At 68.9% G+C, this 53146-nt stretch carries 49 protein-coding genes, 1 tRNA gene and 1 pseudogene; 28 read left to right on the top strand and 23 right to left on the bottom strand.

Features of this window, described 5'->3' with window-relative positions; genetic code table 11:
• The 10 genes and pseudogenes from IBL26_RS14185 to IBL26_RS14140 all read left to right on the top strand — a co-directional run.
• A partial coding sequence (locus IBL26_RS14185) for an NAD-glutamate dehydrogenase domain-containing protein (protein WP_187785152.1) occupies nt 1–420 on the top strand: 420 nt, incomplete at its 5' end.
• A 406-nt stretch (nt 421–826) separates the two neighbouring features.
• Complete coding sequence (locus IBL26_RS14180) at nt 827–2092, top strand: MFS transporter (protein WP_187785151.1); 1266 nt, start codon at nt 827–829, stop codon at nt 2090–2092.
• Nucleotides 2093–2848: 756 nt separating this feature from the next.
• Nucleotides 2849–3916 carry a YncE family protein gene (locus IBL26_RS14175; RefSeq protein WP_241749371.1) on the top strand — a complete coding sequence of 356 codons (1068 nt, stop codon included), beginning with the start codon at nt 2849–2851 and terminating at the stop codon, nt 3914–3916.
• 16 nt (nt 3917–3932) lie between these two features.
• A complete protein-coding gene (locus IBL26_RS14170; protein WP_187785149.1) occupies nt 3933–5114 on the top strand; it encodes an isochorismate synthase in 1182 nt (393 codons plus the stop codon).
• Nucleotides 5111–6730 carry a (2,3-dihydroxybenzoyl)adenylate synthase gene (locus IBL26_RS14165; protein ID WP_187785148.1) on the top strand — a complete coding sequence of 540 codons (1620 nt, stop codon included), beginning with the start codon at nt 5111–5113 and terminating at the stop codon, nt 6728–6730. Before IBL26_RS14170 ends, IBL26_RS14165 begins: the two co-directional genes overlap by 4 nt.
• Before the next feature lie 14 nt (nt 6731–6744).
• Nucleotides 6745–7386, top strand: coding sequence for an isochorismatase family protein (locus IBL26_RS14160; RefSeq protein WP_187785147.1), 642 nt, complete (start codon nt 6745–6747; stop codon nt 7384–7386).
• Entirely contained in the window at nt 7386–7619 is a 234-nt protein-coding gene (locus tag IBL26_RS14155; protein ID WP_187785146.1) for a phosphopantetheine-binding protein, read from the top strand. The genes IBL26_RS14160 and IBL26_RS14155 overlap by 1 nt, the downstream gene beginning before the upstream one ends.
• Nucleotides 7616–11089 (top strand): annotated as a pseudogene (locus IBL26_RS14150) (amino acid adenylation domain-containing protein); the annotation flags it as partial. The gene IBL26_RS14155 and the pseudogene IBL26_RS14150, both read left to right, overlap by 4 nt.
• A gap of 419 nt (nt 11090–11508) precedes the next feature.
• Entirely contained in the window at nt 11509–12270 is a 762-nt protein-coding gene (locus tag IBL26_RS14145; protein ID WP_187785144.1) for a 2,3-dihydro-2,3-dihydroxybenzoate dehydrogenase, read from the top strand.
• Entirely contained in the window at nt 12263–13126 is an 864-nt protein-coding gene (locus IBL26_RS14140; RefSeq protein ID WP_367615437.1) for an alpha/beta hydrolase, read from the top strand. The genes IBL26_RS14145 and IBL26_RS14140 overlap by 8 nt, the downstream gene beginning before the upstream one ends.
• 609 nt (nt 13127–13735) lie before the next feature.
• Here IBL26_RS14140 and IBL26_RS14135 read toward each other — a convergent pair.
• The 3 genes from IBL26_RS14135 to IBL26_RS14125 all read right to left on the bottom strand — a co-directional run bounded on the left by IBL26_RS14135 (nt 13736) and on the right by IBL26_RS14125 (nt 17768).
• On the bottom strand, nt 13736–14836 hold the full coding sequence (locus IBL26_RS14135; RefSeq protein ID WP_187785143.1) for a hypothetical protein: 1101 nt from the start codon (nt 14834–14836) through the stop codon (nt 13736–13738).
• A gap of 378 nt (nt 14837–15214) precedes the next feature.
• Complete coding sequence (locus tag IBL26_RS14130; RefSeq protein ID WP_187785142.1) at nt 15215–16783, bottom strand: hypothetical protein; 1569 nt, start codon at nt 16781–16783, stop codon at nt 15215–15217.
• A gap of 79 nt (nt 16784–16862) precedes the next feature.
• Nucleotides 16863–17768, bottom strand: a complete 906-nt coding sequence (locus IBL26_RS14125) for a LysR family transcriptional regulator (protein WP_187785141.1) — start codon at nt 17766–17768, stop codon at nt 16863–16865.
• A 97-nt stretch (nt 17769–17865) separates the two neighbouring features.
• Here IBL26_RS14125 and IBL26_RS14120 point away from each other — a divergent pair, with 97 nt between their 5' ends.
• The 4 genes from IBL26_RS14120 (at nt 17866) to IBL26_RS14105 (ending at nt 23309) form a co-directional block, all read left to right on the top strand.
• A complete protein-coding gene (locus tag IBL26_RS14120; RefSeq protein ID WP_187785140.1) occupies nt 17866–18297 on the top strand; it encodes a PACE efflux transporter in 432 nt (143 codons plus the stop codon).
• A 107-nt stretch (nt 18298–18404) separates the two neighbouring features.
• Entirely contained in the window at nt 18405–19964 is a 1560-nt protein-coding gene (locus IBL26_RS14115; RefSeq protein WP_367615436.1) for an ABC transporter substrate-binding protein, read from the top strand.
• A gap of 336 nt (nt 19965–20300) precedes the next feature.
• Nucleotides 20301–21872: a GMC family oxidoreductase gene (locus tag IBL26_RS14110; protein WP_187785139.1), complete on the top strand. Its 1572-nt coding sequence runs from the start codon at nt 20301–20303 to the stop codon at nt 21870–21872.
• 447 nt (nt 21873–22319) lie between these two features.
• Entirely contained in the window at nt 22320–23309 is a 990-nt protein-coding gene (locus IBL26_RS14105; RefSeq protein WP_187785138.1) for a phosphoribosylaminoimidazolesuccinocarboxamide synthase, read from the top strand.
• A gap of 305 nt (nt 23310–23614) precedes the next feature.
• Here the strand turns inward: IBL26_RS14105 and IBL26_RS14100 are convergent, their stop codons facing one another.
• Both IBL26_RS14100 and IBL26_RS14095 read right to left on the bottom strand, forming a co-directional pair.
• Entirely contained in the window at nt 23615–24622 is a 1008-nt protein-coding gene (locus IBL26_RS14100; protein ID WP_187785137.1) for a hypothetical protein, read from the bottom strand.
• A gap of 215 nt (nt 24623–24837) precedes the next feature.
• Complete coding sequence (locus tag IBL26_RS14095; protein ID WP_187785136.1) at nt 24838–25758, bottom strand: LysR family transcriptional regulator; 921 nt, start codon at nt 25756–25758, stop codon at nt 24838–24840.
• Nucleotides 25759–25828: 70 nt separating this feature from the next.
• On the opposite strand from IBL26_RS14095, the gene IBL26_RS14090 reads away from it, so the two are divergent.
• From IBL26_RS14090 to IBL26_RS14080, 3 genes are read left to right on the top strand one after another with little or no spacing between them, the layout of a single operon-like run.
• Nucleotides 25829–26707 (top strand): FAS1-like dehydratase domain-containing protein, encoded by an 879-nt coding sequence (locus IBL26_RS14090; RefSeq protein WP_187785135.1) that lies wholly within the window; start codon nt 25829–25831, stop codon nt 26705–26707.
• Nucleotides 26708–26748: 41 nt separating this feature from the next.
• Nucleotides 26749–27951, top strand: coding sequence for a CaiB/BaiF CoA transferase family protein (locus IBL26_RS14085; RefSeq protein ID WP_187785134.1), 1203 nt, complete (start codon nt 26749–26751; stop codon nt 27949–27951).
• The gene (locus IBL26_RS14080; RefSeq protein ID WP_187785133.1) at nt 27948–28919 is read left to right on the top strand and encodes a Bug family tripartite tricarboxylate transporter substrate binding protein; all 972 of its coding nucleotides are present in this window, start codon (nt 27948–27950) and stop codon (nt 28917–28919) included. The genes IBL26_RS14085 and IBL26_RS14080 overlap by 4 nt, the downstream gene beginning before the upstream one ends.
• A 263-nt stretch (nt 28920–29182) precedes the next feature.
• Here the strand turns inward: IBL26_RS14080 and IBL26_RS14075 are convergent, their stop codons facing one another.
• The 5 genes from IBL26_RS14075 to IBL26_RS14055 form a co-directional block, all read right to left on the bottom strand.
• On the bottom strand, nt 29183–29542 hold the full coding sequence (locus IBL26_RS14075; RefSeq protein ID WP_187785132.1) for a response regulator: 360 nt from the start codon (nt 29540–29542) through the stop codon (nt 29183–29185).
• A 61-nt stretch (nt 29543–29603) separates the two neighbouring features.
• Nucleotides 29604–31133, bottom strand: coding sequence for a sensor histidine kinase (locus IBL26_RS14070; RefSeq protein WP_187785131.1), 1530 nt, complete (start codon nt 31131–31133; stop codon nt 29604–29606).
• Between the two features lie 208 nt (nt 31134–31341).
• A complete protein-coding gene (locus IBL26_RS14065) occupies nt 31342–31536 on the bottom strand; it encodes a hypothetical protein (protein ID WP_187785130.1) in 195 nt (64 codons plus the stop codon).
• Nucleotides 31537–31631: 95 nt separating this feature from the next.
• Nucleotides 31632–31838 carry a hypothetical protein gene (locus tag IBL26_RS14060; protein ID WP_187785129.1) on the bottom strand — a complete coding sequence of 69 codons (207 nt, stop codon included), beginning with the start codon at nt 31836–31838 and terminating at the stop codon, nt 31632–31634.
• 112 nt (nt 31839–31950) lie between these two features.
• A complete protein-coding gene (locus tag IBL26_RS14055) occupies nt 31951–32697 on the bottom strand; it encodes a Crp/Fnr family transcriptional regulator (RefSeq protein WP_367615435.1) in 747 nt (248 codons plus the stop codon).
• A gap of 312 nt (nt 32698–33009) precedes the next feature.
• On the opposite strand from IBL26_RS14055, the gene IBL26_RS14050 reads away from it, so the two are divergent.
• A complete protein-coding gene (locus IBL26_RS14050) occupies nt 33010–33579 on the top strand; it encodes a cysteine hydrolase family protein (RefSeq protein ID WP_367615434.1) in 570 nt (189 codons plus the stop codon).
• A gap of 47 nt (nt 33580–33626) precedes the next feature.
• Here the strand turns inward: IBL26_RS14050 and IBL26_RS14045 are convergent, their stop codons facing one another.
• From IBL26_RS14045 to IBL26_RS14035, 3 genes are all read right to left on the bottom strand, one after another.
• Entirely contained in the window at nt 33627–34550 is a 924-nt protein-coding gene (locus IBL26_RS14045) for a manganese catalase family protein (protein ID WP_187785127.1), read from the bottom strand.
• Nucleotides 34551–34720: 170 nt separating this feature from the next.
• A complete protein-coding gene (locus tag IBL26_RS14040; protein WP_187785126.1) occupies nt 34721–35740 on the bottom strand; it encodes a helix-turn-helix domain-containing protein in 1020 nt (339 codons plus the stop codon).
• Between the two features lie 218 nt (nt 35741–35958).
• Nucleotides 35959–36861: a LysR family transcriptional regulator gene (locus tag IBL26_RS14035; RefSeq protein WP_187785125.1), complete on the bottom strand. Its 903-nt coding sequence runs from the start codon at nt 36859–36861 to the stop codon at nt 35959–35961.
• Between the two features lie 100 nt (nt 36862–36961).
• Between IBL26_RS14035 and IBL26_RS14030 the strand changes: the two genes are divergently transcribed.
• Together IBL26_RS14030 and IBL26_RS14025 are read left to right on the top strand one after the other, a co-directional pair.
• Complete coding sequence (locus IBL26_RS14030; RefSeq protein WP_187785124.1) at nt 36962–37687, top strand: SDR family oxidoreductase; 726 nt, start codon at nt 36962–36964, stop codon at nt 37685–37687.
• Nucleotides 37688–37808: 121 nt separating this feature from the next.
• Nucleotides 37809–38183 (top strand): Atu4866 domain-containing protein, encoded by a 375-nt coding sequence (locus IBL26_RS14025; protein ID WP_187785123.1) that lies wholly within the window; start codon nt 37809–37811, stop codon nt 38181–38183.
• A gap of 30 nt (nt 38184–38213) precedes the next feature.
• Here IBL26_RS14025 and IBL26_RS14020 read toward each other — a convergent pair whose 3' ends face one another.
• Nucleotides 38214–38486: a hypothetical protein gene (locus tag IBL26_RS14020; RefSeq protein ID WP_187785122.1), complete on the bottom strand. Its 273-nt coding sequence runs from the start codon at nt 38484–38486 to the stop codon at nt 38214–38216.
• A gap of 265 nt (nt 38487–38751) precedes the next feature.
• The gene (locus IBL26_RS14015) at nt 38752–39996 is read right to left on the bottom strand and encodes a cytochrome P450 (protein ID WP_187785121.1); all 1245 of its coding nucleotides are present in this window, start codon (nt 39994–39996) and stop codon (nt 38752–38754) included.
• Nucleotides 39997–40202: 206 nt separating this feature from the next.
• Here IBL26_RS14015 and IBL26_RS14010 point away from each other — a divergent pair, with 206 nt between their 5' ends.
• The 3 genes from IBL26_RS14010 to IBL26_RS14000 all read left to right on the top strand — a co-directional run bounded on the left by IBL26_RS14010 (nt 40203) and on the right by IBL26_RS14000 (nt 42381).
• A complete protein-coding gene (locus IBL26_RS14010) occupies nt 40203–40556 on the top strand; it encodes a hypothetical protein (RefSeq protein ID WP_187785120.1) in 354 nt (117 codons plus the stop codon).
• A gap of 106 nt (nt 40557–40662) precedes the next feature.
• Nucleotides 40663–41295 carry a hypothetical protein gene (locus IBL26_RS14005; protein ID WP_187785119.1) on the top strand — a complete coding sequence of 211 codons (633 nt, stop codon included), beginning with the start codon at nt 40663–40665 and terminating at the stop codon, nt 41293–41295.
• A 489-nt stretch (nt 41296–41784) separates the two neighbouring features.
• Nucleotides 41785–42381: a hypothetical protein gene (locus tag IBL26_RS14000; protein ID WP_187785118.1), complete on the top strand. Its 597-nt coding sequence runs from the start codon at nt 41785–41787 to the stop codon at nt 42379–42381.
• Nucleotides 42382–42516: 135 nt separating this feature from the next.
• Here IBL26_RS14000 and IBL26_RS13995 read toward each other — a convergent pair whose 3' ends face one another.
• A complete protein-coding gene (locus tag IBL26_RS13995; protein ID WP_187785117.1) occupies nt 42517–43074 on the bottom strand; it encodes a TetR/AcrR family transcriptional regulator in 558 nt (185 codons plus the stop codon).
• 331 nt (nt 43075–43405) lie between these two features.
• Here IBL26_RS13995 and IBL26_RS13990 point away from each other — a divergent pair, with 331 nt between their 5' ends.
• On the top strand, nt 43406–44488 hold the full coding sequence (locus tag IBL26_RS13990) for an alkene reductase (RefSeq protein ID WP_187785116.1): 1083 nt from the start codon (nt 43406–43408) through the stop codon (nt 44486–44488).
• A 77-nt stretch (nt 44489–44565) separates the two neighbouring features.
• Nucleotides 44566–45669, top strand: coding sequence for an NADP-dependent oxidoreductase (locus tag IBL26_RS13985; RefSeq protein ID WP_187785115.1), 1104 nt, complete (start codon nt 44566–44568; stop codon nt 45667–45669).
• 66 nt (nt 45670–45735) lie between these two features.
• Here the strand turns inward: IBL26_RS13985 and IBL26_RS13980 are convergent, their stop codons facing one another.
• From IBL26_RS13980 to IBL26_RS25925, 3 genes are all read right to left on the bottom strand, one after another.
• The gene (locus tag IBL26_RS13980; RefSeq protein WP_187785114.1) at nt 45736–46143 is read right to left on the bottom strand and encodes a cupin domain-containing protein; all 408 of its coding nucleotides are present in this window, start codon (nt 46141–46143) and stop codon (nt 45736–45738) included.
• 775 nt (nt 46144–46918) lie between these two features.
• Nucleotides 46919–47089 (bottom strand): thermonuclease family protein, encoded by a 171-nt coding sequence (locus tag IBL26_RS13975; protein ID WP_187785113.1) that lies wholly within the window; start codon nt 47087–47089, stop codon nt 46919–46921.
• An 82-nt stretch (nt 47090–47171) separates the two neighbouring features.
• The gene (locus tag IBL26_RS25925; protein WP_277817318.1) at nt 47172–47303 is read right to left on the bottom strand and encodes a hypothetical protein; all 132 of its coding nucleotides are present in this window, start codon (nt 47301–47303) and stop codon (nt 47172–47174) included.
• Between the two features lie 289 nt (nt 47304–47592).
• Here IBL26_RS25925 and IBL26_RS13970 point away from each other — a divergent pair, with 289 nt between their 5' ends.
• Nucleotides 47593–48798 carry a M14 family metallopeptidase gene (locus IBL26_RS13970; RefSeq protein ID WP_187785112.1) on the top strand — a complete coding sequence of 402 codons (1206 nt, stop codon included), beginning with the start codon at nt 47593–47595 and terminating at the stop codon, nt 48796–48798.
• 242 nt (nt 48799–49040) lie between these two features.
• Here the strand turns inward: IBL26_RS13970 and IBL26_RS13965 are convergent, their stop codons facing one another.
• Together IBL26_RS13965 and IBL26_RS13960 are read right to left on the bottom strand one after the other, a co-directional pair.
• Nucleotides 49041–50027 carry an alpha/beta hydrolase family protein gene (locus IBL26_RS13965; RefSeq protein ID WP_187785111.1) on the bottom strand — a complete coding sequence of 329 codons (987 nt, stop codon included), beginning with the start codon at nt 50025–50027 and terminating at the stop codon, nt 49041–49043.
• Between the two features lie 130 nt (nt 50028–50157).
• On the bottom strand, nt 50158–50328 hold the full coding sequence (locus IBL26_RS13960) for a hypothetical protein (protein ID WP_187785110.1): 171 nt from the start codon (nt 50326–50328) through the stop codon (nt 50158–50160).
• A gap of 345 nt (nt 50329–50673) precedes the next feature.
• Between IBL26_RS13960 and IBL26_RS13955 the strand changes: the two genes are divergently transcribed.
• Complete coding sequence (locus IBL26_RS13955; RefSeq protein WP_187785109.1) at nt 50674–51075, top strand: hypothetical protein; 402 nt, start codon at nt 50674–50676, stop codon at nt 51073–51075.
• Nucleotides 51076–51081: 6 nt separating this feature from the next.
• Here the strand turns inward: IBL26_RS13955 and IBL26_RS13950 are convergent.
• Nucleotides 51082–51155 (bottom strand) — tRNA-Arg (locus IBL26_RS13950).
• Nucleotides 51156–51220: 65 nt separating this feature from the next.
• The gene (pip, locus tag IBL26_RS13945; protein WP_187785108.1) at nt 51221–52171 is read right to left on the bottom strand and encodes a prolyl aminopeptidase; all 951 of its coding nucleotides are present in this window, start codon (nt 52169–52171) and stop codon (nt 51221–51223) included.
• 117 nt (nt 52172–52288) lie between these two features.
• On the opposite strand from pip, the gene IBL26_RS13940 reads away from it, so the two are divergent.
• A complete protein-coding gene (locus IBL26_RS13940; RefSeq protein ID WP_187785107.1) occupies nt 52289–53065 on the top strand; it encodes a hypothetical protein in 777 nt (258 codons plus the stop codon).
• The last annotated feature ends 81 nt before the right edge of the window (nt 53066–53146 follow it).

Below are 53146 nucleotides of genomic sequence, written 5' to 3'. Positions count from 1 at the left end.
GCCACCCCGGCCGCCGCGGCACTGCGCGAGGCCGGCCTGCCCGAGCAGGTCGCCCGGCTGGCGGCCGCGGCGCCGACGCTGGAGGACGCGCCCGCCGTGGTGCGCCTCTCCACCGTCGCCAATGTCTCGCCCGCCCAGGCCGGGCAGGCGTGGCAACAGGCGGGCGAGGCCTTCCACCTGCCGGCGCTGCGCCTGGCGGCGCTGCAGGCCGACGTCTCGGGGCCCTTCGGCACCCGCGCCAAGGCGGCCCTGCTGGACGATATCGCCGCCCTGCACGCCAAGCTGGCCGCCGCCCACCTGCGTGGCGCCAGCCTGCCGGACGCCGAAGCCGCCGCTCGCACGGCCCAGGAAGCCGCCCTGCGGCCAGACCTGGCCGCGGTGACGGTGGCGGTGCGGGAACTGGGGCGGGTGGTCCAGTAAGGACCGCCTTGCCGGGCTTTAGAAGAAGGGAAGGCCGGGGAAGGAATTCCCCGGGCCCTTCTTTTCTTTCTTCGAGTTTTGGGCGTGGCCGTTGGCTGGGTGTTCTCGAGGACCGGCTTGGTGCGCCGGAGGTCTTCGACCTCCGGCGACTGAGGGTTCAGTCGGCGCGGCACGTTTGATGAATCAAGGTGCGTCGCTCTCGTCCTGAGGCGTGGCGCCCAGGGGGCCTCGCCGTAGTCACGGGGCGCGGCGCCAAACTTCCCGGAAAGACGGATCAAACCTGATAGGTTTGATGGGGAATCCGTTCCCCCACCTTCCCCCTTGCTTCCCCCAAGCCTCCGCCCCCCTTTGGCCCAGGCCCGAACCGGGGCACACTCCGCCCCGATATGGATCGGAGGCGAGTGGGATGAACCGGAAGGCCTGGGCCTGGGCGTTGTATGACTGGGCCAATAGTGCCTTCCCCACCGTGGTTTCCACCTTCGTCATCGCGGCGTATTTCGCCCAGGGCGTGGCGCCGGACGCGGCCACCGGGCAGGCCATGTGGGGCTGGATGCAGACGGCGGCGGGGCTGGCCATTGCCTTCCTCTCCCCCGTGCTGGGCGCGGTGGCGGATGTGGGCGGGCGGCGGCGGCTGATGCTGCTGGTCTGTACCCTGGTCACATCGCTGTTCACCGGCCTGATCTGGTTCGCGACGCCGCAGCCGGAGTCGATGCTGTGGGCGCTGGCCTGCGTCGGCGTGGCGACGGTGGGGTTCGAGCTGGGGACGGTGTTCTACAACTCGATGCTGCCCCAGGTGGCGCCGCCGGAGCGGCTGGGGCGGATTTCCGGCCTGGCCTGGGGGCTGGGCTATGCGGGTGGCTTGGCCTGCCTGGGGGTCTGCCTGTTGCTGCTGGTGCAGCCGGACCCGTCCCCGCTGGGGCTGGACCGCGGCAATGCCGAGCATGTGCGCGCCACCGCCATCCTGGTGGCAGTGTGGATGCTGGGCTTCGGCTGGCCGGTCCTGCTGGCCTTGCCGGACCCGCCTGGGGCGCGCCCCGGCTGGAAGGCGGCAGCCAGCCAGGGCCTGGCGGAGATCCTCTCCGTCCTGCGCGGGCTGCCGAAGCGGCCGGCGATGGCGCGCTTCCTGGTGGCGCGGCTGTTCTACACGGACGGGCTGAACACGCTGTTCGCCTTCGGCGCCATCTTCGCCGCCGGCGTGTTCGGCATGACGTTCGAGGAGATCCTGCTCTTCGGCATCGCGCTGAACGTGACCGCCGGGCTTGGCGCGGCCGGGTTCGGGTTGCTGGAGGACCGGCTGGGCTCCCGCCAGACCATTTTGGTGGCGCTGGCGGCGATGATCGTCATCGGCTTCGGCCTGGTGATCGTGGAGAGCAAGACGGTGTTCTGGGCCCTGGCCATGACGCTGGGGCTGTTCATGGGGCCGGCCCAGTCGGCCTCCCGCAGCTACATGGCGGCCATGGCGCCGCCGGGGGAGGTCTCGGCGCATTTCGGCCTGTTCGCGCTGTCCGGGCGGATCACCGGCTTCCTGGGGCCGGCCGCCCTGGCGCTGGTCACGGGCATCAGCGGCAGCCAGCGGATGGGCATGGCCACGGTGCTGGTGTTCCTGGCCATCGGCGCCGCCGTCATGCTGACGGTCCGTCCGGGAGGAGATGCGCGTCCCCGGGTCGGGTAGGCGTCTTCGTTTGAAGGGGGGCTGAAGGCCGGGGAAGGAATTCCCCGGGCCCCTTCTTTTCTTTTTTCGAGTTTCCGAGCCGGGCTGTTGAGAGGACGGGCTTAAAGGACGGCTGGGTGCGCCGGAGGTCTTAGATCTCCGGCGACTACGCGTTCAGCCTGCGCGGCCGGTATTCGAAATCATCAAAAGCGCTCGCACTCAGCCCTGAAGCCTGACGCCAAACTCGAAAAAAGAAGATGGGGTCCGGGGAATTCTTTCCCCAGCCTTTCCTCCCCACTCCACCACCCGCATTTCCCACCGGCCGACGTCCATCCAGCCGCGCAAAAGCGAAGGGCCCGTTCGCCAAGGAACATGGATTCGGCGCCATGTTCCTCAACCGCGTGTGCGGTGCGGCAGTGGCGGTTGACATCGGAACGCCGGAAGCTAATGTCCCGCGTCTGAGAATGCTTTTCATTTGCATGGTTTGCGGGCCGCCTCGCCCCTGCCGGCGGCGCCTTCCCCTTCGATCGGCTGGAAGACGCACCCCGGCAAGGGATGGAAGGCCCGTCAGGCCTTGCGATGCAAGGATGCATCGATGCCCTCCTTCCCCATGATGTCCCGCGCGGTCACGCCGTGGACGAACATGGCCGGTGCGCGGACCAGGCCGGGCCTGGCCTGGCAGGGGTGTCGCCAGGCTGGGGCGCGCGGCCCTGGCGCGGGACTCAATCTTCGATCGCGGCCAGATCGCTGCCCGCGGCATACGACATGGAGACTTTGATGCACCCGACGATGTTGCCGGCCCTTTCGCGCCGCCATGCCTTCGGCCTGGTGGCCGGCCTGCTTTGCGCCAGCCGGGTCAGCCCCGCCATGGCCGCCGCCACGGTGGGCAAGAGCGTGCGGCTGGTGCCGCCCGGCGGGCTGTACGAGCTGGTGGTGAGCACGACCACCGGCCTGTTGCATGTCGCGGCCGCCGGCCCGCGTGGCGCCACCGAGGCCTCCATCCTGGGCCTGGACCCGCAGAGCCTGGAAGTGAAGAGCACGCTCTCCCTGCCCGAGCCCGCTTTCGGCCTGGCGGTGAACGACCGCACCGGCACGCTCTACACCACCAACACCCGCTCCGGCAGCGTCTCGGCCATCGACCTGAAGGCGGGGCGCGTGCTGACCAAGATCGCCCATGGCGAGAAGGCGCATGTCCGCCAGGTGCTGGTGGATGAGGAGGCGAACCGCGTCTATGTCTCCGTCCCCGGCTTCCAGGGCGTCCAGAGCCAGATCTGGGTGATCGACGGCGCCAAGAACGAGATGCTGCACGTGATCTCGGACGGCCTGGGCGAGGCGATGAGCGGCATGACGCTCGACCGCGCCGGCAACCGCCTGTTCGCCGCCCGCCTGCAGACGAACGAGATCATCGAGGTGGACCTGGCGACCCGCGCGGTGAAGCGCGCCTTCCCCTCGGGTGGCGAGGGGCCGATCAACGCGGCCTATGACGCCGCCGGCAAGCGGCTGTTCGTCACCAACCAGAAGTCCGGCACCCTGGCGGTGCTGGATGCCGGCAGCGGCGCGCTGGTGAAGTCGGTGGAGACGGGCGCGGGCGCGCTGGGCGTGACGCTGCACCCGACCAACGGCACCGTGCTGGTGGCCAACCGGGGCGCCGGCACCGTCAGCGTCCTGGATGGCGCGAAGCTGGAAGTGCAGGCCAGCCTGGCCACCGGGTCCCATCCCAACACCATCGCGGTCGATCCCCGCAGCGGCCTGGCCTACGTCACCAACAAGGCGCGCAGCGCCGGCCGTGGCCAGCCGCCCGTGGACGACCCGAATGGCGACACCGTCAGCCTGATCCGCTTCTGAGGGAGGAAGGCCGCGCATGAGTACCCTGGCCAGCGAGACGCACATCATGCGGCAGGATGGCATGGAGGCACCGCTCTTCGCCTTCCGCTCCGCCCGTGGGGTGGTGCAGGGCCAGGGGCTGGGCGCGGCCTTGCCGCGCGGGCCGGCGGAGACGCTGGGTGCGCGGGTGGCGGCGTTCTTCCGCCTGGCGGGGCGGGATGCCCTGCTGGCGGGGGCGCTGCCCTTCGCGCGGGAGGCGGAGGACTACCTGGTGCAGCCGCGCACCGTCTCCCGCACCGTGCAGGAGGTGGCCGCCGCGCCGCGCCCGGACGCGCGTTGGCAACTGGCGCATGAGCCGGATGCGGCGGGCTATGCCGCCTCCGTCCAGCGCGCGCTGGGCATCATGCGGCAGGAGGCGGCGCAGGGCGCCGGGCGGCGGGAGGTGCTGACGAAGATCGTGCTCTCCCGCAGCCTGCTGGCGCGGGCGGATGCGCCGATCGATTTGCAGGGGCTGTTGCGGCGCCTCTCGGCCGACCCGTCGGTCACCGGCTTCCTGGTGCCGTTGCCGCCGCGTGGCGGCGCGCCGCGCGTGCTGGCGGGGGCGACGCCGGAATTGCTGCTCTCCAAGACCGGGGCGCGCATCCTGTCCCACCCCCTGGCCGGCTCGGCGCGGCGGGAGGTCGATGCGGCGGCGGACAGCGCCAATGCCGCCGCCCTGGCGCGGTCCGACAAGGACCGGCGGGAACACGCCATCGTCGCCGACTTCATCCTGGATACGCTGGCGCCCTACTGCCGGCAGCTCTCCGCCCCGCAGGGCACGACGCTGACCAGCACCAACAGCATGTGGCACCTGGGCACCCGCATCGAGGGCGAGTTGAAGGATGCCTCCATCTCCTCCGCCGAGCTGGCGGCGGCGCTGCACCCGACGCCGGCCGTCTGCGGCCTGCCGCGGGCCCATGCCGCCCGGCTGATCGGCGAGATCGAGGCCTATGACCGGGACTTCTACGCCGGAGCGGTGGGCTGGTGCGATGCGGCGGGCGACGGCGCCTGGTATGTGTCGATCCGCTGCGCCGAGATTGCCGGGAATACCGCGCGGCTTTATGCCGGTGCGGGCATCGTGCCCGGCTCCGACCCCTGGGCCGAGGCGGCGGAGACCGGCGCCAAGTATGGTGCCCTGCTGGCCGCGCTCGGCATTGAACTGGAAGAGACCCGCCTGTGACTCCGCTTCGCCAGACCTGGCCCGACGACCTCGCCCGCCGCTACCGCGAGAAGGGCTACTGGCGTGGCGAGACGTTCTCCGGCTTCCTGCGCCAGCGGGCGGCGGAGCGGCCGGACGCCATCGCCATCGTCGACCGGGACCGAAGCTGGAGCTATGCGGAACTGTTGGCGCGGGCCGAGGCGGCGGCGGCCGGCTACCTGCGCGCCGGGCTGAAGCCGGGGGACCGGGTGGTGGTCCAGCTGCCCAACATCGCCGAGTTCTTCTCCGCCGTATTCGGGTTGTTCCGTGCCGGGATGATCCCGCTCTACGCGCTGCCGGCGCATCGCATCACCGAGATCGCGCATTTCGCGCGGAAGGCCGAGGCGGTGGGCTACGTCATCGCCGAGCGGCATGACGGCTTCGACTACCGGGACCAGGCGCGCGCCTTGCAGGCCGAGGTACCGGCGGTGGCGCATGTCGTCGTCGTCGCGGGCGATGCGGCGGAGTTCACGAAGCTGGCGACTGAGCGGGGCGAAGGCGTGGCATTGCCGCCCGATGTTTCCTCCTCCGACGTCGCCTTCATCCAGATATCGGGCGGCAGCACGGGACTCTCGAAACTGATCCCGCGCACACATGACGATTACCTCTACAGCTGCTGGGCCAGCAACGAGATCTGCGGCGTGACGGCGGAGAGCGTGTTCCTGGTGGCGCTGCCGGCGGCGCACAACTTCCCGATGAGCTCGCCCGGGCATATCGGCGCGCTGTATGCGGGGGCGAAGGTGGTGCTCAGCCTCTCCGCCAGCCCCGATGCCGCCTTTCCGTTGATCGAGCGGGAGCGCGTGAGCATCACCGGGCTGGTGCCGCCGCTGGCGCTGCTGTGGCTGCAGGCGGCGCCGAGCAAGCAGAACGACATCTCCAGCCTGCAGGTGCTGCTGGTCGGCGGCGCCAAGTTCACCCGGGAAGTGGCGAAGCGGGTGCGGCCGGTGCTGGGCTGCACGCTGCAGCAGGTGTTCGGCATGGCCGAGGGGCTGGTGAACTACACCCGGCTGGATGACCCGGAGGAGACCATCGTCTCCACCCAGGGCCGCCCGATCAGCCCCGATGACGAGGTGCTGGTGGTGGACGACCTCGGCAACCCGGTGCCGGAAGGCGAGCCTGGCTACCTGCTGGCGCGGGGGCCCTACACCATCCGCGGCTATCATAACGACCCGGCCGCCAATGCGCGTTCCTTCACCAGTGACGGCTTCTACCGCACGGGGGACATCGTGCGGCGCTTTCCCGGCGGCTACCTGGAAGTGCAGGGGCGGGCGGGGGACCATATCAACCGCGCCGGCGAGAAGATCTCCGCCGAAGAGATCGAGGACCACCTGCTGGCGCATCCGAATGTCTTCGATGTCGCCATCGTCTCCATCCCGGATGAGTTCCTGGGCGAGCGTTCCTGCGCTTTCGTCATTGCCCAGGGCGAGAAGCCGAAGGGGTCGGCGCTGAAGGCCTGGATGCGCACGCGCGGCATCGCCGAGTTCAAGGTGCCGGACCAGATCGTCTTCGTCGAGCATTTCGCCACCACCGCCGCCGGCAAGGTCAGCCGGAAGGAACTGCGCGCCCGCCTGCGCGCCGAGTTCCTGCAACACCAGTAAGAGTTCGTGCCAGCATGACCGCCAAGGGTTTGCCCACCATCGCCCCCTACGACCTGCCGGGCGCCAACGAACTGCCGGTGCCGCGCGCGCCCTGGAGCGTGGAGCGCGACCGCGCCGCGCTGCTGGTGCACGACATGCAGCATTACTTCGTGCGGCCCTACACGCGCGATGCCGCGCCCATGCTGGTGGTGGTGCGCAACATCGCCCGGTTGATCGTGCAGGCACGCGCCCATGGCATCCCGGTATTCTACACGGCGCAGCACGGCAACCAGGACCGACGGGACCGTGGCCTGCAGGCCGACCTCTGGGGCCCCGGCATGTCGGGCGCGCCGGAGCACCAGCCGATCCTGGAAGAACTGGCGCCGGAACAGGGCGACTTCGTCCTGACGAAGCACCGCTACAGCGCCTTCCAGCGCAGCAACCTGGAGACGCTGATGCGCGTGCGGGGGCGGGACCAGCTGGTGGTCTGCGGCATCTACGCGCATATCGGCTGCACCCTGACGGCGGCCGAGGCGTTCCAGCGCGATATCGAGCCGTTCTTCGCCGCCGATGCGGTGGCCGATTTCTCGCGCGAGAAGCACATGATGGCGCTGAATTACGTCGCCGCCACCTGCGCCGTGCCGATGACCACCGACCAGCTGCTGGCCGCGCTGTGATGCTGACGCGCGAGCGCATGCGCGCCGACATCGCCGCCCTGATCCACGAGGACCCGGAGGAGATCGGCGGCGAAGACAACCTGATCGACCTCGGCCTGGATTCCATGCGGGCGATGACGCTGCTGGTGCGCTGGAACGAGACCGGGCTCGGTCTCGATTTCTCCGAATTCGCCGAGCGGCTGACGCTGGATGCCTGGTGGGCCATCGTGCGGCGGCACCTCGCCGGCCGATGAACGCGCCGCTCGCCGTGCCGCCGCATGATCCGCGCATGCCGCAGCCACTGACCGAGGCGCAGGCGGGTCTGTGGTACGCGCAGCGGCTGGACGCGGCCAACCCGATCTTCAACACCGGCCAGTACCTGGACCTGCGCGGGCCGCTGGACCTGGTGGCCTTCGCCGATGCCGTGAACGGCATGGTGGCCGAAGCCGATGCGCTGGCGCTGCGCATCGACGATGCCGGCGGCGCCCCGGTGCAGTGGCTGGACGAGGCACGCCGCCCCTGGCTGGCCGTGATCGACCTGACCAACGAGCCGGATGCCGAGCAGGCCGCCCTGGCCGACATGGCGCGGGACATGGCGGCGCCGCTGGACCCGGCCCGGCACGCCCTGGCGGCGGAACGGCTCTACGTGCTGGGCCCGCGCCGGCATCTCTGGTACCAGCGCGCGCACCATTTGGTGGTGGATGCCTTCGGCACCGACCTGCTGGTGCGGCGCGTGGCCAATCTCTACGCCGCCGCGCTGGGCCAGGGCATGCCCGGACCCTCCCTGACCCGGCCTTCCGTGGTGCTGGCCGAAGACGCCGCCTATCGCGCCGACCCGCGCCGGGAAAAGGACGCCGCCTTCTGGCGGGAGACGATGCAGGGCGCACCCGAGGTGGTGGGGCTGGCTCCTGGCCTGGCCATGACCGGCCACCGGGCGCTGCGCCATGCCGAACCGCTGGACGATGCCTTCGCGGACGCGCTGCGCGCCGCCGCCGCCACGCACAACCTGCCGTGGCCGGATATTCTGGCGGCGCTGGTGGCCGCCTATGTGCGCCGGCATGCCGGCACGCCGGAGGTCAGCCTTGGCGTGGCCTTCATGGGCCGGCTGGGCAGCCCGGCGGCGCGGGTGCCCTGCACGTTGATGAACGTGCTGCCGCTGCGCCTGGCCCCGGACGAGGCGGCGCCGCTGGGGGCGGTGCTGGCCGACGCCGCGAAGGCGCTGCTGCGCGGCCGGCGCCACGGGCGCTATCGCGGCGAGCAGTTGCGGCGGGACCTCGGCCTGCTGGGCGCCGGGCGGCGGCTGCACGGGCCGCTGGTGAACCTGTTGCCGTTCGACCGCCTGCCCGAATTCGCCGGGCTGGAAGCCAGCCAGCACGTGCTGGGCACCGGGCCCGTGGACGATATCACCCTCAGCTTCCGCGGCGGCCCCGATGCCGCCGGGCTGCGGCTGGAGATCGAGGCCAATCCCGGCCTGTACGACGCGGCCGATGTCGCGGCCCATGCCGCGCGGCTGCGGCATTTCATTCATGCCGCGTTGGGCGCGCCAAGGCTGGCCGACGTGCCGACGGCGACGCCGGACGAAGCGCGCTGGGCGCTGCAGGACCTGAACGCCACCACGCACCATGTGCCGGACACGACGCTGGCGGCGCTGATCGCCGCCCGCATGCAGGCGCATCCGGAGGCGCCGGCACTGGAATTCGCTGGCACGGTGCTGAGCTACGCGGCACTGGATGCGCGCAGCGGCGCCCTGGCGGCGGCGCTGCGTGCCCGTGGCGTCGGCCCAGGCAGCATCGTCGCCGTGGCGCTGGAGCGATCGGTGGAGCTGGTGGTGGCGCTGCTGGCGGTGATCCGCGCCGGCGGTGCCTACCTGCCGCTGGACCTGGAACACCCGGAGGCGCGCATCGCGCGGATTCTGGATAATGCCAAGCCGGTACTGGCGCTTTCCGCGCGCCCCCTGCCGGGCCAGGTGCCGGTGCTGGCGCCGCAGGACTGGCCGTTGGCGGGGGAGGCCCCCACCCAGGGCCCGGCGCCCGGCGATGCGGCCTATGTGCTCTACACCTCCGGCTCCACCGGGGAGCCGAAGGGCGTGGTGGTCGAGCACCGGGCCATCGTCAACCGGCTGGAATGGATGCGGCAGTATTACCGCTTCGGCACGGCCGACCGCATTCTGCAGAAGACGCCGGCGACCTTCGATGTCTCGGTCTGGGAATTCTTCCTGCCGTTCCTGGCCGGTGCCACGCTGGTGGTGGCGCCGCCCGGCGTGCACAAGGACCCGGTGGCCCTGGCGGCGCTGCTGCGGGACGGCTGTATCACCACCGCGCATTTCGTCCCCTCCATGCTCGCCGCCTTCCTGGCCGAGCCGGCCTCGGCCGGCCTGCGACTGGCGCGCGTGTTCTGCAGTGGCGAGGAACTGACAGCGGAGTTGCGCGACCGCTTCCACGCGCGCATCGAGGCCGGGCTGCACAATCTGTATGGCCCGACCGAGGCCGCCGTCGATGTCAGCTACTGGCCGGCCTCGGCCACCGACCGCAGCCAGCCGGTGCCGATCGGCCACCCTGTGTGGAACACCCAGCTCTATGTGCTGGACGAGGCGATGCGGCCGGTGCCGCCGGGCGTGACCGGGCATCTGTTCCTTGGCGGCGTGCAGCTGGCGCGGGAATATCTCGGCCGGCCGGACCTGACGGAACGCGCCTTCATCCCCAACCCATTCCGCCCGGGCGAGCGCATGTACCGCACCGGGGACGTAGCGCGGCTGCGGCCGGATGGCGCCGTGGTCTTCCTCGGCCGGTCCGACCATCAGGTGAAGATCCGTGGCCAGCGCATCGAACTCGGCGAGGTGGAGGCGGCGCTGGCCAGCTACAAGGCGCTGCGCCAGGCGCGGGTGATCGCGCGGGAGGACAAGGCGGGCGACAGGCGGCTGGTGGCCTATGTGGTGCCGGCGGAGGGCTTCGACGCCGCCGCGCTGCGCGCCCATGCGGCGGCACGGTTGCCCGATGCCATGCTGCCCGCCGCTTTCGTGACCCTGGCGGCGCTGCCGGTGAACAGCAGCGGCAAGCTGGACCGCGCCGCTCTGCCGGCACCGGACTACGTGACCGTGGAAGGCCGGGCGCCCGCCACCGAGGCGGAGCGGCGCATCGCGGCGCTGTACGGCCAGGTGCTGCACATCGAAGGCGTGGGCGCGAAAGATGATTTCTTCGCCCTCGGCGGCCATTCGCTGCTGGCGGTGGAGCTGATGCTGCGGGTGCGCGAGGATTTCGGCTGGGACCCCGGCCTGGGCGCGTTGTTCGAGCACCCGACGGTGGAGCGGCTGGCGGCGCTGCTTGAGGAGAAACCTGTCAGCGACAGCGGGCTTGGCCCGGTGGTGCGCCTGCAGCAGGGCGATGAGGCACTGCCGCCGCTCTTCGTCGTGCATCCGGCTGGCGGCATTTCCTGGTGCTATGGCGGGCTGGCGCGGGCACTGGCGCCGCGCCGCACCGTCTATGGCATCCAGGCGCCCGCCCTTGCCGCGGGGGTGGAGACGCCGCCAAGCCTGGACGCCCTGGCCGCTGATTATGTGGAACGCATCCGCGCTGTGCGGCCGCGGGGCGTGGTGCATCTGCTGGGCTGGTCCGTCGGCGGCATCATCGCCCACGCCATGGCGGTGCGGCTGGCACAGCGCGTTGGCGTGCTGGCGATGCTGGATTCCTACCCCAGCGAGGTCTGGCGCAGCCAGGAGGAGCCGGAGGAGAACGCCCCCTTCCGTGCCCTGCTGGCCATCGCCGGCTACGACCCCGACAACCTGCCGGATGGGCTGGAGCTGACACGCGAGGCCGTGGTGGCCTATCTGCGCGCCGGGGACAGCCCGCTCGGCCGCCTGCCCGAAGCGGCGCTGGATGGCGTGGTGCGCGTGGTGCGTGGCAACAACCGGCTGGTGCGGCAGCATGAGCAGGGATACTTTCCCGGCCGCATCATCCATTTCCACGCCGCCGCGCAGCATGCCGGCAGCGCCATCTCCCCCGATCTCTGGCGCCCCTATGCCGGGGACGTGGAGGTGATCGACATCGCCGCCCAGCATGCCGAGCTGACCGGGCCCGAGGCCACGGTGCAGATCGCGCCGCCGCTGGCCGCGCGTCTGGCTGCCTGCGACAAGAAGGACACCGCCTGATGCGACCGAGTGGACTCTCCGGCAAGCTGGCCCTGGTGACCGGCGCCGCCGGCGGCATTGGCCAGGCAGTGCTGCGGCTGCTGGTGGAAGAGGGCGCGCGCGTCGTCGCCACCGACCTCGACCCCGCCGCCATTCCCGCCATTCCGGGCGTGCGGGCGGAGCGGCTGGACGTGACGGACGGCGCCGCCGTCGATGCGCTGGTGGCGCGGATCGAGGCGGAGGAAGGGCCGATCCACTACGGCGTCAGCCTGGCCGGCATCCTCGGCAATAACCTTGTTGTCGACACCAGCGATGCCGAATGGCGCCGTGTCTTCGCCGTTAACACCGATGGGGTGTTCCATCTCGGCCGGGCACTGGCGCGGGTGATGCAGCCGCGCCAGGCGGGGGCCATCGTCGTCGTCAGCTCCAACGCCGCCGGCATCCCGCGCCACGCCATGGCGGCCTATGCGGCGTCCAAGGCCGCGACCACCATGTTCACCCGTTGCCTGGGGCTGGAACTGGCGCCCAGCGGCATCCGCTGCAACATCATCGCCCCCGGTTCCACCCTGACGCCGATGCAGACCGGCATGTGGGCGGACGAAAACGGCGCGGCACGCGTCATCGCTGGGCTGCCGGAGCAGTACAAGACCGGCATCCCGCTGAAGAAGCTGGCGACGCCGGAGGATATCGCCGACGCGGTGGTGTTCCTGCTCTCCGACCGCGCCGGGCACATCACCATGGCGGATTTGTATATCGACGGCGGCGCCACCCTGCGTGGCTGAGGTGCCGCCCGTCATTCCCCCCGTCTTCCTGGCCGGGACCGAGGCGCATGGGCTGCACGCCGCGGCCGGTGAGTACCGGCTGTGGCTGGCCATCCCCCAGGTGCCGCCACCACCCGGCGGCTTCCCCGTGCTGACCCTGCTGGACGCCAATGCCAGCTTCGCCACCGTGACCGAAATCGCCCGCCAGGGCGCGGTGCGCGCCGGCGCCACCGGCATCGGCGCCACCGTGGTGGCCGGCATCGCCTACCCGGGCGAGGCCCCCTACCACCGCGCCCGGCGCGGCCTGGACTACACTCCCGGCCCGCCGGCGGAGGAGACCGTCGCGCATGCCAGCGGCGGCCGCGACGCCTTCCTGGCCCTGCTGCGCGGCCCGGTGGCCGAGCTGGTGGCCGCCCGCTGCCCGGTGGACACCACGCGGCAAGTGCTGGCCGGGCATTCCCTGGCCGGCTTCTTCACCCTGGACGTGCTGGCGCACGACCCGGATGCCTTCACCGACTACATCGCCATCAGCCCCTCCATCTGGTGGGACCAGCCGCGGCTGCTGGCCGGACTGCGGCAGGCGCGCCAACCCGCCCGTGCGCCCCGCGTGGCCATCGGCGTCGGCGAATGGGAACAGGGGCTGACGCCCTGGGAAGCCGGCGCCCCCGAAGCCGCCCGCACCGCCGAGCGCCGTGGCCGCCGCGCCATGGTGGACAACGCCCGCGCCATGGCCGAGCGGATCGCCTCCACCAACGCGGAGGTCAGTTTCCGCGTCTATCCGGAGGAAAACCACGGCTCGGTCCTGCCTGTCGCCATCAGCCGGGCCCTGCGCTTCGTGCTGGGGCAGGGCGGAGGGGCATCCGCGCCTGGGGTCTGACGGTTCGGGCACGCCTGCTGGTTGTTGTGATCTGTCGTGGCGCCTGATGGCTTGAGAGGGGCGCTGCCCCTCTCAAACTCTCCCCGCCAAAGGCCTGAGGCCTTTGGAAACCCATCAGGGGGCGGGTGGCTGCTTTGACCACATGCTTCTGGCGATGTCTCGGTAGCGTCTTTGCACATGGCGGCTGACTGTGTGGAATTGCCATGCTGCGTGACTTGGGCGCACCGCCTGCTGAATGCTGGTGGCTACGCCACCAAAGAAGCAAATATAAAAATCTTTGCGACGGCACCGCCAGACGACGAAGGCTCTATCAGGGAGATGATGGACTGAACGCGCCTATACGGCAAAATGAGGCGACGGCTGCATCAGGCGATTCAAGCCTTCGGCGATGTCACTTCAGGCGGGCAAGCTTTGCATATGGCGGCAGCTTAGATTTTAAAAGCAGCGGCCCCCGCATCGACAGGCAGAAGCACAGCTACCTGACCTACATTCCCATGCTGGTGCAAACACCGCAGCCCCGCACCCCAAACTCGAAAAAAGAAAAGAAGAGGGGTCTCAGGGGAGAATTCATTCTCCCCTGTCTTCCACAGCCCCCGCCTCCGAACGATATCAGCGAATATCCAGCGGCGTCGGCTGGCGTTGCTGGATGGCGTTCCACACTTGCTCGAAGGCCGGGTTGGCCAGGCCGCGCGGGGCGGTCTCGATCAGGATGGTGGCGGCGCAGCCGGTTTCGCCGTTGACGGCTTCGGTCGAGATCTCGGCCGGCACGGCGCCGTTGAAGGCGGGGGTGTCCCAGAAGGCGCGGACCTTGGCGGCGGCGGTCTCGGCGGTGCCGCAATCGGGGTAGGTGAGGGAGACTAGCAGGGCCGGGCGCTGTTCGCCGGCGATGTCCACCATCAGGCCACGGCGATAAGGCGGCAGGCCCTGGCCGATGGTCTCGGCATCCCGGCGCAGGCGCTCCCGCGCGGCATTGGCGCCGCCACGCAGCACCGCGGCCGGGTCCTGCTGGGCGAGGGTGAGGGTGGGGGCGAACAGCACGGCCTGGACGATACGCCCGCTGCCCAGCCGGGCCTCCACGCCTTCCAGCGCCGCCCGCACCGTGGGCTCGGCCTCCGCGCTCCCGGCCGCCGGAACCTGAGCGAAGCGGCGCACGCCCTCCGGGCTGGCGGATTGCACCACGGCATCGCCATCGGCCATGACGCTGGAGGGGCCAAGGCGCAGCACGCGCCAGGGGTCGCGCATCCGCTCCATCAGCGAGATGGGGCCAGGGTCGGTCAGCAGGCCGTCAGGGCCCTGGGTGAAGCCGCGCTGGCGCAGGTGATCCAGCAGGCGGGCCTGCGCGCCGGCATCGGCCAGGCGCCAGACGACGGCGATATCGCCCACCGAGGCCAGGCTGCGGACCTGCTGCAGGGACAGCCCGGCGGCATCGTTCCAGGCCTGGATGCCACCGCCTTGCATCGCGCGGATCGGGGGCATATCGGCCGCGGCAGAAATGCGGCGCAGCGCTTCCGGCGGCCAGCCCTCCGCCTGCCCGGCGACGCGGGAGAGCGCGGACGGGTCCAGGAACAACGCCTGCACCGGCTCCGGATTCTCGGTGATGATGGCGGGCAGGCCGGACAAAGCCTGGCGCAAGGGGCTTCCCTCCGCCCTGGCCAGGCCGGTGGAGGCCATCAGGCAGCCAAGAGCGGCAAGGACGGTCCTGCGGATCATGCGGGCAGTCTCCATGCGGTCAGAGGACAGCGACGTCAGCGCGTCTGGTCCCTGACTGGAAGCAGCTTTGCGGGATGGAGGGGAGTCGGCGGGAGGAAAAAAGGCCGTGAGGTGGCTTTGGGGAAGAAAGGCCGGGGAAGGAATTCCCCGGACCCCTTCTTTTTTCCCAAGTTTTTCGGGTTGGGCCTGAGAGACGGCTGGGTATGCCGAAGGTTATAGACACCGCCGACTGACGGTTCAGCCCGCGGGGGCCATTTATAAAATCATCAAGCAGCGTCGACTCTGAGGCGCTTCGCCAAACTCGCAGAATGAAAAGAAGGGGTCCGGGGAATTACTTCCCCGGCCTTCCCTTCCCATCCGAACACTCGGCGCCCGTCTTCAGAAATCGATGCTGGCGCGGAGGGAGATGCCTTGGACGCCCTGTTCACCATGCAGGTAGGAAACGCCGATCCGGGCCGGCCGTTCGCGGCCCAGGGTGATGAGGGCCCCGTATTCCTGCCACGCGTTCACCGCCAGTTTCGTGCCGCTGAAGCGGCTGTCGATGATGCTGCCGGTCAGTGCCGCATCCATCCCAAAGATCGGCGCGATGGCCTGGCTCACGGAGACGCCGTTGCGGAAGCCGGTGCTGGAGACTTCGTACTTGGCCGAATATGGCCCGTAGGCGATGGGCAACGCGCCGTAATGGGCGACGGTGGAGGCCCCGCTGAGGGTCAGCCCCGGCCGTAGCTGGTAGGAAACCTCGGACGTCACCGCGCCGCCGAGCAGCCCGCCGACCGTTTCCGCCTCGGAGGAGCCGGCGACGCCGCCGCGGGCGGAGGCACCGGCGCGCCAGCGTAGCCCGTCGCTGTCGAGCAGGGTGTAGTGGAAGCCGGTGCCGAGCATGGAGCTGTAGACTGGCCGGCCGTCGATCTGCTGCACCGCCGGCACGGCCTCGGCGTAGAGCTCCCACCGTTCGGCGAAGCGGTGGCCGAGGGTCAGGGGCACCGCCAGCGTGTTGACCGTGGCGTTGCCGCCGAACTGGTGCCAGCCGATGACGCTGGCCGAGCCCCAGTCGCCGAGGGACAGGCGCGCCATCTCGCCGACCGAGGCGAAGGATTCGGCGCCGGCCCGGAAATCCATCGCCAGCATGCGGCCGAGCAGGGAAGCCGGGTTGCCGGCAACAGGGTCGTCCGTGGTGTGGCCGACCACGGCGCGCATCAGCTTCTGGATCAGGTGGCTGTCCTCCGCCGCGACGTAGCGGCCGACGCCGAGGAGGGAGAGGTCGCGGCTGCGCTCCGCCACCGTCCGGTCGATGCCGGCATCGGGCACCTGCAGGCGCATCGCGGTGGAGTTCGCCGGCGAGGAGACGAGAATCTTGATGCCGCGGTAATCCAGCTCCGCCCGCAGCGGCGTGCTGGCGGCATACCCCGCCACGCTGACACGCAGGTTGCGAGAGGCCAGGCGCGAGATGAACGGCTCGATCTCCCGTAGGGAACGAGTGGAGCGGCGGATCTCGTAGGGCTCGGAGCGGCCGGGCGGATTGGCGGCCTGTGCGACCAGCACGTTGCTGCGCGGGAGCCCGGGAGTGGGCTCCGCCGAGCCGGACGCGGCGGTACCGGCTGCCGCCGTGCCGGATGCCGTGCCCGGTGTCGTCACGCCGGGCGCCGTCGTGGCCGGCGGCGTGCTTGTCGGTATCGCCGGGCTGCCGGTGGCACCTTGCTTCAGGAAGGACTGGTAATAGGTATCCGCTTGCGCGTCCGTCATGGAAGCGACCTGGCCGAGGATCGCCTGCCGTTCGGACGCCGCCATGCCGGCGGTTGCGGCATCGAGCATGGCCAGCTGATCGGCGCTCAGCGTGGCCGCTATCGCCGGTTGCCACGCCAGCGCACCCAGCAACGCCAGGGATGCGGCGAGGCCGCCGCCGGCACGATGGCCTGGAATACGCCCACGGGCATTTTGCACGCGCATGATGACCTCCTGTCGGAAGCCACGCTAGCGATCGGAAATGTTTGCTTGGTTAAGCCGGGCCGATTCAGGTCAGTCCGCCTCACCTTTCGCTGGATGGGGCGGGGAAATCCGCCCGCGCGCGGGTGAAGCGGTCCCGCAGCCAGGCGGCGGCGGGGCCGCAGGGGCGCTGCTTGTGCCACACCATCTCCAGCGCCACCGGCCAGTCATGCCCGTCGAACCGCAGCTCCGGCGTGACCAGATGCGGCGCGGCCGGGGAGGCGGCGATGACGTGGTCGGAGACGAAGGCCCAGCCGATGCCGTGCTTGACCATCTCCAGGATCACCCAGTGGCTTTCCACCCACCAAACCTCGGCGGCGACGCGCATGCGCTGCTTCTCCGGCCCATCGCTACGGGCGGCGACCAGGATCTGCCGGTGGCGCTTCAACTCCTCCCACTCGACGCGGGTCTTTGCCAGCGGGTGGTCCCGGCCACAGACCAGCTTCAGCGGCACCCAGCCGATGGTCTGGAAGCCCAGCTCCGTCGGCAGCACTTCCTGCCGCCACATGATGCCGAGATGCGCGCTGCCATCCTGCACCAGCCGGCTGACATCCTCCATCAGCGGGAACAGGATCTCCAGCTCCACGAAGGGGAAGGCGAGGGCGAATTCGGCGAACAGCGCGCCGAGTGCATGCTCCGGGTACAGCTCGTCGATGGCGATGACCAGGCGGTTCTCCACGCCGTGCTCCAGGCTGCGGGCGACGCCCACCAGGTGCTCCCGCCGCTCCAGTACGACGCGGGCTTCCAGCAGCAGGCGTTGCCCGGCGGCGGTCAGCACCGGCAGGCGGGCGGCGCGGTCGAACAGCACCAGGCCAAGGTCCGTCTCCAGGTTGGCGACCTGGGTGCTGACGGCGGATTGCGCCTTCCGCAGCCGGCGCGCGGCGGCGGAGAAGGAGCCGGTCTCAGCCGCCGCGACGAAAGCCTGGAGCTGGTCGAGCGATACCGTCATGGCGACCATCCTATCTGGTTTTCAGATAGTATCTAACTTGAGGGGCGCATATAAATGGATAGAAGACGGGTCGACCGAAACTGATCGAGTATCGACCATGCGTACCGTAAGCGACCGTATCCGCCACGCCCTGGCCTTCGAAATCGTGGGCCTCGCCATCATGATCCCGTTCGGAACCTGGCTGTTCGGCCTGCACCTGTCGCAGATGGGGCTGATCGGCATCGGCAGCGCCACGGCGGCTACGGTGTGGAACTATTTCTACAATCTGGGCTTCGACCACGCCATGCAGCGGTTGCGCGGCCATACGCGCAAGGGCCTGTGGCTGCGCGTCGGCCACGCCATCCTGTTCGAGGCCGGGTTGCTGGTCATCCTGCTGCCGCCGATCGCTTGGTATCTCGGGATCGGGCTGATGCAGGCCTTCGTGATGGACCTGGCGATCGCCGCCTTCTACGTGGCCTACGCCTTCCTGTTCAACCTGGCCTATGACCGCGTCTTCCCCGTGCCCTTGCGGGAGCAGGCTGCGACTTGACCGTGCATTGCCCGCATCCTTCACTGGCCTGACCAGGAAGGATGCGGGCGCCACGCGGTGGCACGACGCTTGCAGCTAACCTTCCGGTTTTTCCAGGAGGTGCGGGCGTGAAGAGATTGTACGGGATGCTGGCGGCAGGTGCCGTGGCACTGGCTACCAGCCTGGGCGCCGCCCGGGCGGAACCGCTGAAGGTGGTGCTGGAAGCGGAGATCGTCACGCTCGATCCGCATTTCACCGGCGCCTACATCACCCGTACCTTCGGCTACATGGTCTTCGATACGCTGTTCGCGCCCGACGCGGCCGGCACCATGAAGCCGCAGATGGTGGACAAGTGGACCACCTCGGATGACGGGCTGACCTGGGCCTTCACGCTGCGGGACGGGCTGGCCTTCCATGACGGTAGCCCCGTCACCGCCGCCGACGTCGTCGCCTCCCTGCAGCGCTGGTCCACCCGCAATGCGCTGGGCGGGCGGCTGCTGGCCAATACCGCGTCCCTGACCGCGACGGATGCGCGCACCGTCACCCTGGTGCTGAAATCTCCCTACGGTCTGGTGCTGGATACGCTGGGCACCACCTCCTCCCCCAGCCCGTTCATCATGCCGGCGCGCATCGCCGCCACGCCGGGCACTACCCAGGTCAGCGAGATCGTCGGCTCCGGCCCCTTCGTCTACAACCGCGCGCAGCACCGCCCGGGCGACCGCATGCTGCTGCGCCGCAACGACAACTACCGCCCGCGCGCCGAGCCGGTGGACTTCCTCGCCGGCGGCAAGGTGCCGAAGGTGGAGGCGCTGGACATCCGCGTCATCCCCGACAGCGGCACGGCCGCGGCGGCGCTGCAGTCGGGCGAGATCGACTACATGCAGTACGCGCCGTTCGACTTCCTGGCGGCGATGGAGCGGGACCGGAACCTGCGCGTGCTGAACTTCACCGGCGCGCACATGTTCACCGGCCACTACCGCATCAACACCGCCTCCAAGCCCTTCGACGACCCGGCCATCCGCCGCGTGCTGCTGAAGCTGGTGGACCAGCCGGAAGTGATGGCGGGCCTCGGCCTCGATACGCGCTATTCGCGCGACTGCGCCGCCTTCTTCATCTGCGGCTCCCCCAACGAGACCGACGTGGGCACCGCGCCGCTGGCCGACCCCTCGATCGAGGCCGCGGCGGCGATGCTACGCCAGACCAGCTACGCGGGTGAGCCGGTGATCGTGCTGGTGGCGTCCGACCTGGAAGCGCCGAAAGTCTCCAGCCAGATCCTGGCGGACCGCCTGCAACGCGCCGGCTTCAAGGTGGACGTGCAGGTGATGGACTGGGCCTCCGTGCTCGCCCGCCGCGGCCAGCGCCAGGGCTGGAGCGTCTATGGCGTGCACGCGCTGGGTCTCGACCTCGCCTCGCCGCTGACCAACTCCGTCATCAACTTCAACTGCACCACGGCGACCACCGCCGGCTTCATGTGCGAGCAGCGCCTGGTGCCGCTGTTCGACGCCTTCGCCCGCGCGCCGGACCGCGCAGCCCAGCGCGAGGTGGCGGGGCAGATCCAGACCATCGTGTACGAACAGGGCCTCGGCATCCCCTTCGGCCAGTTCGCCCAGCCGGCGGCGATGCGCGCTTCCGTCACCGGGCTGATCCCCTCCGCTGTCCCATTGTTCTGGAACGCTGAGAAGAAGTGACGATCGGCGGTTAGGCTGGGGGAATGAATTCCCCCAGGCCCCCTTCTTTCTTTTGCGAGTTTTGCGTTTGGGCTTTGAGGGTGGGATCGGGCGCGGGAGAAGCAGCCTTTTGTTGGATCAATAAGGCAGCGCAGGCTGAACCCGTCGTCTTTGAGGTCAGCCTCCCAATACCATTCGTCGCTTCGCGAAGCGCCCCGACTCAACAGCCACATCCGCAAACACCGCAGAAGGAAAAAAAGAAGTGGGGGCGGGGGGGAGAATTCCTTCTCCCCCGCTTCCACGCGAACACATTCAAGGCCACGCTCCGCCCACGGAGTGAGATCGAGGGACGTTGCTATGTATGACGTGATTGTTGTCGGGGCCGGCTCCGCCGGTGCACCGCTCGCGGCCCGCCTGTCGGAGGACCCGTCCCGCCGCGTGCTGTTGCTGGAAGCGGGGCGGGACTGGCGCGCGGCGGAGGCACCGCACGCGCTGCGCAGCGCCAACATCATTCCCTTCATGCGCTCCCCCACCCATCAGGCGGAGTGGCAGTGGCCGGGGCTGGAGACACGCCGCACCAAGGCGCAGGCCCCGCGCTTCTACTGGCGCGGCAAGGCGCTGGGCGGGTCCTCCACCGTGAATGCGCAGATCGCCATCCGCGGCGTACCGGCGGCCTTCGACCAGTGGGCGGAAATGGGCTGCGAGGGCTGGGCGGCCGACGACGTGCTGCCGGTCTTCGACGCCATCGAGGACGATGCCGAGACCGGCACCGCCCCCGGCATCCGCCAGGGCGGCCCGCTGCCGATCTACCGCGCGCCGGAAGCGCAGTGGGGCGCGGTGGACAAGGCACTGAAAGGCGCCGCGCTGCAACTCGGCTATCCCTGGAAGGCCGACCTGAATGCGCCGGAGGGGGAAGGCGTCTCCTGCTACCCCATCAACAGCCGCAACGGCCACCGCGTCACCACCAATGACGGCTACCTGGAGCCGGCGCGTGGCCGCGCCAACCTGGAGATCCGCGGCGGCGCGCATGTGGACCGGGTGCTGTTCACCGAGGGTCGCGCCAGCGGCGTGCGCGTGCGCTTCGAGGGCAGCGGTGAGTGGCAGGACATCCCGGCGCGGGAAGTGGTGCTCTCGGCCGGCGCCATCCATAGCCCGGCCATCCTGATGCGCTCCGGCGTCGGCCCGGCGGCGAAGCTGGCGGCGCTGGGCATCCCGGTGGTCAGCGACCTGCCGGCGGTGGGGCAGGGGCTGATGGATCACCCGATCGTCCGCGCCAGCCTGGCGCTGAAGCCGGGGCAGCGGGCGCTGGACGTTGATTCCCGCCACACCAATTGCTGCCTGACCTACAGCTCCCGCCTCGGCGGTGGGGGGGAGCGCGACATGATCATGATCGCCTTCAACCACACCGGCTACACGGAGGGCGCGCCCTCCCCCGTCGGCTCCATCGGCGTGTCGCTCTACGACGCGTTCTCGCGCGGCGAGGTACGGCTGACCGCCGCCGACCCAATGGCGAACCCCGAGGTGGACGAGAACATGCTGGACGATCCGCGCGACCTGCTGCGGCTGCGGGATGGCGTGCGGCGGCTGGCGGCCATCGCCGCGCATCCCTCCGTCGCCGGCATCGCCGACGGCGTCACCTTCGGCGATACGCCGCTGCCCTACGCCGAAGTGGCGGCCATGGCCGACGACCGGCTGGACGCCCTGCTGCTGGCCGAGGCCGGCGACATCCAGCACGCCGCCGGCACCTGCCGCATGACCGCGCATGAAGACCCCCGCGGCGTGGTGGACCCGGAGCTGAAGGTGCGCGGCGTGACCGGGCTGCGCGTCGCCGACGCCTCCATCATGCCGACGGATTGCCGCGCCAACCTGCACTTCACCTGCGTCATGATCGGCGAAGCCCTGGCCCGCCGGATGCGCGCCGAAGGCTGAGGGGGGTCTCCGCCAGTCAGGTTATTGGGTGGGAAGGAAGGCCGGGGAAAGAAATCCCCGGAGCCCTTCTTTTTTCTGCGAGTTTGGCGTGACGCTTCAGGACTGGGAGCGGACGCTTCTTGATGATTTTGATAATGGGCCACGCGGGCTGAAGCCTCAGTCGCCGGAGGTCCAGGACCTCCGGCGCACCCAGCCGTCTCCCAAGACCGCGCCCTCAACAGCCTCGCCCCGGAAACTCGGAAAAAGAAGAGAAGGGGTTCGGGGAATTCTTTCCCCGACCTTCGTTCTCCCACGGCGGGGCGGGGGCAGCGGGCATGGCCGGCATGCGGCCCTGTATCGTGGCGTTTCCGTGTCGCCCGCCCGTTGTATAAGCCTGTGGGGGAAGGGGCAGGACGCGGCCTTTCCCTGGCGCCCGCCGCACCACTGCCGCATCAGGATGAGTTGCTCATGGATCAGGAAGCCCTTCGCGCCTATGCGCATTACGCTCTGCGCGATGCGACCATCCCGGAACTGCCCAACCATTATCGCGGCAAGGTGCGGGACAATTACGACCTGCCCAATGGCCACCGCATCATCATCGCCAGCGACCGGATCAGTGCGTTCGACCGCATCCTGGCTGCCATCCCCCTGAAGGGCCAGTTGCTGACCCAGACGGCGCGGCACTGGTTCGAGCACACGGCCGACATCTGCCCCAACCATGTCGTCTCCTACCCCGACCCGAATGTGGTGGTCGGGCAGCGGCTGGATATCCTGCCGGTGGAGATCGTGGTGCGGGGCTACCTGGCCGGTACCACCAGCACTTCGATCCTGCCGCGCTACAAGGCGGGGCAGCGCACCCTGTACGGCATCACTTTGCCGGAGGGGCTGCGGGACAACCAGGTGCTGCCCACCCCGATCATCACCCCGACCTCTAAGGCCTTCGATGGGGCGCATGACGAGCCGCTGACGGCGGATGAGATCCTGGCGCAGAAGCTGCTGACGCCGGCGCAGTGGGAGCAGCTGAGCGCCTATGCCCTGGCGTTGTTCTCGCGCGGGCAGCAGATGGCGGCGCAGCGCGGGCTGATCCTGGCCGATACGAAGTACGAGTTCGGCACCGATGCCGAGGGCCGCATCATCCTGGCCGACGAGATCCATACGCCGGACAGCAGCCGCTACTGGCGCGCCGACAGCTACGAGGCGCGCTTCGAAGCCGGCGAGAAGCCGGAGAGCTTCGACAAGGACTTCGTGCGCAACTGGGTCGTCGCCCGCTGCGATCCGTACAAGGACGAGATTCCGGAGATTCCGGAGGATTTCATCCTGGCCACCACCGCTGTCTACATCCAGGCCTTCGAGACCATCACCGGCCAGCGCTTCACCCCGCCGGGGACCGGGGAGCCGGTGCTGGAGCGCGTCCGCCGCAACCTGGCGCCATACTTCCAGGATGCCCCCCGGGGCTGAGGCGACCGGCCCGGCGCCCCTCCTGCCAAGCGGCATGTGGGGAGCCGGGAAGGGCTGAGACATGCTGGCGTGGCGAGTGGAGGGGGCCGTCTCTCCACGATGCCTGCGGGCACCGGGTGCGTGAGGCGGTTGACCGTGGAGTCATCTCCAGGCGCTTCGGCGAGCGCGGGATGGAGGAATTTCCGACGCAGAGGCAGGCGAGGACCGGCGCATTGGGAGCCGGTCCAGACGTGGCAAGCTCCCGCCGCGCAGGCGCTGGCAAACACCGATGCTGAGGCATTTCCACCAAGACCCCGGCAGGCGCTTCAGCTTTCCTGAAGCGACAGCCGCAAGCCCATTTGCGTCAGGTAGTGGCTGGCCTCCCGAAGGCCTTGCAGACGTGTCTTCAGAATGAGGCCGATCGGCTTGGCGCCCCCGAACGGTGCCGGGCGGAGCGGCGCCTGGAGCCACTGTGCGGGGTCGAGGCCCAGTTGCTCCAACGTCTCATCGAGGGAGCGCATCGCGGCCACGGCCTCGGCCTCCGCTTCGGTCAGCTTGAAGCGTGGCCTGGTGCCTTTCTTGGTCAGGCCGCCGGCATGGCCGATCAGCCGCAGCGCATCGAGATCCACCAGCTTCCACCGGTCCACCAGCGCCCAAAAGCTGCCGGAGGACAGGCCGGCATGCGAACGCGCGGCAGGCGGCGGGCTGGCCGTCTTCGCAGGCCGGGCGGCGGGCCTGGCGCGTGCCGCAGCCTTGGCCGGGGGTGAAGCATTATCCGCCTTCCGCCGCTCCGCGCCAGGTTGCGGCTTTGCGGCAGGCGGTGGCGGGGGTTCAGGCTGAGATGGGCGGGGCGGGTCGGCCGTACGGGCCTGGCCACTGCCCTCCAGGTCCACGCCGAAATGCCGCTTGAGCCGGTCCAGCATCTTAGCGACATCACGCAGCGGGCCAATGAGGAACGTCGTCGAAGGCGGCTTCGCCAACCGCCCGTCCTGCTGCATGGCGGGCGCAAGGCCGGGGAACTTATCCAGCCGCAGCAGATCCGCCTTTAGCGGGTTTTCCTCACTGATCCGGGAGGTGTCGGCAGGGCCGGTATAGCCCTGTTCGGAGGCGACGACGGCCTCGATCAGTCCGGTCACGGCATGGCGCAGCAGGCGCGCGGTGTTGCGGGTGCTGCCGGCATCCAGCAGCGTCTGCGCATCCTGCACGTCGCCATTGGCCAGCCGCAGCAGGCTGGCGACCGACTGCCGCAGCGCCGCGCGCGTCATCTCCGGCCCCGTCACCGGCGCGGCTTCCGGAGCGCCGGGCTTCGGCGGGCAGGCGGGGGTGCCGGCCATGCGGTGCTCGTGGCCGCTTCCCGACAGATCGCTGTGGTGCCCGCCATTCCCGCTACCTCCTCTCCCTGCCGCCTGCGCCGCCTGCGCCTCCTGCGCCGCCTGCGCCGCCTGCGCCGCCTGCGCCGCCTGCGCCGCCTGCGCCGCCTGCGCCGCCTGCGCCGCCTATGGCGCCTAACGCACGATGATCGCGGCCAGCTGCTGCCGGGTGCGGCATGTCAGCATGGCGGCGCATCCTTCAGCATGTGCAGAATCTGCTCCATCAGGTCCCGCGCCGCCGGGGCCAGCACGCGGTCGCGCCGGCGCAGCAGGCCGATGCGGCGGGTCAGCGCCGGGTCCACCAGCTTCACGGCGGCCACTGCATGCCCGGCCTGCCCGGCCACGGCGGAGGCCGGTAGCGCCGTCAGCCCCGCCCCTGCCGCCACCAGGGCCACGGCGGTGGAGAGATGCCGCACCTCCACTCGCCAGCGGGCGGTGACGCGCGCGCCTTTCAGTGCCGCCTCGATGATGCGGCGGTTCTCGCTGAGCGGGCCGATGGAGATCAGCGGTTCCTTCGCCAACTCGTCCCACGCCACCGTTTCCCGCCGCGCCAGGCGGTGGTCCCGTGGGCAGACCAGGAAGAACGGCTCCTCCAGCAGCGGGATGCTCTCCACCTCCCAGTGCTCCGGCCCCAGCGCGGCCAGGGCGAAATCCAGCCGCCCTTCCTCCAGCATGCTGCGGATCTCGGCGCCGGAGAGGTCGTAGACCACCACTTCACCGCCCTGCCAGTGGCGGCGGTGGCGGGCCAGCAGCGGGCCCAGGTAGCGTACCGCCAGCGTCGGCAGGCACCCCACCGTCACGTGCTGCGATTCCGGCTTGTCGCCGACACGGCGCATCGCATCCGCCAACCGCGCCATGGCGCCCTGGGCTTCCGGCAGCAACGCGGCCCCGGCCGGGCTGAGCCGGATGGGGCGGGAACGGCGGAGCAGCAATTCCCGCCCGACGATCTGTTCCAGCCGTTGCAGCCGCCGGGTCAGCGCCGGCTGGCTGATGCCCAGCCGCGCCGCCGCGCGCTGGAAGGAGCCCAGGTCCGCCACCGCGATGAAGGCTTCCAGCCCGGGAAGGTCGAGGTGCATCCAGGCATGATGCACAGCGTGCATCGACCTGTCATCTCATTGCATTGGACGCATCCTCCAGCGTCTCGCCAGATATCCGGCAAGGGAGACAACGATGCCGGATACGCTCGTCGAGACGGACGCGCTGCAGGGCTGGGTCGGCCGCAGCGAGACCACCGAGGATGAAGCCTCGCTGACCATCGTGCGCCGCCTGGCCGCGCTGCTGGACCGGGATGCCAACAGCCTGCGGCGGGGCGATGCGCTGCCGGAAGGCTGGCACGCGGTGTTATTCGCGCCCACCACGCCGCAATCGCAGCTGGGGCCGGATGGCCACCCGCGAAAGGGCGACTTCCTGCCGCCGGTGCCGCTGCCGCGCCGCATGTTCGCCGGGCGGCGCATCCGCTTCCTGGCCCCGGTGCCGATCGGCGCGGAGCTGCGCCGTACCTCCACCATCGCCGCCATCACGCCGAAGACCGGGCGCAGCGGCCGCATGGTGTTCGTGCGCGTCGACCACCGCATCGAGGCCGATGGCGTGCCCGCGATCACGGAGGAACACGACATCGTCTACCGGGAGGAAGCCGCCCCCGGCGCCACCCCGCCGCCCGCCACCCCGCCGCCAGCGGCGCCGCTGCCCCCCGCCACGGCCACCGAGCCCTATGCGCCGGACAGTGTCACCCTGTTCCGCTATTCCGCCGTGACCTTCAACGGCCACCGCATCCACTACGACCTGCCCTACACCCAGGGGGAGGAGCGCTATCCCGCGCTGATCGTGAACGGTGGCCTGACGGCGCTGCGGCTGTGTGAGCTGGCGAAGCGCCAGCTGCCCGGCGGGCGCATCGGCTATCTGGCGGTGCGCAACGTGCGGCCGTTCTTCGTCGGCCGGCAGGGGCAGTTGCATTGCCATGCGCAAGCCGATGGCACGTTGCGGCTCTGGGCGCTGGACGAGGCTGGCCGCCCGATCGCGGAGGCCGAGGCCAGCGGAGTGCCGGCATGAGCGCGCCGGGAACAAGTGCATCGGGAACGGGCACGTCGGGAATGGGCGGCCCGCTGCGCGGCATCCGCGTGCTGGATGCCACCGGCGTCATCGTCGGCCCCACCGCCACGCTGCTGCTGGCGGAGCAGGGCGCCGACGTCATCAAGGTGGAGCCGCCGGAGGGCGACCTGATGCGACGGCTCGGCGGCCGCGCCCCGGCCGGCGCGGCCGGCCTCTCGCCAAAGTTCCTGCATTTCAACCGCAACAAGCGCTCCATCGTGCTCGACCTCAAGACCGAGGCAGGGAAGGACGTGATGCGGCGGCTGGCCGGGACCGCGGACGTCTTCATCAGCAACATGCGGGCGAAGGCCCTGGCCTCGCTGGGGCTGGACGCGGCCTCGATGGCGGCGCTGAACCCCCGCCTGATCCACTGCACCATCTCGGGCTTCGCCAGCGGCGGGCCGTATGATGGCGCACCGGCCTACGACACCATCATCCAGGGCCTCTCCGGCGTTTCCGCCTGCTTCCAGCAGCAGACCGGCGAACCCCGCTTCGCGCCCTTCGTGCTGACCGACCATATCGTCGGCATCATCGCTGCCCAGGCCATCTGCGCCGCGCTGGTCGGCCGTGGCGCGGACGGGCCGGGCCAGGCGATCGAGGTGCCGATGTTCGAGAACGCCGCCGCCTTCGTGCTGTCCGAGCATCTGGGCCAGCGTACTTTCGGCCCCGGCGGCGCCTTCGGCGACCCGCGCATCATGACGCCGGATGCACGGCCGCTGGCGACGCTCGACGGCTATATCTGCGTCTCCGCTAACACGGATGCGCAGGCGCGCGGCTTCTTCGACGCCATCGGCCGGCCGGAGCTGAAGGAGGACCCGCGCTTCCGGAGCGTCGCCGCGCGGCTGGAGAACGTGGCGGATTACTTCCGCCTGCGGGCGGAGGCGATGGCCGCCCGCACCACCGCCGAATGGCTGCCGCTGCTGCGCCGCCACGACGTACCCGCGATGCCCTGCCACACGCTGGACAGCCTGCTGGATGATCCGCAACTCCGCGGCTCCGGCACGCTGGTCGAGGAAGATGCCCGACTGAACGAGGAGGATGCGATGCTGGGCCTGCGCCACGCCAACCGGTATTCCCGCAGCGGCAGCGCGCCGCCCCGCCTCGCCCCCCGCCTGGACGAGCATGCCGAGGAGATCCTGCGCGAGCTGGGCTACGACGCCGCGCAACGCGCCGGGCTGCGCCAGGATGCCGGGGTGCTGTCATGAAGCGCCGCCATCTGCTGGCAGGCGGAGCCCTGCTGGCGCTGCCGGGGCTTCCCGTACGCGCCGCCGGCCCCTGGCCGAACCAGACGCTGCGGCTGGTCGTGCCCTTCCCGCCCGGTGCCGCCAACGACACGCTGGGCCGCGCCATCGCCGACCAGCTGACCACGCGGCTGGGACAGACCGTGGTGGTGGAGAACCGCGCCGGCGCCGGCGGTGCCGTGGGCTCGGAAGCTGTCGCCCGCTCGGCGCCGGATGGCTACACGCTGCTGCTCGGCCATATCGGCACGCTGGCGGTGAACCCGGCCATCTACCCTTCGCTGCCCTATAACGTGCAGAAGGACTTCGCGCCGGTCGCCATGATCGCGCTGGTGCCCAACGTGCTGGTGGTGAACCCCAGGCTGCCCTTCCAGGACATCCAGGGCCTGGTGACGCATGTGCGGGCGAACCCGGGCCAGTTGCGCTACTGCTCCGCCGGCAATGGCAGCGCCGGGCATATCGTCATGCTCGCCTTCCTCAACGCGCTGAAGCTGGAGATGGAACACGTCCCCTATCGCGGCCTCGGCCCCGCGTTGAACGACCTGGTGGCCGGCCGGGTGGACGTGACGCTGGGGGGCGCGCCGACAGTGATGCCCCTGGTCAAGCAAGGCCTGCTCAAGGCCCTCGCTGTCTCCAGCGCCGAACGCGTCGGCAGCCTGCCGGACGTGCCGACCGTGGCCGAGACCGTCTCCCCCGGCTTCAACGTGGTGCCCTGGTACGGCATCGCCGCGCCCGCCAACACGCCCGCGGCCGTGATCCTGCGCCTGAATACCGAGATCAACGCCAGCCTCAACACTCCGGCGGTGAGGGAACGGCTGGAACAGGAAGGCGCGGTCCCGGCCCCGATGTCGCCGGACCAATTCGCCACGCTGATCGGCAGTGAGCTGCAGCGCTGGGCGCGCCTGATTCGCGAAGCGGGCGTGACGGCGAATTGAGGGGGCGGGAAGGCTGGGGAAGGAATTCCCCAGGCCCCTTCTTTTCTTTCTGGGAGTTTGGCGGCGGGCTTCAGGTTGAGATCTGGCGCTGCCTGATGACCTAGTCACGGGCCAAGGGCTGAACCCTCCGTCGCCGGGAATCCTGGATTTTCCGGCCCACGCAGCTGTCCTTCAAGCACACGGCTTGAACAGCCCCGCCGAAACTCGAAGAAACAAGATGGGGTCCGGGAATGCCGTCCCCGGCCTTCCCACGCCAAACACCATCAGTGCTGCAGCAGCCGCACCAGCGCCTCGATCATGAAGGGCTTGGGCAGGAAGGCCCGGTGGTTCCTGTCGGCTTTCAGTTCAGGCCGCAGGCGGCCGGAGATCAGCACCACCCGCAGGCCCGGGTGGGTATCGGCCAGGCGCTCGGCCAGTTCGATGCCGTTGCAGCCCTGGCCCAGGTCGATATCGGACACCACGGCCATGGGTTGCAGGCCGCGTTCCAGCAGGACCATCGCAGCTTCGCCGGTGGCGGCTTCGGTGACGTCGTAGCCTTTGTCCTGCAGGCCCATTGTCAGCACCATCCGGACCAGCGGGTCATCGTCCACCAAAAGCAGGCAGGGCGCAGAAGGGGAAGGCATGGCACTCTCGTCGAAGGATTCCCTGCTACAACGCCGGGGCGCGGCGTTTGGCGGCGTCATGTCACGGCAATGGCAAGTCGACGACAATGCGGCTGGTGCCGCCGCTGCGGTCCACATGCACGCCGTCCGCCCCATTGGCCATGGAAGTGACCAGCCGCATGCCCAGCCCGTGGCTACGCCCCGGGTCGAACCCGTCGGGAAAGCCCGGGCCTTCGTCCTCGACCGAGATGCGCACGGCGGCATCGGCCATCTGCACCGTCACCTTGACCTGGCCGACGCCGTATTTCAGCGCGTTCGTCACCAGCTCGGCCACAATCAGGCCGAGTGAGGTCAGGCAATCCGGCGGCAGCTGCATCGCGTCGGCCGTCCAGGTGATGCGGCGGCCGTTGACCTGATCGGTGAGCGAGACGCTAAGATCCGCCAGCAGCCCTTCCAGGTAGGGCTGCAGCTCCACCTCCTTCACCGATTGGCCGACATAGAGCTGCTTGTGCACGGCCGCGACGGTCATGACCCGCTGCCCCGCTTCCTCCAGCGCCTCGCGCGCCGCGGGGTCGGTGATGGTCAGCACCTGCAGCTGCAGCAGGGTGCGCACCAACTGCAGGCTGTTGCGGACGCGGTGATGGACCTCCTGCATCAGCAGGTCCTTCTGCTCCAGCAGCTGGTCCTTCACCGCCATGTCGTGCCGCCGCTGGGTGATGTCGCGGGAGACGGAGACGAGGCTTTCGATCCGCCCGCTTTCGCTCATCACCGGGCCCACGGTCACGTCCCACCATTTCGGCGTGCCCTTGGCGGTGGGGCAGAAGGCCTCGAACCGCCCGCTGCGGCCGGCGCGGGCGGCCTCGATCATGGCGCGGATCTGCTCCCGCTCCGCCGCCGGCCACAGCGTTTCCCAGGGCTGGCCGGCCAGGGTGCTGAAATCGTCGATCTCCAGCAGTCCGAGGCCGTTGACGTTCATGCGCTGCAGGTACCCGTCCGGGTCCATCACCTTCACGCAATCGGGGCTGCTCTCGAACAGCTGGCGGGTCATGGCCTCGCTGCGCTGGAGGGCTTCCTGGCGCTCAGTCCGCTCCACCGCGGCGGCGACGATGTTGGCCAGGCCTTGCAGGAAGGCGGTGTCGCGGCTCTCGAAGTCGCTGCGCTCGCCGCTATCCACCTCCAGCACGCCGAAGGCGGGGGTGTCGCCGCCGCCGATCAGCACGTTGATGGCCCGCTGGATGTTGTGCTCCATCAGGATGTCCGGCGTGCGGAAGCGGTCATCCGCATCGAGGTGGTTGGAGATGAGCGGCTTGCCGGTACGGAAGGCGTAGCCGGCGGGGCTGGCCAGGTCCGCGCCCAGCCGGGCATGGCCGACCACGCCGGGGCGCCAGCCCACGCCGGCCACGACCAGGAAGTCGCCCTCGGCCGGCTGGTAGCGCAGGACCTTGGCGAACTGGCTGGCCAGGCCCCTGGAAGCCACCCGGCAGGCCTCATCCAGCACCGGCTGCAAGGTCAGGCCGCGCAGGGCGAACAGGCCGAAATCGGCCAGCAGCTCCTGCTGCTGCAGCCGCTGGGCAAGCTCGGCGAAGGCGGGCGCGAAGGCTGCGGGGTCCATCAGCGGAGCCTGACACCGACTGGGCGCCCCGGCGTAGCGATAAGAACCGGGCCAGTCATCGTGGCGGGCGGGCAGGGGCGGCCGGCACTATGTCGGGTACTGCCGATGCTTCCGCCTTCCTCCGCCGTAATCTTCGCGCCGGGAGGGGAGATCACGGCCGCATCGCCCTGCGTCAGGGCCTTCCAGGCCGGCCAGCACGCGGCGGGCGTCACAGCAGGCGCATCCGGCCGCGCCCGTCGGGCAGGCTCATCTGCCCGGGCGGGATGGGCACGATGCGCCCGTCCGGCCCCTCCGCCGGCAGGTAGCCGAGGGGGACGGCGACCATGCGGCCGTCGCGGCCCTGAAAGGGCGAGTGCATGTCCGGAATCTCGACCGGCACGCCGTCACGTCCCACCGCATCCATGGCGTGCCCCGCGTTCTGCTGCGAGCGAAAGCGCGGCGGGACCGGCAGAGTTGCCTGTATGCGCGGAGAATATGGCGAAGCGTGGCCGCGCCGCTTCAGCCCAGGACGAGCACCTTATGCCAGGCACGGCTCTGCCTGGGCTGCTCCTGCCGGGTCCAGAAGGTGCGGGCGGGGGGAAGGCTGATGATCAGCTGCGGCCCGCGGATGGTCGCATGCGCGGTCACATCGGCGGGAAGGGGGTGCCCTTCCAGGTGGCGCTGCCAGAGTTCATCCAGTTCAGCATCGCTGAGCTCTGCCTGCATACGCTTCATCCTCGCTACGCACTGTCTCGGCCGGGCGCCCGGGCCGGCTGCCGGTTGGGGGCACACCGGTCGGCGGCATGCCGGGACGGCGGCGGGGCCAGCCGGTTCGGTCTCAATCCCGGTACCTGTCCCGCTTGCTCAGATGCGGGTGGAACAGACGGTCGGAGGCGCGGCGGGCGATGCCGTAGCATTCGCAGGAGGCCGCCTCTAACCCCGGGCGGTCGGTGATGGCGATGCGGCCGCGCTCATAGCTGATCAGCCCGGCCTTCTGCAGCACGCTGGCCGCGACGCTGACGCCGGCGCGGCGCACGCCCAGCATCAGCGAGAGGAATTCATGCGTCATCGGGAACTCATCCGACTCGGCGCGGTCGTGGGACATCAGCAGCCAGCGGGCCAGCCGCTGTTCGGTGACATGGTGGCCGTTGCAGGCGGCGGTGCGGGCGATCTGGCCGAGATGCACCAGCGCGTAGCGCAGCAGCAGGGACATCAGCGGCGGGTTGGCCGCCAGCTCCGCCCGGAAGGCATTGGCCTCGGCGCTGAGCGCCGTGCCGGCGCATTGCACGATGGCCTCCACATCCTCCCGGTCCGCGCCCAGCACGACTGGCAGGCCGACCATGCCCTCGCGCCCGGTCAGCCCGACCTCGGCGCAATCGCCATCCTCCAGTACCGCCAGCATGGACACCCAGCCGGTCTCCGGAAAGTAGACGCGCTCGATCGGCTCGTCCGGCGAGTGCAGGACCTGGCGCAGCGGCATCTCCACCGAGGTCAGCAACGGCTTCAGCCGTTCCAGGCTGGCGGGGGGCAGCGCGGCCAGAAGGTGGTTGCGGGGCTTCAGCGAAGCGATGGAAGTGTCGGGCACGGTCAACTCCTGCTGCGAGCTTGAGGGCGTGGATGCGGCCCCGATGGCTGGCGCAAGGTCAGGCGGGTCATGTTCCCCCGCTACACCAACCGGACGTGGCTGTTTGTACGGTATCGTACCTTGGTCTGAACTATTTTTACGGGCGGTGTGGCCCGTGGCTTGCCTGGCTCGTTGTCCGGGCCGCCGGGGCCTGGCGGGGGGCACGCACGGAAACCGGGGCCGGATGCGGCGGTTCATTCCCCCAGAGGAGGAAGTACCCTGCAAAACACAACATCCCTTGGCAATCCACTACAGAAATGCATGCACCTGTGCGTGGATATGCAGAACCTGTTCCTGCCTGGTTCGTCCTGGGCGACGCCCTGGATGGAACGCGTCCTGCCGACGGTGACGAGGCTGGCGGCGGCGCGGCCGGACCGCACCATCTTCACCCGCTTCATCCCGGCGGAACGGCCGGGCCAGGGGCGCGGGCGCTGGAAACCCTACTACGAACGCTGGGCCGACATGACGCTGGAAGCCCTGCCAGATCATGCCATCGAACTGGTGGACCCGCTGCGCAGCTTCGTGCCGCCGGCGGAGGTCATCGACAAATGGGTGTACAATCCGTGGTCCCAGCCGCAGCTGGAGCGTATTCTGGTGGCACGCGGGGTCGAGGACCTGATCATCAGCGGGGCGGAAACCGATGTCTGCGTGCTGGCCGCCGTGCTGGGCGGGGTGGACCGGGGCTACCGGGTGATCCTGGCCAAGGATGCCGTCTGTTCCTCGACCGATGCGACGCATGACGCGGTGCTGTCGCTGTTCGGGCGCCGTTACAACCAGCAGGTCGAGGTGCTGTGCGTGGAGGAAATCCTCAGCCGCTGGATGATCGACGAGCCCATCGGGTGAACGGGAAAGCCTGGCCCCCGGCGGAACCGCCAGGGGCCAGGAAGCTTTTAGCGCGACGCCTTGTAGAGCTTGGTCGCGATCTCGAACATCTCTTCCGGCGCGTAGTCCGGCGTGAAGGCGGAGGGGACGCCGCTCAGCTGGTGGATCTTGCCGCCTTCCGGCATGCCGTCGACCAGCTGCAACTCGCCCGGCGGGTCACCCGGCAGCGCCTGCTCGCCATTGCCCCAGATGCCGGCCATCGACTTGTAGTCGGCCGGGCTGAAGGTATAGAGCCGGCGGTGCGAGCCTTCCTGCAGGTACTTTTGGCACTCGGGGATCTTGTCGAGCGGAATGTTCGGCGTCGGCAGGAACTTCTCCAGCTCCACGCCGGTGATCTGCTTCAGCGCCAGCGCGTAGGCATGCGCGTGGACCGAGCCGCGCACCAGCAGATAGCCGCAGACCTCGCGCCCGGTCGGGTCGGTCAGCGTCTCGTATACCCGCAGCTTGTGCAGGCGGGCACCGCATTCCAGGTGGAAATTATGCAGCAGGTCGACGACGACGTTGCCCGTGCTGGTCACCATGTCCGCGTTCCAGGACATGGAGTTGCTGTTCACCGGCATCGCGCCACCGCCATTGGAGGCGAAGCTGGCGAAGGAGCGGATGTCCTTCATCGCCTCGAACGGTGCCTGGGAGATGTCGCCGCCGGCTTCCATGTCCCCATCGTTGTCGGGGCCGTTGGCCAGCATGGCGACGCCGTTGCTCACCAGCTCGACATGGCCCAACTCCTCCGCGGTGATGGCGGCGACCAGGCTGTAGAACGGCTTCAGCTTGTCCTTGCTAAGGAAGTTGAAGCTCTGGAACATGTAGTTCCCGAGCGTGGACATCTCGCCGTACTTGCCGCCGAGCAGTTCCTGCAACGCGGCGGCGGCGTTGGGGTCCTTCCGCTTCGGCGCGGGCAGTTCAGCCTGCAGCTTGTCTACGCGCATGAACATTGGGACGTCTCCTGATACGAACAGAGAGTCGAACCCCTCACCGCGCCGAAGGTTATAGGCGCGCCCAAGTCTGACGCCGTTGTGTAGCTAGGGCGCGGCTTGTGGAAACGCCAGTATGGAGCGCGATCTTCGCCGTTCATACCGATGCGGCGTGCCGCACCGCGCCGGGACTATAGCCCCCGCAGGCAGGCCTGGAGGGTCAGCGCATCCGCGGCGAAGACCGGCTTGGCCCGGGGCTTGACCATGACGCCGGACTGCACCGCCGCGCGCACCTCCGTCGGCGTCACGCCGAATTCCCGGCGGAAGGAACGGCTGAAGGTGGAAGCGTCGGCGAAGCCATGCGCCGCCGCGATCGTGGCGATGGTGCAGGACACGCCGGTATCGCTGAGCCTGGCGAAGGCCTCGTTCAGCCGGAACTGCAGGATGTAGCGCGCCACGCCGCCCTCACTCTCCAGGATGCGGTAGAGCTGGGAGCGGGAGATGCCGACCTCCCGGCACAGCATCGCCGGGCCGAGGCGTGAGGACGCCATACGCTGCCGCACCGCCACGCGGATACGCTCCATCTGCGTCAGCCGCGTCAGCATCTGCGCTTCGGCCAGGCGCTCCCCCGTCGGCGCGATGCAGGCGGCGAGCATCGCGCGCAAGGCCTCGCTAAGGCGTGGCTGATCCTCGGCGGAGATCTCCGGCAGGTTGCGCTCCAGCAGCTTCATGAAATCCGCCAGCAGCAGGCCGAGCGGCGTGTTCAGCGGATGGCCGCTGGCCATGTCCAGCGTCGCATTGAGGCTGGGGAACTGGTCGCGCGAGAAATACAGCTGCAGCCGTTCGTCGGCCGCCCGCTCACTGCTGAGGGGGTTGCCGAGGGAGATGATGAAGGGCACGCCGGAGGGCACGGTGTGGTTGCGTGGGCCGGATTCCAGCCCGGTGGCCGCACCGCCCAAGCCGATGGCGATGTTCCAGTGGTCCAGATGGTCCCGCCGGATCATGCCGCTGTCCCGCTTCACCTTGATCGGCGGTGTCGCCACGCGGCAGAGCAGGGCGGAATCCAGTGTCCAGGTGGTGCTGCTTGCCAGGAAGCCGGCCGCCTCCTGCCCGTTGGGCTGGACGGCGAAGACCCCTTGGAACCAGGCGCACCAGGCGTCGAACTGCTCCCGCGCGGCGAAGGCACCCGTTGCAACGACCGATGGCTTCATCTTGCTTCCCAACCGAATGACAGCCGCGTTGCTTTATAGTCCTGCTTCCGCTGCCAGGGCCTGGATTCTTGTTGCATGTCTGCAATGTACCGGCTGCGCGGGTTCTGCCTGCGCGGTCTGGCGCCTGTCATCAGTGCTTGGCCGATGCGCCGGCACCGTCATGGCCGCAGCCGGATGCGGCATAGAGTACTGTCGTTCGCTGTTCCTGCCGTCGCGCCTCAGCCCTGCGGCGCGTGGCGCTTGCGGATGAAATCGACCAGGGCCCGCAGCTTGGGCGGCAGCAGCCGGCGGCTGGAGAAATACAGGTAGAAGCCTGGGAAGCGCGGGCTGTACGCCTCCAGCAACGGCACCAGCTCGCCGCGTTCCAGCCAGGGCCGGAAGCTCTCTTCCATGCCGAAGGTGATGCCGGCGCCGCCACGGGCCAGGCGGATCATCAGCGCCATGTCGTTCGTCGTGACCTCGGGCTGGACGGCGACGTCGAATTCCCACCCGTCCTCGGCGAATTCCCAGCGATAGGGGGCGACGCCCGGCGCCGGGCGCCAGCCGATGCAGCGGTGATGCACCAGGTCGCGCGGGTGCAGCGGCGCCGCGGCCCGTTCCAGATAGGCCGGCGCGCAAACCGCCAGCTGCCGCTGGTCGGCCGAGACCGGCACCGCCACCATGTCCTGCTCAATAACCTCGCCCAGCCGGACCCCGGCATCGAAGCCCTCGGCCACGATGTCGTATTCCGCATCGGTGACGGAGACGTCGAGCCGGATCTCCGGGAACGCCGCCAGGAAGCCGGCCAGCAGCGGGCCGGTCAGGAATTCCTCGGCGATCGAGGAGACCGCCAGCCGCAGCAGGCCGCGCGGCCGCTCCATCCGGTCCGCCGTCGTCTGCAGCGCGGCGACGATGTCGGACATCGCCGGGGCGGTGGCTTGGTAGAGTTGCAGCCCCGCTTCCGTCAGGCCGACGCTGCGGGTGGTGCGGTTGAACAGCGCCACGCCCAGCCCGGCCTCCATCCCGCCCACCGCCTGGCTGACGGCGGAGCGCGTGACCCCCAGCCGGTCCGCCGCCGCGCGGAAGCTGCGCGCCTCCGCCACGGCGATGAAGACAGAGAGGGCGCGAAGGTCTGTGGTCATTGGTGAGTCCAGCTTACCAGTGCATCACGGAATCACCTGATAGTAGCGCAAATACGCCGCAGATAGTCTCCCCCTCGTCCAATCCAGAGGGAGAACAAGGATGGCAATCGACAAAGTCGTGGTGGTCACTGGCGCTTCCAGTGGGATCGGTGAGGCGATCGCGCGGGAACTGGCCGCGCAGGGCGCGCGGGTCATGCTCGGCGCACGCCGGACGGACCGGCTGGAGGCCATTGCGCGCGAACTGACAGCGGCGGGCGGCACCGTGCTGACCCATGCGGTGGATGTCACCAGCCGTGCCGATGTGCAGGCCCTGGCGGATGCCGCCCGCGCCGCCTGGGGGCGCGTCGACGTCATGGTCAACAATGCCGGCATCATGCCGCTCTCGCTCATGGCCTCCCTGAAGGTGGAAGAGTGGGACCGGATGATCGACGTGAACATCAAGGGCGTGCTCTACGGCATCGCCGCCGTGCTGCCGGAGATGACGGCGCGCCGGTCCGGCCAGATCATCAACATCGCCTCGATCGGCGCGCTCGCCGTCTCCCCGACCGCGGCGGTCTATTGCGCGACGAAGTTCGCGGTGCGCGCCATCTCGGACGGGTTGCGGCAGGAGAACGATGCGCTGCGCGTCACCTGCATCCATCCCGGCGTGGTGGAGAGTGAGCTGGCATCGACCATCACCGATCCCGTCGCGGTGGAAGCGATGAAGAGCTACCGCGCCATCGCCCTTTCCCCCACCGCCATCGCCCGCGCCGTGCGCTACGCGATCGAGCAGCCGGAGGATGTCGACGTCAACGAGATCGTCCTGCGCCCGACGGCCACGCGCTGATCCGGCGGACGGCGATGTGGCGGCCCGCGCCACCCATGAAGGGCCGGGCCAGCCCTCCGCCAACGCATCCACCATCCGCTGGCCGGCCGCCGCGCCGCCAGCCAGACCCGAGGAGATGACCATGCCACGACTTTCGACGATGGCGGCCTCCATGCTCGCGCTCGGCACGAGCCTGGCCGAGGCCCAGACGAACCCCGGGCGGGAGACCCCACCCACCGGCGCCGCGACGGAACAGCACCACCCCTATGCCGGCATGTGGGTCACCGCCGATGGCCGCGTGCGGCACCGCCTGCTACCCGGCGGGCGGTACGAGGAAGCGCGGGGGCAGCGCGAATGCGCCTATCTGGGCCGCTACGAGATCACCGGCGACCACATCGAATACTGGGACGATACCGGCTTCACCGCCGATGGCGACTTCATTGGCGGCGTGCTGCACCACGGCGGCATGATCCTGTATCGGCGGCCGGAGATGGAAGCGGCCGCCCGGCGCTGCTGAGGCCTGGCTCGCGCACCAGCCTGCCCGGCCTCAGCCCCGCGCGGCGGGGCGGGCGAGGCGGGCGGGGGGACGCGGCGTGACCGGCAGCGCCTCGGCCCGACGCGGCTTTTCGTGCAGGCTGGCCGAGAGCTGGACGGTGCGCTGCAGGCGCTTGTCCGTCTCCCCCCGCAGCCGGTTGCCTTCGCGGCGGCTATGGCATTCGGCCGCCTGCAGGCGGTCCAGCGTTTCGTGCGCACGGTCGCTGGCGTTCTGGGCCCGGATCAGCGTCTGGCGGAACTTCTCAATTGTCTCTTGGCAATCCATGGCCTTTTTCCTTGCCGGAGGCCGGGTGCTGCGGCGCAGTCCGGAGGCAGTCGCCTGAGGAACGAAGGCACGGGGAGTGAGGGTGCGAGCTGCGACACTAGGCCAGTTCAGCCATCGGTGCGAACGCTAGAACATGATGTGTTCACATTCGTTCACGCAGCATGTTCTACGCCTTTGTTTGGTCGCGTGATTCAGGTTTTCGGCGATTCCACCTCAAGCCATCACGCTCTCAGGCCAGATGCGCCGATCCTGCCCGCCGCCGGCGTCAGGCTGCCGCGCGCACGCGGCTCAGCACCAGCTGGCTGCGCGGCGCTGCCGGCATGTTCGACAGGCTGATGCTGAGATCCTGGGGCGGCACGTCGTAATGCATGCCACGCAGCAGCCGGACCGCGCGCCCGATCAGGGCGATGGTCATGCGCTCGCCCGGGCAGCGATGCCCCGCCATGGGGTCCCCCGCACCCTGGGGAATGAAGGTGTAGGGGTCGCCCGGCCAGTCCTTGAACCGTTCGGGCCGGAACTGCTCCGGCTCCGGCCACAGGCGGCTGTCGTGGTTGGTGCCATAGAGGTCGAGGATCACCCAGTCCCGCGCGGCGAAGCGGTGGCCAGCCCATTCGAAGCCCCGGCGCACCCGGCCGCCGACCAGGGGGAAGAACGGGTAGAAGCGCCGCACCTCCTGCACGAACGGCTCCAGCCAGGCTTCGTCGTCGGCCAGGCGCTGCCGCCATTCGGAGTGCTGGTGCAATGCCAGCGCGGCGAAGATGATGAAGCGGTTCACCGCGACGACGGGCCGCAGCAGGTTGATCAGCTCCACCGCCGCCGCGTTGCTGCCCAGGGGCGTGCCGTCCGGCTCCCGGTGCCGGGCGACGGCCGCCAGCGCGCTGCCCTCCGGTGGCGTGACGCGGCCGGCGCGGACATCCTCCACCAGCCACCGCATCCGCCGCTCGGTGCGGCGGCGCAGCGCCAGGGCGTAGAGCGTGCCGGGGCGCACATGGCCGGCTTCCCGGATCATCGCCTGCAATTCGCGCGACAGCGTGGGCATGTCCCGCTCCGGCACCGGCACGCCGGCCCAGTCGCAGGCGGTGCGGGTCAGGACATCGCCGATCGCCGGCAGCAACCTGACCTCGGCCATCGAGGTCCAGCGCGGCAGCGCCTCCCGCCAGTGATGCTCCAGCAGCCCGGCGATGCGGGCGATGCCGTCGGGTGACATCAGGGACATGAACAGCGCCTTGCGGTGGCGGTGCGCGGCGCCGTCCAGCCCCTGCACGCTGCCCTTGTCCTGCAACAGCCGCAGCACGGTCTGCGGCATGGCGCCCTGGCGGGTGAAGCGGTCCCCGTCATAGAACACCCGCGCGGCCTCTGCCCCCCGCATGCACAGCACCGGGGTCAGCATGATGCGTGTGGTGAACAGGTCCGACCCCAACCGCTCGCAGCGCCGGGAGACGAAGGTATAGGCCTCGCGCAGGAACGGGATGGTGTTGTCGATTCCGGCGGCGTGCGGGATCGCGGGCATGAAGGTCTCCTTCCTGCGGGCTGAGCCACGGTGCTGGTGCGGTTTCAACCGGAGCGGCGTGGGGATGGTTGCCGCACCGCCCGTCGGGCGTGGCCCGGGGCAGGGGGGACGGCGCCGCGCGAATACGGCGGAAGGGCGCTGCCGCCCCCTGGTGCCGCCCGCAGGCCGCACCTACGATCCGTCCCTCTGCGGGGACGGAGGCGAGCGTGTTCATATTCTGGGAAGGCCGGGGCTGGTGGGTCACCTGGCTGCTGGCGCTCGGCATGTTCCTGCCGATGATCGTGCTGCGCCAGATCGACGGCCCGGCGGTCGACCGGGGCGTGGGCCTGGCCGTGGGCGTCGCGGCCGTCCTGGTCTTCTGGCTGGGCCTGCGCTGGAACCGTGGCGGTCACCCTGGGGAGCGGGCGCGGCACTCCTTCTGGGGCCTGCCGCTGCAATACTGGGCCATCCCGATGCTGGTCTTCGCCATCCTGCTGGGAACGCGCGTGATCACGACCGAGGAAGAGCCGCGCCAGTCCGCGCCACGCGGCCCGGCTGCGTATGACAGCGGGCGCAAGTAATACCCGGCGCCACGGGCAACGCGGCATCCAGGCGCGGGACGGATCGAAGCCGATGTGGATCTTGATGGGTTGGGCATTGCAGGCGGTCCTGTGGGGCTGGGCCGCCGTGACCTTCGTGCTGGATAATCTGGGCGAGGAGGAGAGCGCCTCACAGGCTTTGCAGGGGTCTGGCGTGGCGGCATCCCTGGCTGCCGGGCTGGTGTCGGTGCCGTGGCTGCTGCCCTTCGTGCTGGCCCTGCTGGCCACGCTGGCCTACCTGTACGCCACGCTGCGCCGGGCGGGCCCGCCCGAGCACCCGATCAACGTCATATCGAAATCCCTGCCGTCGTCGCATGCGGGCGAGCCCGCCGCATGCCGGGGTGTCGTGGCGTTCGATGGCGCCACCCATAGCGGACAGATCGAGATCGGGGCCGGCGAGCGTGCCTTCAATCTCCGGTTCAGCAAGAAGGCTGGTGGCAGAATCCATGTTGGCAGGCAGGGGACGGATCTGAAGCGCCTGGCCCGGGTCAGGGCGCCCCAGCGCGACTTTCCGGTCCACCCGGATCAGGTCGATGCGTCGTCCGATACCTGCACGCCGGAGGTCGGCGACTACCTCTATGCGGAAAACGCGTTTGGGCGCCACGCCCTCATCCGCATCGTCGGCATTGGCGACGATGCCGGCAACGAGGTTGGGCACCACGGCATTCGGTTCGAATATCGCATCTACGAAGCGGCGCACGCCCTTCCCGTCACCTGGTAGTTTCGCTGCGGGGCGATTGCGGAATGCTGGTTCATTCGCGAGGGTAAATTTGTATTTCTGCAGTAATGGGCAGCGTGGAGAGAAACCAGCCTCCATTGTCTGCCGCCCTCGACCGCGTAACGGACTCCCGCTGCACAGGGCATGATGCCTGAACAACCCTGTACTACGGGGACGGGCAGGCTTCACTGCTACCATCATGCGTTGCCAGTCCCTGGCTCAAGGCAACGCGCCACGGCCTGGCTGCATCTTTGCTGCCCCTCAGTTCTGAAGCCACGTCAGGATGGGATCATGCCGGGGCGTACCGTCTTCGTGCCACGAAGTCTCCCGCTGCATGTCGCCGAACAGGCATCAAGTAAAATTGACAATAGAGCGGCTCTGGTCAATGGCGATTGCAGAACGTCCCACCCTCTCCGGAACGTGTTTATTGCAGAACTATGCAGGAATGCCGCTTCAGACCACAATCGACTACTGCTTATCTGGAGGAATTGAATGATCCGTCTCTTGGCGTCTACCGCTGTTGTTGCCCTGGTTGCCGTGCCCGCCCTGGCCCAGCCCGCGAATGTGCGGCCGACGCGTGACGTCTCGGTGACCTATCGCATGAGCGGCTTCGCGGGCGCCCCGCCGCAGGACATGCGGATGGCGTTCTCGCCCTCGACCAACAAGCAGCGTGTCGACCCGCCGGGCGGCATGGGCTGGATGCTGATCGACCGCGGGGCGAACACGGCCGTCATGGTGATGGACGCCCAGCGCGCGATCATGACGATGCCGCCCGCCACCGTGGCCGCGATGTCGCAGGAGATTCCCCCCGGCGCCACCTTCACCCGCAAGGGCAACGCGACAATCGCCGGCAACACCTGCACGGAATGGGAAATGGTGGCCGGCCAGGCCCGCGGCACGTCCTGCTTCACCGATGACGGCGTGCTGCTGCGCACCGTGACCAGCGCGCCCAACGGCGCCGCGGTGACCATGGAAGCCACGCAGGTGACCTACGGGACGATCGAGCCCGCGCAGCTGACCGTCCCCCAGGGCTACACCGCCATGCCGATGCCGGGTGGTGCGGCCCCTGGGGCGCCGCCGGCCCGCTGATGCGGTTGCGGGAAGGGTGAAGCACCGTCCCGCGCATGCAGGCCAATGACAGAAGGTGGCGCAGGTCTCAGCCTGCGCCACCTTTTCTTATGGTGGTTCCAGAAGCTGCGGGGCGCGCCGGACCTCCGCCCGCCCTCAGGCGGGCTGCTTGCCCCGTTGCTCGATCCACGCCCGCGTCTCCGCCAGTATTTCGTCGGACAGCGCCGGGTCGACGACAGCGCGGGCCAGGATCACCGCGCCGACCATGGCCGCCCAACTGCCGATCGCGGCGCGCCGCTGCTCGGCCGCATCCGTACCCGGCACGGCGCTGGCAAGCCGGTCCAGCTGCCCGCGCAGCCCCTCGGTCAGCGCCGCCCGGGCGCCTGGCGACTGGTGCCGCAGCAGACTGGCCAGGCTGGCGGTGGGGCACCCGGTCGCGGCACGGTCACGGTGATGCGGGGAGAGATACGCATCCATCCATGCGGCGAGGTCAGTCCCCTCGCTCCCCGAAGGGGCCAGGGCATGGGCGACTGTCTGCGCGATGAGATCGTCCTTCGAGGCGAAGTGGCCATAGAAGGCGCCATGCGTCAGGCCTGCCGCCCTCATCACTTCCGAGACCGTGACGCCATCGAAGCCGCGCTCCCGGAACAGCCGGCTGGCCGCATCCAATATGCGTGCGCGGTTTTCTGCCATCTGCTCGCGACTAACCTTCATCACAAAACCCCCGGTAGCGGCATTGACAGTTTTCAGGACCGCTATCATGTTTAACTAATCATGACGTCTGTCATATTTAATGGCTGATGGAGAGAGAGCAAGTCCCATGGTCCGCCCAGCCGACCTCACCGCTGATGCCTCGGCCGGATCTGGCGCGACCCAACCTGGCCATTTCGTGCGGCGTGCGGCCTGCCTGACGCCGGAGCCAGGCGTTCCGGCCGCTGCCCTGGTGGCAGGGCTGGCCGCTCTCCACACCCATCGCCATAGCCACGGCTGATCGCCCTCCACCGTGCCCATCGCCGAAACCCCATATCCTGCCGAGAGAGTCTCAATGACCGACCAGACGCTGTTCCAACCCTACACGCTGGGTTCCGTGACGCTGGCCAACCGGGTCGTCATGGCCCCGTTGACCCGCAACCGGGCCGGCAAGGGCTTCGTGCCGACCGACCTGACCGTGCAGTACTACGCCCAGCGGGCCTCGGCCGGCCTGCTGATCTCCGAGGCCACGCAGATCTCGCAGCAGGGCCAAGGGTATCAGGATACGCCAGGCATCTACACGCAGGCGCAGGTCGAGGCCTGGCGCAAGGTGACCGACGCGGTGCACGCAAAGGGCGGGGTGATCTACCTGCAGCTCTGGCATGTCGGCCGCATCAGCCATGTCGACCTGCAGGCCGGTGGCGTCGCCCCGGTGGCGCCGTCTCCCATCCGCGCCCAGGCCAAGACCTTCGTCAATAACGGCTTCGCCGACGTGTCCGAGCCCCGGGCGCTCGAACTGGGCGAGATCCCCGGCATCATCGACGACTTCCGCCAAGCGGCCGCCAATGCCATCGCGGCCGGCTTCGATGGCGTCGAGATCCACGCGGCGAACGGCTACCTGCTCGATCAATTCGCCAAGGACGGCGCCAATACCCGCACCGACGCCTATGGTGGCTCGGTCGAGAACCGCGCGCGGCTGATCCTGGAGGTCACGCAGGCCGTCGCCGCCGAGATCGGTGCGGAGCGCACGGGTATCCGCCTCTCGCCCGCCTCGCCCGCCAACGGCATCTCCGCCAGCGATCCGCAGAGCCAGTTCGACTTCATCGTCGAGCGGCTGGACGCCCTTGGCATCGTCTATATCCATGTCGTCGAAGGGGCGACGGGCGGCCCGCGCGACGTGGCGCCGTTCGACTACGAGAAGCTTCGCCGCAGCTTCTCCAACACCTACATCGCCAATAACGGGTACGACCAGGCGCTGGCCACCCGCCGCATCGCCGAAGGCAAGGCCGATCTCGTCGCCTTCGGCCGGCCGTTCATCGCCAACCCCGACCTGGTCGGCCGCTTCCGGCATGGCACGCCGCTGGCCGCGCTGAACCCGGCGACGCTCTATGGCGGCGGGGCGGAAGGCTACACCGACTACCCTGCCGCCAACGGCTGACACGTTGCCCGACCACCCCTGGCGCCGGCGCTGTCCCGGCGCCAGGGGTGGCAACGCCTTGCGGAGACGCCGCCGTGATGAAAGCCTACCTCCTCGACGCCTACGGCAAGGGCAGGGGCCTGCGCCTCGCCGACGTGTCGGAACCGGCCATCGGCCCGGATGATGTCCTGATCGAGATCCACGCCGCCGGCGTCAACCTGCTCGATACCAAGATCCGCGACGGCGCGTTCAAGCCGATCCTGCCCTACAAGCCGCCCGTCATTCTGGGCCATGACGTCGCCGGCTTGGTGGCGGGCGTCGGCGCTCATGTGACGCGCTTCCAGATCGGCGACGCCGTCTATGCGCGCCCGCGGGACGGGCGGATCGGCACCTTCGCGGAGTTCATCGCCGTCGATCAGGCCGATGTCGCCCGAAAGCCCGCCAATCTCTCGATGCAGGAAGCCGCTTCCATCCCGCTGGTCGGCCTGACGGCGTGGCAGGTGTTGGTGGAGCAGGCGAAGGTGGCGCCAGGTCAGAAGGTGCTGATCCATGCCGGATCAGGCGGCGTGGGCACCTTCGCCATCCAGCTCGCCCGCCATCTGGGCGCGCATGTGGCGACGACAGCCGGCACAGCCAATCTCGGCCTGGTGCGCGACCTCGGCGCGGAGATAGTCGTGGACTACAGGAAGCAGGATTTCTCCGAGGAACTGACCGGCTACGACGTGGTGCTCAACAGCCTCGATGCCAGGACGCTACGGAAGTCGCTGAAGGTGCTGAAGCCGGGCGGTGCGCTGGTTTCGATCTCAGGCCCGCCCGATCCGGCCTTCGCCAGCAAGCAGGGCCTGAGCTGGATCTTTCGCCAGGCGATCCGTGTCCTCAGCGCCGGGATACGCCGCAAGGCGAAGCGCCAGGGCGTCAGCTACGCGTTTCTCTTCATGCACGCGAGCGGCGAGCAACTGGCCGCCATCACGGCGCTGATCGAGAGCGGCGCCATCCGCCCGGTGATCGACCGAGTCTTCCCGTTCGACCGCTTGAACGAGGCACTTGCCTATGCCGAAGCCGGCCGCGCCAAGGGCAAGATCGTCGTCTCATTGATCTCTTCCAACGTGGCTCCAAGCTTGGTCACGTCGAAGCGGGCAGGGGCGCCGACCGCCACACCAAAATTGCGGCCGGCGACCTTGCCATCGAAGGTGGTGCGCTAGAGTTAGAGGAAGCGCGCCGCGCGCTCCAGATCGGTCAATGTATCCGCGTTAGTCCCAAGGCGCTTGCTAATGGGTTGGGTCGAGAAAGGGGGTACCAGGGTCGCTGACATAGAAGATAACAACCTGCATGGGATCCACGCCGCGGTTGTATCCCGTCATTCTAACGCTCGGTGGCTCCACCATGGCCCCTCCTGCCCGAATAGTCACCGGCTCGCGCCCCTCCATCTCCAGCGTGAAGGCGCCTTCCAGCACATAGACTGCAACGGGAAAGCGGTGCGTATGGAATTGTGTCGCCTGGCCAGGCTGGATCGTTGCAGTGAGGATGCGCACCTCCTGCTGCTCGCCATGAGGCATGCCTTGCACAATCTCGCGGAGCAATAGGTTTGGCCGCGCAGGCTCCTGCGCCATGGCGATGCTGGATATAGCGATGGCTGCCGCCCCGAGCGTAACACTTAAGCCCCGCATGCCATGCATGGGTTGCTCCTGTCACTGAGAACGGGAGGAGGCTACGCCTTGGGAAGCTGGAAGTGTTGATTTATCTGCCAGTGGCCGCGTTGGAGGCCCATTTGGGACTCATCGATGTGTCAGATCTCCGCCGGCCTGGCCCATCCCGTTGCCAACAGGGATAATCAAGCCCGTTGAAAATCATGACAGGAATGGTCGCCACCAATGCCAGCGTGGCGCGGGGCGTCGCAGATGCTAGCACTGGCATTGCACGGAGACGGACGACGAAGGCGCAGCGGCTTTTGCTGCGTACATCATTGCTGAGAGAATATCTTCCAGCTGGAACTTATTAATACTTTGCAGCCCGGCGCCTATTGCGGCGTTATTCCCGGAAATCAGCAGGTTGGCGCAATACTGTCTAGCTTTTAAGGTGGCCCGAGAAAAGTAACGAGATCCTGCGCGAGCATCAGTGATCAGGGGATCATGCAGAAAGTCGTTCCACCATGGGTCGAGATCAACGAGCAGATGCAGCTGATCCGGGAACAGCTGCTCACTCGCCTGAGCAAATCCCGAGAACTTCGTATCAGGGCCTGCGAAACTGTAGCGCGCTCACAGCATACTCGTTTCGAGGCACAGGAGGCGCGTGAGCGAGCGCAAGAACTGCTGCACAAACTGCGAGCAGGCGGCCTCTAAGGTCTAAACCTCGCCGTCCCCGACTATCAGCGCCGTTGCTGCTTCCGCCAGCCCACGGCCGGACCGGACGGGGATCAGCCCAAAGGCCCCGGCACGCGGCCCGGGCCTCGACTTACAGCAGCGCCAGCGCCGGGTCGCGGTTTGAGCGGGTGTAGACCCAGGCCATGCCCCGCCGCACCATCTCCGCATTGACGTCGACCGGCGCTGCATAGACCCGGCCGATAGTCTGGCCGTAGCGGTCGGTGTCGCGCACTTCCACCCGTGTTTCGCGCTGAAACGCCATACCAGACAGCCTGGCGTGCCCGAGTTCCCCAGGCCTCTCGGCTTTCGGGGGCGTCGATGCCGTGCAGCCTGACCTTCACCTGCTAGTTGGACGCCGTCGGCAGCGTCAGGGCATCGCCATCGGCAATCGCGACCACGCGGCCAGCCAGGGTCTTGGCCCAGGCGGGTAGCGCAGTCAGCAGCAGGGTCAGCAGGGCTTGGCGAAGCAGGATCATCCCGGGTCTGAAGCACGACAAGGCGTAGCGCCCGATGACCAACCGACTGGCTATCAGCTGCCCAGAGCTCGCTGGCGAGCTCCCTGGCCGTGCAGCGGTGAATGCCAGCAATGTTCCGTGTGGGCGCGCTGCGGGGTGGCCAGCACCGGCATCGCGTGGAAGCAGTCGACGAAGGCACAGCGCCTGTCACCACGCTATGTCAGGCGGTGGAAGGATATCCTCCAGGTGAACAATCGACGTGTATAGTATCGTCAGAAACATCCATTCTCGCAGGGGTAGGGTCTGCATCATGTCAAGCCAACCACCCGGACGCCTTGATCGCCGCGATTTCGTGATCGCTTCCCTCACGACGATCGGCACATCGGCTGTGCTCCTGGCCAATACTGGTTCTGCAGAAGCCCAGGGTTTAGCGAATCCCTCTGTCAGTCCGGCGCCTGATGCGCCATCTGCGACGGTCTATACCGGGGATGAAATCCAGGGGAAGAAGGTCGTCAGCACACTTGACGTTAACGATCTGGCCGCTGGGAAGAAGCATTTTCTATATTTTCAGGGCGTTCAGATGCCCACCGGCCAACACTGGTATGTCTCGGTGACGGTGGCCAGGGGGGCCAGGCCTGGCAAGCGCGTCGTTCTAGTCAGCGGTGTGCATGGCGACGAGATGAGTTCCGTGCACGCGGTTCAATCCGTGATGAATCAGCTTGACCCGGCAGAGATGTCAGGCACGGTGATGGCTGTCACAGACGTATCCCGACCAGCCATAGAGGGCATGCAGCGCAGATGGCCAAATTCTGGCAGAGGCGCTGATCTGATCGACATGAATCGGGAATGGCCAGGGAACGAAAACGGTGTGACCGCGCCCAGCAGGCATGCTGGGCTGCTGTTCAACCGGCTGCTACGACCGAATGCCGACGCCGCCATCGACTTCCACACTGGAACAACCGGCTTCGATGTGACTGCCTTCAATCTGGCTAGCATGGACGTGCCCGAGGTCAGGGCGATGGTCGAACTTTACCCTGTCGGCCAGATCTTCGACAATCATGTGTATCCAGGCGTGCTGCATAACGCGTTTGTCGATGCTGGCATCCCGTCCTTCACACCGGAGATCGGTGCTGCGCGCGTCTTGAATCTCGAAATGACCTCGCTGTTCGTCGAAGGCACGATGAACGTTCTCAAGCATCACGGCATCCTGGCCGGCCCAATGGGGCGCACAGGCAAGGATGTTGGTGTCTATATTGGCAATAGCGCGCTGCCGATCATTGCAACCCAGGGCGGCCTCGTCGAGCATCTGGTCAAGCTCAATGATAAGGTCGAAGTCGGGCAGAAGGTGGCCATCCAGCGGAATAGCTTCGGCCAAGTGGTGGCGGAGTATACCAGCAGTGTGGCTGGAGAGGTGACGGGCCAGCGCAGTGATGCGATGTCCGAGCCTGGCAATCCGCTGGCATTCATTCTTTTCAACAACACCACGCCGGATAGTCGTGAGACTTACCCTGAATAGCCGAGGTCCTGGAGACCAGGCCTGACGAGCGCTTTACCAGCCGCGGTGCCGGGCGCCGGTCTCGTTGTGCGCCAGGATCTGCCGCGCCGTCCCGTCCGTCAGGGTGTCGGCGCGGCGGACCAGGATCGGCTGCCAGCGCCGCAGACATCAATCCCGGCTCCGCCGCTCGCGCACCTGGCCAGCGACGGCTCGCTGCCCCGCATTTCAATACGCGGACGGTGGAGCACGCTCAAAGTCTCGAATCAGTTTGATCGACGGGGTGCTGGCTCTGGAAGATTCACTAAAGTCGCGATGATCCGGTCGGTGCTTGCTCCAGAGGCGCACATCAAGTTAGCGGTTTCGCCGAAATCCACGAGATCGTGGTGCCGGCTATCTCGTGCCCGCTCGAGAGGGATAAGCCATGCGGCATGCCCCCGCTGTATAAGGCCCTGAAAGTAGAGCTGTTGAGCGGAGAAAGGAACATTGGTTTCGCGCGGGTCGCCGATGACGAACACCCGACGCGTCTGGCTTGCCGGTACCCTGTCGAGGGAGTCATACGGATCGAATCGGGAAAGGGCTCCGCCAGGCTGAAGCAGGCCGCGTGCTTCCAAGTACGCACGGTAGGCTGATGCCCCGGAGGAAATAACCGCGCATTGCAGATCGTCACGGCGCGCCAGCATCTCTGCGACCAACGTTCCGCCGCCGCTGTGCCCTCCAAGGGCGTAGGCTTGGATACTGTAGCGTCGTTTGATTCCGTCCAGAGCCGCATTGATGAGCTGTGCCTCGATAGGGCGGCCTCTCGTCGTGTAATGCTTGCCGGAGCTTCCGTAGGTTCCAGGACGGCCCAGATAGATCGAAGGCACCTCGAAGCGGCCCGATAACTGTTGTTCGAGTTCGATCATGTGCTGCGGGCCGAATCCGCTCTGTCGTCTGTCAGCGTTCCTGCCACTTGGGCCGAGGACGTCCCCGTTCATCCAAATTGCGGCCACCTTGTTGGAAACGGGAGCGGGATTCAGACCTGCCGCGTAGTAACGGATGCAGGCTGTCCGACCGCCAACATCAACCCAGATAGCCGTATTGTCGGCTTCGAGTTTGGCACAGTCAGCACGGCTGATCTCGCTGCCGTCGACAACTGCCACAGGGTCGAAGTCACCCTCGCTCGACAGCGATTGAGCGAGTGGAAGAGCGGACCTGAACAGCAGACAGGCGCCAGCGACCAGACACAACAACAACAGTCTGGGGTGGGTCATGATGCGGGTGTCCGAGAAGGAACGACGTCATCAAAACTATGCCGCCGGCGATGTGGGGCGGCAATGAGGGGGCTGAAGCTGGATGCGCCGGTGACAGGACTTTCACATTGGCTCCGTCTTGGCCTTCCGACTACCAGTCGCAGAGCCGGGCGTCGGTCTCGTTGTGCGCCAGGATCTGCCGCGCCGTCCCGTCCGCCAGGGTGCTGGTGCGGCTGACCAGGATCGGCCGCCAGGCGCCGCAGCCATCAATCCGGCTCCACCGCTGGCGCAGCTGGCCAGCTGCGTCAGGTAGGCGAGCCACATCGCGCTCCACCGCATCACGGGTCTCCCTGGTTCGGCTCTCGGCTTCCAGCGCACGGGTGCGGGCGCTGGTGGTTGGTGGTGCTGGCACGCCGCCCGGCCCATCAGGCGGCGGCCAGGGCCGCCAGCACGGCGCCAACAGCCGCTAGCCAGCCCGAGGCGCGCGCCCCGAGGGCGGCGATCACGCCGGCAGGTCCTGCCGGTGGGTCAGCACCACCGCCAGGACCACGGCGGCGACCGAGACCACCAGCGCCAAGCCAGCCCACTGTGGCAGACCGGAGACGGCCTCCACGGCCGGCACGGCGGCCCCGGCGGCGGTGACCAGACCGGCCAGCTCAGCGCCGCCTTGCCTTCCGTGGTACTGGCGGCGGCGGCCAGGGTGGCGGCGGGCGTCCTGGCGCGTGCAGCACTGACGGCCGAGGCGCTGGGCAGGAAGCGTGGACGGATCCGGAACGAGGCGAAGGCTCGCATTTCAGGCGCAGCTACTGGACAGTCAGAGGCGGGATTTGCGGCGCACCGGTATGGTGCAGATGGCTTTGGCTTGAGTGACCCCAGTCAGATTGCGGCGGTGTCCGGTCACTCGATCAACGAAGCGATGAAGATCCTCGACACCTACATTCCGCGTCGCGGAGATGTCGCGGCCGGAGCCATCAATGCGTGGGAAGCCACCAACCCTACCGGCGAAGTTTTCGCACCCGTTCTGGGACTGCCCGGAAACCAGAGGCGGATGCGCCTCATAAGTGGTTGAAAGGCATGTCCCCGGCGGGATTCGAACCCACGGCCCCCAGATTAGGAATCTGGTGCTCTATCCGGCTGAGCTACGGAGACGCCGGGGCATGGTTTACCGTTCCTGCGCGCACCGGTCCACACGCCTTTGACGCCCGGCCCCGCCTTTATCCCCGGCGCCGGAAGCGCTCCACCGCCGCCACCAGCGCCGTCCGCACGCCCGGCTCCAACGCCGAGTGCCCGGCATCCGACACCACCGTCAGCCGGGCGCGGGACCATGCAGCGGCCAGGTCGAAGGCGCTTTCCGCCGGGCAGATCATGTCGTAGCGGCCCTGGATGATCTCGGCCGGGATGTGGTCGATCGCCGCCATGCCGGCCAGCAGCCCGTCCGGCCGCAGGAACAGGTCGTGCGCGAAGTAATAGGCCTCGATCCGCGCCAGCCCCAGCGCAGTCCGGTCCTGGGCGAAATGGGCCACCGTATCCGGGTTCGGCAGCAGCGTGCTGCACAGCCCCTCATACTGGCTCCATGCATAGGCAGCCGGCAGGTGGATCGCGGGGTCCGGGTTGCACAGGCGGGCCAGGTAGGCGGTCAGCAGGTCCTCCTGCTCCCCCACCGGCACGTGGCTGGCGAAATGGCCCCACGCATCGGGGAAGACGCGGCGCAGGCCGTAGAGGAACCACTCCACCTCCTGCCGCCGGCCCAGGAACACGCCACGCAGCACGCAGCCCGTCACCCGCTCCGGATGCGCCTGGGCGTAGGCCAGCGCCAGGGTGGAGCCCCAGGAACCGCCGAACAGCAGCCATTGCTCGATGCCGAGGAAGCGGCGCAGCAGCTCGATATCCGCCACCAGGTGCGGCGTGGTGTTGTCCCGCAGGTCGCCCAGCGGGCGGGACCGGCCGGCGCCGCGCTGATCGAAGATGATGATGCGCCAATGGTGCGGGTCGAAGAACCGGCGGTGCACCGCGCCGGCCCCGGCGCCGGGGCCGCCATGCAGGAACAGCACCGGCTGGCCGCGCGGATTGCCCACCTGCTCCCAATACATCACGTGGCCGGAGGAGAGCGGCAGCAAGCCGGTCTCGTACGGCGCGATATCGGGGAAGAGGTCTCCGCGGGGCATGGCGGAGTTTGGCCCGGCCATGCCCAGGCATGCAACAGCGGCAACAGGCGTGATTATTGCGCGCGGATGACTTCTCTTCCCCTTCGCGCCCGGCGATTTCATCCTTACCTTAGGGCAATGGCGAGTTCCTCTTCCTCAACCGGCTCCAAAGCGGGCCATTCGGCCGGGCCGCTGCGCTGCGCCGTCTGCGGCAGTGAGAGCCGTCAGCCCCCCTTCCGCCCCGGCCCGCCGGAACAGCCGCCCGATCTGGACCTGCGCCCGGGCGAGCCGCTGCGCGGCACCATGGCGCGCTGGCTGCAGCAATGCCCGCATTGTGCCTACGCCGCCCCCGACATCGCCCGTGCCCACCCCGCGGCGGCCGAGGCCGTGGCCGCCGGCCCGTTCCGCGCCCTGGTGACGGAAGCCACATACCCGCCGCTGGCCCGCCGCTTCCTGGCCTGGGCGCATGTGCTGGAGGAAACCGGCGCGCTACACGCGGCGGCCGAAGCAACGCTGCACGCCGCCTGGGTGGCCGACGACCTGCAATTGCCCGAGCTGGCCGCGGAATGGCGCCTGGACGCCGTGGCCCTGTGGCGCAGCGGCCCGGCCCTGGATGCCGAGCAGACGGTGCGGGTGACCGACGCCCTGCGCCGCGCCGGCGCGTGGGACGACGCGGCCGCGACGGCGGATGGCCTGGCCTCGACCGCGCCCTCCGCCCACGTGGCGCAGGTTCTGGCGCTGGAGCTGCGCCTGGTTGCCGCGCGCGATGACGGGCGGCACACCATCGCCTCTGCCCTGCCGCCGACCTTTCCGCGCCCGCATGTGGCGCAGCAGCGCGTCGGCCGTGACACCACGCCCCGGCGCAAGGGCGGCGGCGTCTGGAGCTGGCTGACGTCGCTGTTCCGCCGCCGCTGAGACGAAGCTGCCCGAACGGGGAAAAGCCCCGCTTCCGGCCGCTTGCGTGACAAAAGCGGCCCCACCGCCCCCGCCGCCGCG

This window comes from Teichococcus aerophilus, from assembly GCF_014490485.1.
Taxonomy (GTDB): domain Bacteria; phylum Pseudomonadota; class Alphaproteobacteria; order Acetobacterales; family Acetobacteraceae; genus Pseudoroseomonas; species Pseudoroseomonas aerophila.
Note: the sequence above shows the minus strand (reverse complement) of the source record. Positions and strands in the feature narration are given on the sequence as shown.

Coding starts and splice junctions, on each gene's coding strand:
- IBL26_RS25925 (WP_277817318.1), bottom strand. CDS start 47,303: ATGATCCTGCTTCGCCAAGCCCTGCTGACCCTGCTGCTGACTGCGCTA.
- IBL26_RS14075 (WP_187785132.1), bottom strand. CDS start 29,542: ATGCCTTCCCCTTCTGCGCCCTGCCTGCTTTTGGTGGACGATGACCCG.
- IBL26_RS13975 (WP_187785113.1), bottom strand. CDS start 47,089: ATGGCGTTTCAGCGCGAAACACGGGTGGAAGTGCGCGACACCGACCGC.
- IBL26_RS14120 (WP_187785140.1), top strand. CDS start 17,866: ATGCGTACCGTAAGCGACCGTATCCGCCACGCCCTGGCCTTCGAAATC.
- IBL26_RS14100 (WP_187785137.1), bottom strand. CDS start 24,622: ATGGCCGGCACCCCCGCCTGCCCGCCGAAGCCCGGCGCTCCGGAAGCC.
- IBL26_RS14080 (WP_187785133.1), top strand. CDS start 27,948: ATGAAGCGCCGCCATCTGCTGGCAGGCGGAGCCCTGCTGGCGCTGCCG.
- IBL26_RS14060 (WP_187785129.1), bottom strand. CDS start 31,838: ATGCAGGCAGAGCTCAGCGATGCTGAACTGGATGAACTCTGGCAGCGC.
- IBL26_RS14020 (WP_187785122.1), bottom strand. CDS start 38,486: ATGGATTGCCAAGAGACAATTGAGAAGTTCCGCCAGACGCTGATCCGG.
- IBL26_RS14035 (WP_187785125.1), bottom strand. CDS start 36,861: ATGACCACAGACCTTCGCGCCCTCTCTGTCTTCATCGCCGTGGCGGAG.
- IBL26_RS14130 (WP_187785142.1), bottom strand. CDS start 16,783: ATGCGCGTGCAAAATGCCCGTGGGCGTATTCCAGGCCATCGTGCCGGC.
- IBL26_RS13980 (WP_187785114.1), bottom strand. CDS start 46,143: ATGCATGGCATGCGGGGCTTAAGTGTTACGCTCGGGGCGGCAGCCATC.
- IBL26_RS14030 (WP_187785124.1), top strand. CDS start 36,962: ATGGCAATCGACAAAGTCGTGGTGGTCACTGGCGCTTCCAGTGGGATC.
- IBL26_RS14085 (WP_187785134.1), top strand. CDS start 26,749: ATGGGCGGCCCGCTGCGCGGCATCCGCGTGCTGGATGCCACCGGCGTC.
- IBL26_RS14045 (WP_187785127.1), bottom strand. CDS start 34,550: ATGTTCATGCGCGTAGACAAGCTGCAGGCTGAACTGCCCGCGCCGAAG.
- IBL26_RS14135 (WP_187785143.1), bottom strand. CDS start 14,836: ATGATCCGCAGGACCGTCCTTGCCGCTCTTGGCTGCCTGATGGCCTCC.
- IBL26_RS14110 (WP_187785139.1), top strand. CDS start 20,301: ATGTATGACGTGATTGTTGTCGGGGCCGGCTCCGCCGGTGCACCGCTC.
- IBL26_RS14170 (WP_187785149.1), top strand. CDS start 3,933: ATGAGTACCCTGGCCAGCGAGACGCACATCATGCGGCAGGATGGCATG.
- IBL26_RS14105 (WP_187785138.1), top strand. CDS start 22,320: ATGGATCAGGAAGCCCTTCGCGCCTATGCGCATTACGCTCTGCGCGAT.
- IBL26_RS13965 (WP_187785111.1), bottom strand. CDS start 50,027: ATGACCCACCCCAGACTGTTGTTGTTGTGTCTGGTCGCTGGCGCCTGT.
- IBL26_RS14000 (WP_187785118.1), top strand. CDS start 41,785: ATGATCCGTCTCTTGGCGTCTACCGCTGTTGTTGCCCTGGTTGCCGTG.
- IBL26_RS13990 (WP_187785116.1), top strand. CDS start 43,406: ATGACCGACCAGACGCTGTTCCAACCCTACACGCTGGGTTCCGTGACG.
- IBL26_RS14125 (WP_187785141.1), bottom strand. CDS start 17,768: ATGACGGTATCGCTCGACCAGCTCCAGGCTTTCGTCGCGGCGGCTGAG.
- IBL26_RS13970 (WP_187785112.1), top strand. CDS start 47,593: ATGTCAAGCCAACCACCCGGACGCCTTGATCGCCGCGATTTCGTGATC.
- IBL26_RS14155 (WP_187785146.1), top strand. CDS start 7,386: ATGCTGACGCGCGAGCGCATGCGCGCCGACATCGCCGCCCTGATCCAC.
- IBL26_RS14065 (WP_187785130.1), bottom strand. CDS start 31,536: ATGGATGCGGTGGGACGTGACGGCGTGCCGGTCGAGATTCCGGACATG.
- IBL26_RS14090 (WP_187785135.1), top strand. CDS start 25,829: ATGCCGGATACGCTCGTCGAGACGGACGCGCTGCAGGGCTGGGTCGGC.
- IBL26_RS14070 (WP_187785131.1), bottom strand. CDS start 31,133: ATGGACCCCGCAGCCTTCGCGCCCGCCTTCGCCGAGCTTGCCCAGCGG.
- IBL26_RS14025 (WP_187785123.1), top strand. CDS start 37,809: ATGCCACGACTTTCGACGATGGCGGCCTCCATGCTCGCGCTCGGCACG.
- pip (WP_187785108.1), bottom strand. CDS start 52,171: ATGCCCCGCGGAGACCTCTTCCCCGATATCGCGCCGTACGAGACCGGC.
- IBL26_RS14040 (WP_187785126.1), bottom strand. CDS start 35,740: ATGAAGCCATCGGTCGTTGCAACGGGTGCCTTCGCCGCGCGGGAGCAG.
- IBL26_RS14160 (WP_187785147.1), top strand. CDS start 6,745: ATGACCGCCAAGGGTTTGCCCACCATCGCCCCCTACGACCTGCCGGGC.
- IBL26_RS14175 (WP_241749371.1), top strand. CDS start 2,849: ATGCACCCGACGATGTTGCCGGCCCTTTCGCGCCGCCATGCCTTCGGC.
- IBL26_RS13940 (WP_187785107.1), top strand. CDS start 52,289: ATGGCGAGTTCCTCTTCCTCAACCGGCTCCAAAGCGGGCCATTCGGCC.
- IBL26_RS14145 (WP_187785144.1), top strand. CDS start 11,509: ATGCGACCGAGTGGACTCTCCGGCAAGCTGGCCCTGGTGACCGGCGCC.
- IBL26_RS13995 (WP_187785117.1), bottom strand. CDS start 43,074: ATGAAGGTTAGTCGCGAGCAGATGGCAGAAAACCGCGCACGCATATTG.
- IBL26_RS14095 (WP_187785136.1), bottom strand. CDS start 25,758: ATGCACGCTGTGCATCATGCCTGGATGCACCTCGACCTTCCCGGGCTG.
- IBL26_RS13985 (WP_187785115.1), top strand. CDS start 44,566: ATGAAAGCCTACCTCCTCGACGCCTACGGCAAGGGCAGGGGCCTGCGC.
- IBL26_RS14015 (WP_187785121.1), bottom strand. CDS start 39,996: ATGCCCGCGATCCCGCACGCCGCCGGAATCGACAACACCATCCCGTTC.
- IBL26_RS14180 (WP_187785151.1), top strand. CDS start 827: ATGAACCGGAAGGCCTGGGCCTGGGCGTTGTATGACTGGGCCAATAGT.